General features: G+C 69.1%; 53 protein-coding genes, 1 tRNA gene and 1 pseudogene (1 of these 55 cut by a window edge). 22 read left to right on the top strand and 33 right to left on the bottom strand.

Annotated features, from left to right (window positions below; all coding sequences use genetic code 11):
- The 7 genes from AC04ME_RS08275 to AC04ME_RS08245 all read right to left on the bottom strand — a co-directional run.
- Positions 1 to 473 carry the 5' portion of a spermidine/putrescine ABC transporter substrate-binding protein gene (locus AC04ME_RS08275; protein WP_475434508.1) on the bottom strand. Its footprint begins 175 nt before the window's first position, so 473 of the gene's 648 nt are visible here — the first part of the coding sequence; the start codon lies at positions 471 to 473; its stop codon lies beyond the left edge, outside the window.
- A 59-nt stretch (positions 474 to 532) separates the two neighbouring features.
- On the bottom strand, positions 533 to 964 hold the full coding sequence (locus AC04ME_RS08270) for a hypothetical protein (protein WP_475434506.1): 432 nt from the start codon (positions 962 to 964) through the stop codon (positions 533 to 535).
- A 68-nt stretch (positions 965 to 1,032) separates the two neighbouring features.
- Entirely contained in the window at positions 1,033 to 2,073 is a 1,041-nt protein-coding gene (locus AC04ME_RS08265; RefSeq protein WP_042538699.1) for a hypothetical protein, read from the bottom strand.
- Positions 2,074 to 2,205: 132 nt separating this feature from the next.
- Complete coding sequence (locus tag AC04ME_RS08260; protein ID WP_153302240.1) at positions 2,206 to 2,358, bottom strand: hypothetical protein; 153 nt, start codon at positions 2,356 to 2,358, stop codon at positions 2,206 to 2,208.
- A gap of 72 nt (positions 2,359 to 2,430) precedes the next feature.
- The gene (locus AC04ME_RS08255) at positions 2,431 to 3,354 is read right to left on the bottom strand and encodes a sugar ABC transporter permease (protein ID WP_400866113.1); all 924 of its coding nucleotides are present in this window, start codon (positions 3,352 to 3,354) and stop codon (positions 2,431 to 2,433) included.
- Between the two features lies 1 nt (position 3,355).
- Positions 3,356 to 4,960, bottom strand: coding sequence for an ABC transporter permease subunit (locus tag AC04ME_RS08250; RefSeq protein ID WP_056373897.1), 1,605 nt, complete (start codon positions 4,958 to 4,960; stop codon positions 3,356 to 3,358).
- Positions 4,961 to 5,027: 67 nt separating this feature from the next.
- Positions 5,028 to 6,242 carry a sugar ABC transporter substrate-binding protein gene (locus AC04ME_RS08245; protein WP_475434502.1) on the bottom strand — a complete coding sequence of 405 codons (1,215 nt, stop codon included), beginning with the start codon at positions 6,240 to 6,242 and terminating at the stop codon, positions 5,028 to 5,030.
- Positions 6,243 to 6,429: 187 nt separating this feature from the next.
- On the opposite strand from AC04ME_RS08245, the gene AC04ME_RS08240 reads away from it, so the two are divergent.
- Both AC04ME_RS08240 and AC04ME_RS08235 read left to right on the top strand, forming a co-directional pair.
- Positions 6,430 to 6,918 carry a YajQ family cyclic di-GMP-binding protein gene (locus AC04ME_RS08240; protein ID WP_042538692.1) on the top strand — a complete coding sequence of 163 codons (489 nt, stop codon included), beginning with the start codon at positions 6,430 to 6,432 and terminating at the stop codon, positions 6,916 to 6,918.
- A 439-nt stretch (positions 6,919 to 7,357) separates the two neighbouring features.
- Positions 7,358 to 7,993, top strand: coding sequence for a GntR family transcriptional regulator (locus AC04ME_RS08235; protein ID WP_228385561.1), 636 nt, complete (start codon positions 7,358 to 7,360; stop codon positions 7,991 to 7,993).
- A gap of 19 nt (positions 7,994 to 8,012) precedes the next feature.
- On the opposite strand, the gene AC04ME_RS08230 is transcribed toward AC04ME_RS08235, so the two are convergent.
- The 6 genes from AC04ME_RS08230 to AC04ME_RS08205 form a co-directional block, all read right to left on the bottom strand.
- Positions 8,013 to 9,020, bottom strand: a complete 1,008-nt coding sequence (locus tag AC04ME_RS08230) for an alpha/beta hydrolase (protein WP_475434500.1) — start codon at positions 9,018 to 9,020, stop codon at positions 8,013 to 8,015.
- 28 nt (positions 9,021 to 9,048) lie between these two features.
- Positions 9,049 to 10,092: a hypothetical protein gene (locus AC04ME_RS08225; protein WP_475434498.1), complete on the bottom strand. Its 1,044-nt coding sequence runs from the start codon at positions 10,090 to 10,092 to the stop codon at positions 9,049 to 9,051.
- Positions 10,093 to 10,154: 62 nt separating this feature from the next.
- Positions 10,155 to 11,549, bottom strand: coding sequence for an FAD-dependent oxidoreductase (locus tag AC04ME_RS08220; protein WP_367823744.1), 1,395 nt, complete (start codon positions 11,547 to 11,549; stop codon positions 10,155 to 10,157).
- A gap of 58 nt (positions 11,550 to 11,607) precedes the next feature.
- The gene (locus AC04ME_RS08215) at positions 11,608 to 12,669 is read right to left on the bottom strand and encodes a polyprenyl synthetase family protein (protein ID WP_042538684.1); all 1,062 of its coding nucleotides are present in this window, start codon (positions 12,667 to 12,669) and stop codon (positions 11,608 to 11,610) included.
- A 45-nt stretch (positions 12,670 to 12,714) separates the two neighbouring features.
- Positions 12,715 to 13,434: a class I SAM-dependent methyltransferase gene (locus tag AC04ME_RS08210; RefSeq protein WP_475434496.1), complete on the bottom strand. Its 720-nt coding sequence runs from the start codon at positions 13,432 to 13,434 to the stop codon at positions 12,715 to 12,717.
- On the bottom strand, positions 13,431 to 13,994 hold the full coding sequence (locus AC04ME_RS08205) for a DUF402 domain-containing protein (protein WP_042538680.1): 564 nt from the start codon (positions 13,992 to 13,994) through the stop codon (positions 13,431 to 13,433). Before AC04ME_RS08205 ends, AC04ME_RS08210 begins: the two co-directional genes overlap by 4 nt.
- Before the next feature lie 62 nt (positions 13,995 to 14,056).
- On the opposite strand from AC04ME_RS08205, the gene AC04ME_RS08200 reads away from it, so the two are divergent.
- Positions 14,057 to 15,316: an isochorismate synthase gene (locus tag AC04ME_RS08200; protein WP_475434493.1), complete on the top strand. Its 1,260-nt coding sequence runs from the start codon at positions 14,057 to 14,059 to the stop codon at positions 15,314 to 15,316.
- A 21-nt stretch (positions 15,317 to 15,337) separates the two neighbouring features.
- On the opposite strand, the gene AC04ME_RS08195 is transcribed toward AC04ME_RS08200, so the two are convergent.
- The 3 genes from AC04ME_RS08195 to AC04ME_RS08185 are packed head-to-tail and all read right to left on the bottom strand — an operon-like array spanning position 15,338 to position 18,253.
- A complete protein-coding gene (locus AC04ME_RS08195; protein ID WP_475434491.1) occupies positions 15,338 to 16,180 on the bottom strand; it encodes a polyphosphate kinase 2 family protein in 843 nt (280 codons plus the stop codon).
- Between the two features lie 43 nt (positions 16,181 to 16,223).
- Positions 16,224 to 17,888 (bottom strand): 2-succinyl-5-enolpyruvyl-6-hydroxy-3-cyclohexene-1-carboxylic-acid synthase, encoded by a 1,665-nt coding sequence (gene menD, locus AC04ME_RS08190; RefSeq protein WP_475434489.1) that lies wholly within the window; start codon positions 17,886 to 17,888, stop codon positions 16,224 to 16,226.
- Positions 17,885 to 18,253, bottom strand: a complete 369-nt coding sequence (locus AC04ME_RS08185; protein WP_042538672.1) for a PLD nuclease N-terminal domain-containing protein — start codon at positions 18,251 to 18,253, stop codon at positions 17,885 to 17,887. Before AC04ME_RS08185 ends, menD begins: the two co-directional genes overlap by 4 nt.
- An 89-nt stretch (positions 18,254 to 18,342) precedes the next feature.
- Between AC04ME_RS08185 and AC04ME_RS08180 the strand changes: the two genes are divergently transcribed.
- Together AC04ME_RS08180 and AC04ME_RS08175 are read left to right on the top strand one after the other, a co-directional pair.
- Positions 18,343 to 18,759, top strand: a complete 417-nt coding sequence (locus AC04ME_RS08180) for a hypothetical protein (RefSeq protein ID WP_475434487.1) — start codon at positions 18,343 to 18,345, stop codon at positions 18,757 to 18,759.
- A gap of 87 nt (positions 18,760 to 18,846) precedes the next feature.
- On the top strand, positions 18,847 to 19,500 hold the full coding sequence (locus AC04ME_RS08175; RefSeq protein WP_042538668.1) for a DsbA family protein: 654 nt from the start codon (positions 18,847 to 18,849) through the stop codon (positions 19,498 to 19,500).
- A gap of 1 nt (position 19,501) precedes the next feature.
- Here AC04ME_RS08175 and AC04ME_RS08170 read toward each other — a convergent pair whose 3' ends face one another.
- Complete coding sequence (locus AC04ME_RS08170) at positions 19,502 to 19,903, bottom strand: MerR family transcriptional regulator (protein WP_042538666.1); 402 nt, start codon at positions 19,901 to 19,903, stop codon at positions 19,502 to 19,504.
- A 49-nt stretch (positions 19,904 to 19,952) separates the two neighbouring features.
- On the opposite strand from AC04ME_RS08170, the gene AC04ME_RS08165 reads away from it, so the two are divergent.
- Positions 19,953 to 20,933 (top strand): oxidoreductase, encoded by a 981-nt coding sequence (locus AC04ME_RS08165; protein ID WP_475434484.1) that lies wholly within the window; start codon positions 19,953 to 19,955, stop codon positions 20,931 to 20,933.
- A gap of 20 nt (positions 20,934 to 20,953) precedes the next feature.
- Here AC04ME_RS08165 and AC04ME_RS08160 read toward each other — a convergent pair whose 3' ends face one another.
- On the bottom strand, positions 20,954 to 22,015 hold the full coding sequence (locus AC04ME_RS08160) for a PQQ-dependent sugar dehydrogenase (protein ID WP_475434784.1): 1,062 nt from the start codon (positions 22,013 to 22,015) through the stop codon (positions 20,954 to 20,956).
- A gap of 169 nt (positions 22,016 to 22,184) precedes the next feature.
- Here AC04ME_RS08160 and AC04ME_RS08155 point away from each other — a divergent pair.
- Together AC04ME_RS08155 and AC04ME_RS08150 are read left to right on the top strand one after the other, a co-directional pair.
- Positions 22,185 to 23,642 (top strand): annotated as a pseudogene (locus tag AC04ME_RS08155) (phosphatidylglycerol lysyltransferase domain-containing protein); the annotation flags it as partial.
- A 71-nt stretch (positions 23,643 to 23,713) separates the two neighbouring features.
- Complete coding sequence (locus AC04ME_RS08150; protein ID WP_475434482.1) at positions 23,714 to 24,313, top strand: phosphatidylglycerol lysyltransferase domain-containing protein; 600 nt, start codon at positions 23,714 to 23,716, stop codon at positions 24,311 to 24,313.
- 9 nt (positions 24,314 to 24,322) lie between these two features.
- Here AC04ME_RS08150 and arfB read toward each other — a convergent pair whose 3' ends face one another.
- Positions 24,323 to 24,763: an alternative ribosome rescue aminoacyl-tRNA hydrolase ArfB gene (gene arfB, locus AC04ME_RS08145; protein ID WP_475434480.1), complete on the bottom strand. Its 441-nt coding sequence runs from the start codon at positions 24,761 to 24,763 to the stop codon at positions 24,323 to 24,325.
- A gap of 34 nt (positions 24,764 to 24,797) precedes the next feature.
- Complete coding sequence (locus tag AC04ME_RS08140; protein WP_231567479.1) at positions 24,798 to 26,099, bottom strand: MFS transporter; 1,302 nt, start codon at positions 26,097 to 26,099, stop codon at positions 24,798 to 24,800.
- Positions 26,100 to 26,169: 70 nt separating this feature from the next.
- On the opposite strand from AC04ME_RS08140, the gene AC04ME_RS08135 reads away from it, so the two are divergent.
- Positions 26,170 to 26,784 carry a TetR/AcrR family transcriptional regulator gene (locus AC04ME_RS08135; RefSeq protein ID WP_042538662.1) on the top strand — a complete coding sequence of 205 codons (615 nt, stop codon included), beginning with the start codon at positions 26,170 to 26,172 and terminating at the stop codon, positions 26,782 to 26,784.
- 89 nt (positions 26,785 to 26,873) lie between these two features.
- Positions 26,874 to 28,067, top strand: coding sequence for a low temperature requirement protein A (locus AC04ME_RS08130; RefSeq protein WP_056373928.1), 1,194 nt, complete (start codon positions 26,874 to 26,876; stop codon positions 28,065 to 28,067).
- Positions 28,068 to 28,100: 33 nt separating this feature from the next.
- Here AC04ME_RS08130 and AC04ME_RS08125 read toward each other — a convergent pair.
- Positions 28,101 to 28,176: transfer RNA gene (locus AC04ME_RS08125), tRNA-Met, on the bottom strand.
- A gap of 136 nt (positions 28,177 to 28,312) precedes the next feature.
- Here AC04ME_RS08125 and AC04ME_RS08120 point away from each other — a divergent pair.
- The gene (locus AC04ME_RS08120; RefSeq protein ID WP_475434477.1) at positions 28,313 to 29,239 is read left to right on the top strand and encodes a hypothetical protein; all 927 of its coding nucleotides are present in this window, start codon (positions 28,313 to 28,315) and stop codon (positions 29,237 to 29,239) included.
- Here AC04ME_RS08120 and AC04ME_RS08115 read toward each other — a convergent pair.
- On the bottom strand, positions 29,236 to 30,222 hold the full coding sequence (locus AC04ME_RS08115; RefSeq protein WP_475434475.1) for a helix-turn-helix transcriptional regulator: 987 nt from the start codon (positions 30,220 to 30,222) through the stop codon (positions 29,236 to 29,238). The two genes, AC04ME_RS08120 and AC04ME_RS08115, sit on opposite strands and share 4 nt — an antisense overlap.
- A gap of 61 nt (positions 30,223 to 30,283) precedes the next feature.
- Here AC04ME_RS08115 and AC04ME_RS08110 point away from each other — a divergent pair, with 61 nt between their 5' ends.
- Both AC04ME_RS08110 and AC04ME_RS08105 read left to right on the top strand, forming a co-directional pair.
- Positions 30,284 to 31,321: an ATP-binding cassette domain-containing protein gene (locus AC04ME_RS08110; RefSeq protein ID WP_475434473.1), complete on the top strand. Its 1,038-nt coding sequence runs from the start codon at positions 30,284 to 30,286 to the stop codon at positions 31,319 to 31,321.
- Positions 31,318 to 32,100, top strand: coding sequence for an ABC transporter permease (locus tag AC04ME_RS08105; RefSeq protein WP_079113427.1), 783 nt, complete (start codon positions 31,318 to 31,320; stop codon positions 32,098 to 32,100). The genes AC04ME_RS08110 and AC04ME_RS08105 overlap by 4 nt, the downstream gene beginning before the upstream one ends.
- A gap of 32 nt (positions 32,101 to 32,132) precedes the next feature.
- Here AC04ME_RS08105 and AC04ME_RS08100 read toward each other — a convergent pair whose 3' ends face one another.
- The 5 genes from AC04ME_RS08100 to AC04ME_RS08080 form a co-directional block, all read right to left on the bottom strand.
- Entirely contained in the window at positions 32,133 to 33,539 is a 1,407-nt protein-coding gene (locus tag AC04ME_RS08100; protein ID WP_475434471.1) for a DUF6716 putative glycosyltransferase, read from the bottom strand.
- Positions 33,536 to 34,408, bottom strand: coding sequence for an N-acetylneuraminate synthase family protein (locus AC04ME_RS08095; protein WP_228385564.1), 873 nt, complete (start codon positions 34,406 to 34,408; stop codon positions 33,536 to 33,538). The genes AC04ME_RS08100 and AC04ME_RS08095 overlap by 4 nt, the downstream gene beginning before the upstream one ends.
- Positions 34,409 to 34,492: 84 nt before the next feature.
- Entirely contained in the window at positions 34,493 to 35,743 is a 1,251-nt protein-coding gene (locus tag AC04ME_RS08090; protein ID WP_475434469.1) for a cytidylyltransferase domain-containing protein, read from the bottom strand.
- A gap of 14 nt (positions 35,744 to 35,757) precedes the next feature.
- The gene (locus tag AC04ME_RS08085; RefSeq protein WP_475434467.1) at positions 35,758 to 37,116 is read right to left on the bottom strand and encodes a polysialyltransferase family glycosyltransferase; all 1,359 of its coding nucleotides are present in this window, start codon (positions 37,114 to 37,116) and stop codon (positions 35,758 to 35,760) included.
- Positions 37,113 to 38,093, bottom strand: coding sequence for a glycosyltransferase family 2 protein (locus AC04ME_RS08080; RefSeq protein WP_475434466.1), 981 nt, complete (start codon positions 38,091 to 38,093; stop codon positions 37,113 to 37,115). The genes AC04ME_RS08085 and AC04ME_RS08080 overlap by 4 nt, the downstream gene beginning before the upstream one ends.
- 154 nt (positions 38,094 to 38,247) lie before the next feature.
- Between AC04ME_RS08080 and AC04ME_RS08075 the strand changes: the two genes are divergently transcribed.
- Together AC04ME_RS08075 and AC04ME_RS08070 are read left to right on the top strand one after the other, a co-directional pair.
- Positions 38,248 to 39,141: a hypothetical protein gene (locus AC04ME_RS08075; RefSeq protein WP_475434464.1), complete on the top strand. Its 894-nt coding sequence runs from the start codon at positions 38,248 to 38,250 to the stop codon at positions 39,139 to 39,141.
- A 37-nt stretch (positions 39,142 to 39,178) separates the two neighbouring features.
- Positions 39,179 to 39,481, top strand: coding sequence for a DUF4229 domain-containing protein (locus AC04ME_RS08070; protein ID WP_309691041.1), 303 nt, complete (start codon positions 39,179 to 39,181; stop codon positions 39,479 to 39,481).
- A 1-nt stretch (position 39,482) separates the two neighbouring features.
- Here the strand turns inward: AC04ME_RS08070 and AC04ME_RS08065 are convergent, their stop codons facing one another.
- The 4 genes from AC04ME_RS08065 to AC04ME_RS08050 form a co-directional block, all read right to left on the bottom strand.
- Positions 39,483 to 40,460, bottom strand: coding sequence for a 1,4-dihydroxy-2-naphthoate polyprenyltransferase (locus AC04ME_RS08065; RefSeq protein ID WP_042538638.1), 978 nt, complete (start codon positions 40,458 to 40,460; stop codon positions 39,483 to 39,485).
- Positions 40,461 to 40,514: 54 nt separating this feature from the next.
- Complete coding sequence (locus AC04ME_RS08060) at positions 40,515 to 41,162, bottom strand: dihydrofolate reductase family protein (protein ID WP_197065981.1); 648 nt, start codon at positions 41,160 to 41,162, stop codon at positions 40,515 to 40,517.
- Between the two features lie 34 nt (positions 41,163 to 41,196).
- Positions 41,197 to 41,487: a DUF4287 domain-containing protein gene (locus AC04ME_RS08055; protein WP_042538633.1), complete on the bottom strand. Its 291-nt coding sequence runs from the start codon at positions 41,485 to 41,487 to the stop codon at positions 41,197 to 41,199.
- Between the two features lie 114 nt (positions 41,488 to 41,601).
- Positions 41,602 to 42,060, bottom strand: coding sequence for an Lrp/AsnC family transcriptional regulator (locus AC04ME_RS08050; RefSeq protein WP_079113436.1), 459 nt, complete (start codon positions 42,058 to 42,060; stop codon positions 41,602 to 41,604).
- 72 nt (positions 42,061 to 42,132) lie between these two features.
- On the opposite strand from AC04ME_RS08050, the gene AC04ME_RS08045 reads away from it, so the two are divergent.
- Both AC04ME_RS08045 and AC04ME_RS08040 read left to right on the top strand, forming a co-directional pair.
- Entirely contained in the window at positions 42,133 to 43,572 is a 1,440-nt protein-coding gene (locus AC04ME_RS08045; RefSeq protein WP_475434461.1) for a DUF6421 family protein, read from the top strand.
- 105 nt (positions 43,573 to 43,677) lie between these two features.
- On the top strand, positions 43,678 to 44,319 hold the full coding sequence (locus AC04ME_RS08040) for an SDR family NAD(P)-dependent oxidoreductase (RefSeq protein ID WP_475434459.1): 642 nt from the start codon (positions 43,678 to 43,680) through the stop codon (positions 44,317 to 44,319).
- Between the two features lie 54 nt (positions 44,320 to 44,373).
- Here the strand turns inward: AC04ME_RS08040 and AC04ME_RS08035 are convergent, their stop codons facing one another.
- The gene (locus AC04ME_RS08035) at positions 44,374 to 45,897 is read right to left on the bottom strand and encodes an MFS transporter (protein ID WP_475434457.1); all 1,524 of its coding nucleotides are present in this window, start codon (positions 45,895 to 45,897) and stop codon (positions 44,374 to 44,376) included.
- 89 nt (positions 45,898 to 45,986) lie between these two features.
- On the opposite strand from AC04ME_RS08035, the gene AC04ME_RS08030 reads away from it, so the two are divergent.
- Positions 45,987 to 47,054 carry a threonine aldolase family protein gene (locus AC04ME_RS08030; protein ID WP_475434455.1) on the top strand — a complete coding sequence of 356 codons (1,068 nt, stop codon included), beginning with the start codon at positions 45,987 to 45,989 and terminating at the stop codon, positions 47,052 to 47,054.
- Between the two features lie 90 nt (positions 47,055 to 47,144).
- Here the strand turns inward: AC04ME_RS08030 and AC04ME_RS08025 are convergent, their stop codons facing one another.
- On the bottom strand, positions 47,145 to 47,744 hold the full coding sequence (locus AC04ME_RS08025) for an NUDIX hydrolase family protein (RefSeq protein WP_042538622.1): 600 nt from the start codon (positions 47,742 to 47,744) through the stop codon (positions 47,145 to 47,147).
- Positions 47,745 to 47,857: 113 nt separating this feature from the next.
- On the opposite strand from AC04ME_RS08025, the gene AC04ME_RS08020 reads away from it, so the two are divergent.
- The 4 genes from AC04ME_RS08020 to AC04ME_RS08005 all read left to right on the top strand — a co-directional run.
- Positions 47,858 to 48,514 (top strand): alpha/beta hydrolase, encoded by a 657-nt coding sequence (locus AC04ME_RS08020; protein ID WP_442922281.1) that lies wholly within the window; start codon positions 47,858 to 47,860, stop codon positions 48,512 to 48,514.
- 257 nt (positions 48,515 to 48,771) lie between these two features.
- Complete coding sequence (locus AC04ME_RS08015; RefSeq protein WP_475434453.1) at positions 48,772 to 50,478, top strand: ABC-F family ATP-binding cassette domain-containing protein; 1,707 nt, start codon at positions 48,772 to 48,774, stop codon at positions 50,476 to 50,478.
- 111 nt (positions 50,479 to 50,589) lie between these two features.
- Positions 50,590 to 55,164, top strand: coding sequence for an ATP-dependent helicase (locus AC04ME_RS08010; RefSeq protein WP_042538618.1), 4,575 nt, complete (start codon positions 50,590 to 50,592; stop codon positions 55,162 to 55,164).
- A gap of 34 nt (positions 55,165 to 55,198) precedes the next feature.
- A partial coding sequence (locus AC04ME_RS08005) for an EI24 domain-containing protein (protein WP_475434451.1) occupies positions 55,199 to 56,026 on the top strand: 828 nt, incomplete at its 3' end.

Raw genomic sequence — 56,026 nt, 5'->3', positions numbered from 1 at the left:
ACCTCCTGACGCAGGGCGACCTTCGCCTCGTCGCTCAACGGGGGCAGAGGCGGCAGATCGGCGACTGCCTCGTCGGCCATGCCGGCGATCGTGAAGAGGAACGGTGCGCCCGGAACCGGCTCGGGGTCGAGCGGCAGCCCGTCGAACTCGGGATCCAGACCGTCGGCCGGGCGGTAGCTGCGTGCCCGGTTGCGCGCGGCCTGCTGATCGAGTTCGCGCTGCAGCATCGGCAGGTTCCTGGCGGTGTACTCGGCCACGGCGTGGTCGACGATCGTCTTGATCCGCGTGGAGAGACCGTGCTGCACACCGTGCGGCGTGTTCGAGCCGATGCCCGCCGCAGACAGGATCGGCGACCCCAGACAACGTCGACAGGGCGCGACCCGACCGCGATGGGTCGMCGGCTCCCAGCGCGGCACCCAGCGCAACCAGGCCTCGACGGCCTGGTCGACCTGCGTCTCCAACGAGCGCTCCACACCTAGAGCGTACGGCGCGGCCGCCGCCGACGTGGAGATTTCCACGCCACGGCGGGGCGTCACTCGTCTTCTTCGCGCTCCCACGGCCACTGCGGATGCTGAGCACGCGTGCGCCGGAGCGCGATGCCGCCCCAGGCCGCGATCGCGGACGCGACGAGGAGCACCGCGCTCGCTCCCCCGCGCACGAGGTCACCCGCGACGACCGTCGCGACGATGATGTCGCCGCTGGCGGCGATGACGCCGATCCACACGACGACCAGGTGCGCGAGCGCCGTGGCCAATGCGACCGCCAGCGCCGACACGAACGACGGCTGCGTCCGCCGCAGCGACGACCACAGCGACAGCGCGAACGCCACGACGGCCGCCAGCATCCCGATCGCGCCGGGCAGCTGACCGAGACCGGGGACGGCGATGATGTCGCTGTCGGTGGCGATGCTCACCGCGCCGAGGCCGAACACCGCCAGCGCGAAGAAGCTGATGGTGGCGAGCACCAGCGCCAGAATGACCGAAACCCCCGGGGACTCGGGTCCACGGGGGTTCGGCGACGACATGTTCGTGACTACCTCGCCAGCGTCGGGCCGGCCTCGAGCGTGCGCTCGTACTCGCGCTGCGCTTCGGCGTTGAGCTCGGTCTTGCGTGCCCCGCTGCGGGCGACCCATGCGCCGAACCAGATGGTCAGCTCACGGGCGAAGACGAATGCCGCGATGGCGAGCGGGTGGAAGAGCTGCGCTCCGATGAGCTCGCTGCCCTCCCGGGCGGTGAGCAGCCAGAACGGCGCCTCGAAGAGCGCCCCGAGAATGTGCCCGCCATAGGCGATGAGACCGACGATGATGCCGAAGACCACCCAGAGTCCCCAGCGTCCGCGGTTGATGAAGGCGCCGAGCAGCCAGAAGCCGAGGAAGAACCCGACGACCGGAACCCAGTAGCCCCAGGTCATCAGCGGAGCGAGAGCGGCTTCGCCGATGTTCTCGCCGGTGATGTCACCCGCGACGGCACGGAGGCCGAGCGTCGCGCCCAGGTAGAGGATCGCGAAGGCGATGGTCGCGAGCAGGCCGATCGCGCCCGCGGTGCCGCGGTTGCCTCGTTCACGGGGCGGTTCGGGAGCCTGGACGAAGATCGGCTGCTGCTGGATCGGAACGACGACCGGCTCGGCGGCTGCCGGCTCCGACGGGACGATCCGGGTCTCCGTCTGGTCGGCCGACGAGTACGCGGCTCCGGCCAGGGCGGACTGCTCGTGCGCGGCCGGCGGCGTGTACGCGGCCGTCGCGTCGGCGTCCGTGTTCCAGGACTTCGTCGCGTCGGCATCCGTGTTCCACGACTTCGTCGTGTCGTCTGCGTCGTCGAGGTACTTCGGGTCGTTGAGCTCCGGCGTCGCGAAGGTGCCGGGGTGTTCGTTCTCGGCAGCCTCGAATGCGGCGACATCGGGGTCGACGGCGGGCTGGGTCGGAGCGGGAGCCGACGTCTCGTGCGTGGGGTCCGCGGGCGTGCCGTGCACGCCTGCACTCGCTGCGGCGGCGTCGTCGAGTCCAGCGTTCGCGCTGTCGACGACGTCGTTGACGTCTTTCGGCCGCTCGGGCTGTGGAACCTCGGGGTCACTCATGGGTGCGCCTCTCATCGGATGTGTGCTCTGCGAGATTACCGCCGCGCGCCCGCGCCCCGACGGAGGCGTGCCGACGTGTCGCTGAGCCCGTGATCACGCATCTCGTCCTCGGGACGAGATGCGACGGCACCGTCAGCGAAGGGTGGCGCGGAGGGCGTCGCCGATGAACGAGGCGACGACCGGCACGATCGGCATCGAGAACCAGATCAGGGCGCCCACCACGCCGATGCACAGCACTGCGGCGATCCAGCTGATCACCGCGTTTCGCCCCGCGACACGCGTCATGCCATCACGCTACGACCGCCGGCGCCGCGCCGGCGGTCGCAACGCCGCGAACGATGCGACCACGACCGCAGGTCAGCCCTTCGTCGCGCCGGCCGTCAGCCCGCCGACGATGTACCGCTGAAGGAACAGGAAGAGGATCATCACCGGGATCGCCGCCATCACCGCGCCAGCCGAGAACGCCGACCAGTCGGCGTAGCGCGGGTTCGCGACGAGCTTCGTCAGGCCGACGACCAGGGTCTGCTGGTCGACGTCGACGAGCATGACACTCGCGATCACGTACTCGTTGACCGTGCCGATGAACGACAGCAGCGCGACCACCGCGAGGATCGGGGCGACCAGCGGCAGGATCATCGTGAAGAAGATGCGGGCGTGACCGGCGCCGTCGATGCGGGCGGCCTCGTCGAGCTCCATCGGGAGGGTGTTGAAGAAGCCGTACATCAGGTAGGTGTTCACGCCGAGCGCGCCACCGAGGTAGACGAGGATCAGACCGGTGTGCGTGTTCAGGCCGATGGCGGGGAACCAGTCCCCGAGCGTCGACATCAGCAGGAAGATCGCCACCACGGCCAGGAGCTGCGGGAACATCTGCACGACGACGATCGTCACGAGGCCGATGCGACGGCCGGCGAAGCGCATGCGCGAGAAGGCATATGCAGCCAGGGCGCCGATGAAGACGGTCACGGCGCCGGTCACCACGGCGATGACCAGCGTGTTCAGGAACCACAGGCCGTAGGGGTTCTGCGGATCGCTGAGGATGCGCACGTAGCTGTCGAAGCCGAACGCGGAGAAGAGCTGGTTCGAGCCGGTCAGCGTGCCCTTCGGATTGAGAGACGCCGAGACGACGTACAGCAGCGGGAAGAGCGCGAAGGCGCTCACGACGATGGCGACCACATGGCGCCATCCGGTGTCTGCGAACCACGCGCCGAAGCTGCGGCGACGGGGCGCGAGGTCCTGCGCGACGGCGACGGGGCGGGCGGTGCCGGTGTCCGTGGTGCTCATGTCAGTTCAGCTCCTCGAGGGCCTTGGTCTTGCGGAAGCTGATGATCGAGATCGTCGCGACCACGATGAAGATCAGGATCGTGAACGCGGAGGCGAGGCCGTAGTCGCGGGACTGACCCGTGAACGCCACCTTGTAGACCATCGAGATCAGGATGTCGGTGTGCCCGACCGGGATGCTGACGTCCTCGAACCGCGGCCCGCCCTTGGTCAGCATGTAGATCAGGTTGAAGTTGTTGAAGTTGAACGCGAAGGACGAGATCAGCAGCGGCGCGACCGTCACGAGCAGCAGCGGCAGCTTGATGCGGCGGAAGACCTGCCACGGGTTCGCGCCGTCCATCACCGCCGCCTCGTTGACGTCCTCGGGAATGCCCTGCAGGGCGCCCATGCAGACGAGGAACATGTAGGGGAAGCCCAGCCAGAGGTTGACCAGGAGCACCGACACCTTCGCGAGGTTCGGGTCGGTGAGCCACGGGATGTCCGCTCCCCCGAAGATCACCTGGTTGATGAATCCGAAGCTCTCGTTCATCATGCCTGCCCAGACGAGGGCCGACAGGAACGCCGGGAACGCATACGGGAGGATCAGGATGATCCGATAGCCGTTGCGGAACCGCATCCGCGTGTTGTTGAAGACCAGTGCGAGCAGCAGTCCGAGGAAGAACGTGGTCGCGACCGAGAGCAGTGCGAACACGAAGGTCCAGATCGTCACCGAGATGAGCGGACCGCGGATGTTCTCGTCGCTCACCGCGCGAACGAAGTTGTCGAAGCCGACGGTGGTCTGCCAGCCGGGCAGCAGCTCGGCGCCGTCCTCGGCGATGAACGACCCCTGACCGGTGTCGGAGTACACCGCGCCGGTCGTCGTGTCGGTGATGGTGTCAGCGTCTGCGTCGTACTCGAGCGTCGAGACGTACAGATATCCCTTCTGACCGTCGGGGGCGCGCAGGCTGCCGTCATTGGGGTCGTCGCTGAAGGGAACCGAGAGCTGCTCGAGCTCTTCCGACAGGGTGAACACCTTCGCGAGCGGGAGCGTGGTCCAGCCGTCGACGGCTACGGCCTGATCGCCCTCGAACTCGGCGTCGACCTCCTGCAGGGGCTGCTCAGCGGTGCCGAGCAGCGCGTCACCCGACTCGGGGTCGGTCACGAGCAGACCATAGGTGCCGAACTGCTCGACGACCGTGACCGGATAGGTGGCGGAGTCCTCGACACGCTCCTGGGCGGAGGCGAGGAGCGACGAGATCGCCTGGTCCTTCGTGCCGTTGTGCCCGGTGCCGTAGTTCGTGAAGCCGATGTACCCCGTGTACAGCAGTGTGAAGACCTGGAAGATGATCAGGAAGATGATGCCGGGGGTCAGATACTTCGCGGGAATTCGCTTGCGCGAGAAGTAGATGTAGTTGACGAGCACCGTGACGGCCACGACCAGGCCGAGCACCAGCCACTCCTGCTGGCCGAAGAGGACGAACGCCGCGTACAGCGCGATGGCGTCGACGATGGCGAGCAGCAGGATCTTCAGCAGCATCCAGCCGATGGGCCCGGACGCGGCCTCGGCGATCTTCGCCGCCTGGCGCTGGCGCTTGTTCAGTGGAGCCGTGGGCTCAGCGAGTTCTGTCATCTCGTCCCCGTCGTCGAGCTGCCGGGGCGGACGAGGTCCGCCCCGGCAGGGATGGTGCTGGGTGTCGTTACTTGATTGCTGCGGTCACGTCGTCGACGAGCTTCTGCCACGTCGTCGTCGGGTCGGAGCCGTTAATGATGGCAGCCTCTGCGACGCCCCAGAACTCCCACACGGAGCCCATGGCGGGGATGGCCGGCATCGGCACCGCGTCCTCACCGACGGCCTGGAAGCCGGCGATGATCGGGTCGGATGCTGCGGAGTCGGCTGCGGCCGTCAGCGCGGGCAGGACGTTTCCTGCCTTGAACAGCTCGAGCTGCACCTCTTCGGTGCCGATGTAGTTCACGAGGAAGTCGTTCGCGGCGACCTTGTTCTTCGACTCGGAGCTCACGAAGAAGCCCTTGACGCCGGCGAACGGCGAGGCGGTCTCGCCCGTGGGGCTCGGGATCGGGTCGATCGCGACGTTGATGCCGGCGTCGGTCGCGGCGCCGACGTTCCACGGGCCGGTCAGCCAGAAGGCCGCGGTGCCGTCGAGGAACTGCTGCTTGGCGATCTCACCGTCGATGTCGGTGTTCAAGGTGCCCGCTGCGCCCTGAGCGGCGAGCCAGTCGGCGAAGGCGAAGCCGCCGTCGCTGCCGAGCTGGAGGTCGCTCGAGTCGTAGCTCCCCGAGTCGTCGGTGCCGAAGACCGGGGCGCCGAATGCCGTCTGGAACGGGTACAGGTGGTACGGGTTGCCCTCGGTGCCCTGCTCGACCACGAAGGTGCCCTTCGAGACCATGTCGTCGAAGCTCGTGGCGGCGGCGGGGACCATGTCGGCGTTGCGCAGCACGGCGATGTTCTCGACCGCGTAGGGAAGCATGTAGACGGTGCCGTCGTAGGTCGCAGCCTGAAGCGCGACGGGCAGGTAGTCGGCCGACGAGTCGCCGAGCTCGAGCGGAGCGACGACACCGTTCGTGGACAGCTCGCCGAGCCAGTCGTGCGCTCCCATGACGACGTCGGGGCCCTTGCCGGTCGGCACCTGCTGGATGAAGTCGTCCTTCATGTCGTCGACGGACTTGCCCACGAGTTCGACCTTGACCCCTGTCTTCTCCTCGTAGGAGTCGGCGGCGCTCTGCAGCGCGTCGACACGCTCCGCGTCGACCCAGACGGTCAGCGATCCGCTGCTCTCGCCCTCGGCCTCGGCCGAGTCGCCGCCATCGGTCGCGGTCGAGCAACCGGCAAGCGTAAGAGTCGAAACGATCGCGATGACGCCGGCGGCGACGATGCCCCTCTTGTTCACCTTCATTGGTGTGTGCCTCTCTGAAGTGCTGTGGCCTGCAGGACTGCAAGCGCTTACAGTATGCATCGAGATCGGCAGGAATCGCAATGCAAGAAGCCTTCGATATCAAGCTGTAACCGCGGAATGTTGGCTGAGGCGTTATGGAAGCGCTTCCAAGCGAGCATGAAAACGACGGTGTCGATACACTTTGCTTATGGCTGACAGTTCCTTTGACATCGTCTCGAAAGTGGATCACCAGGAGGCCGAGAACGCCCTGAACCAGGCGCGCAAGGAGATCGAGCAGCGCTACGACTTCAAGGGCACCGGCTCGTCCATCGCCTGGAGCGGCGAGCAGATCCTGATCATCGCCGGCACCGAAGAGCGTGCGAAGGCCGTTCTCGACGTCTTCCAGTCCAAGCTCATCAAGCGAGGCATCTCGCTCAAGAGCCTCGAGTCGGGCGACCCGTTCGCGAGCGGCAAGGAGTTCCGCATCGTCTCGACCCTCAAGGACGGCATCTCGTCGGAGAACGCGAAGAAGATCAACAAGATCATCCGCGACGAGGGCCCCAAGGGCGTGAAGAGCCAGATCCAGGGCGACGAGCTGCGCGTGCAGTCCAAGAGCCGTGACGACCTGCAGTCCGTGATCTCCCTGCTCAAGGGCTCGGACCTCGATCTCGACCTGCAGTTCATCAACTACCGCTGACCTCGCAGATCTCAGGGGGACGGATGCCGAGGCATCCGTCCCCCTTCTCTATGCCCGCCGATCGCATTCCGAKATATGGGGCGATGTGCCCGAGACTGGATGCAGTCGCGTCCCGAATGCGACAGACGATGCGGCGATGCATGACGCGCTGCCGAACCGCGGCTCCGCGCTTCGCGGATCGCGGTTCCCGCCTTGTGGGGACTGGGCGCAGTACAGCTCCGTGCACGCCATCGTCTGTGGCCGGCGGGTGTCCCAAACACCCGTCGGCCACAGAAATCACCCGTACTTGATCCCGCGACGACGCACCGCGCGCGAGCCCCGACATGCTCGTCCGAAAACTCGTCTGTGGATTATTGGCATCGCGATCCACTTCGTGATGTAGTGGCCGTCCGGGCACATCATGGGGAGCCCGGATCTGGAAAGCAACTGGGGGCAGTCCATGAACACCAACAGCTCGATGACGAGTGTCAGAGAAAGCAAGCAGCTCTTAGCAGAGGAGGTTTTTCAGCACATCGGCGCGCAGATCGTGGACGGTGTGCTGGAGCCGGGGTATCGCATCCGCGATGTCGATGTCGCCGAAGAACTGCATGTGTCGCGGACTCCGGTGCGAGAGGCGTTACAGCGCCTCGAGCGTCTCGGGCTCGTGACGATGTACCCGAGCAGATACACCGAGGTCACGGCGGTCACACCCGAGACCGTCGAGCAGACGCTCGAGTTCGCGGGGTATCAGGCGGGGATTGCGGCTCGAATGGGCGTCGCGCGGATGAGCCAGGAAGAACGCGAGAGCCTCGCCGAACTCGTCGAGCAGATGTACACGGCGCTCGATGACGACGTGCACATCTCCAACACGAGGTGGGCGGTGTTCTCGTTTCTGAGCACGCGCAGCCGGAACGCACAGCATCAGGTGCTGATCAACGATGCGAGCATGGCGCTGTTCCGCAACCTCCGCGGCTGGAGCGTTCCCGAGAACGACCGGGAGCGCATGCTCCAGGTCTATCGGGACTTCCACGACGCGGTGCTGCGCGGCGATGCCGATGACGCAGAGCGTCAGGCCCGACTGATGCACTACGTCTGACCGCTGCGTCTGATCGCTGTCAGCGCGCGGCCGTCCAGCCTCTGACCCACCGGTCGAGGCGACGATACGCTTCCTCTCTCGCCTCATGGCGAGAGAGGAAGACGTCGTGCAGGGCACCGTCGATGCGCTCGACGGTGACAGACGGACCGAGCTTCAGCGCCGCCCGCGCGATGTCGTCGACCACCAAGACCGAGTCTGCTCGGGTGAGGTCTTCGGACCATCGTGTGGGCGTCGCCGAGCGTGCGGAGAGCAGCACGCACACGGCTGCGTCGATCGTCAGTCCTGCCGCGACCTTGGCGTGTCCGGAGAGGATCGCGTGGAACCATCCCGCGTGCACGGCCATCGTCTGCGCGGGTCGCCACGTGAGGTTCACCTCGACAGGGTCCTCGGGGTCGGCGACCTCCTGCTGCGCCCGGGTGTAGAACCCGAGATCGACCTGCGGGGCGACCTCGCGGGGAGCCCACCGCGCTTGCAGCTCTGCGACGGGAGCGATCAGCGGGCGGGCCGACGCGACCTGGAACTCGAGCCACGGACTGTTCAGGATCACGGCATCCGCTGTCCCGGGGTGCCGCGATGCCCACAGGCTCAGCGTGAGCCCGCCCGTGGAATGTCCGAGAAGCACCAGGCGCCGCGTGGATGCGGTCGTCTCGGGGCTGCGGCCCATCGCGTGCAGGGCCGCAGCGATGTCCTCGTCGTACGCGCCGAGGTCGGTGATGTACCCGGGCGTCTGACCGTCGCGCAGACTGCGTCCGTACTTGCGCAGGTCAAGGGCGAAGAAGCGCGCACCTCGCGCGGTCCAGAAGCGAGCGAGTCTCTTCTGGAAGAAGTAGTCCGACCAGCCGTGCACGTAGAGCACGTCGACGCCATCGAGCGGAAGACGATGCCCCCGCATGCGGTTCCACCACGGCTGCTCCCGCGGCAGGGCTCGCACGAGAGTGGCGACCAACGGCCCCTCGTCGTCCTCACCGAGTTCGAGCGTGAGCTGCTCGAACTCGTCGCCGAGAACGTCCGGTATCCACTCAGGCATGCCGCCAGGCTAGCCGACGGCGTGCGGGCTACTCGGGAGCGGTGTGTCCGACCGTGAAGTTGCGCACGACCTTCTCTGCCAGAGGAGCCGGGTCGGCGGCACCGGATCCGTTGTCGTAGGTCATCAGGCGGATCCAGTCGAGGCCGACGCGCACGTCGAGGATCTTCTCGCCGTTCTGGCCCTCACTGGCCTTGGCGGCATCGGCGCCCTCGACCTCGACGGGGTCGCCATCGAGCTTCTCGAACGCCCATGCTCCTGCGGGAAGCGTCGTGAGCATCAGATAGCTCGATCCCTCGTACTCGCTTCCGGCCGACTTGAAATAGCAGATGCGGGAGCCGTTGACGACCTCGTACACCTCAGCAGGGATCCCCCAGCCGCCGAAGTCCGTGAAGAGAGCCGCGTCCGAGACTCCGAATGCGGCGTCCACCTGCTCCGGCGTCACGAAGCGCTCGCAGGGAGCACCGACGATGTCGCTGTCGACGTACTCGACCTCGCGCGTGCTCGACGCCGCCGACGCCGCGATCCCCCGCAGCGCCTCTTCGATCGGGGAGGTGTCGTCCGCGCCGAGATCGGGGTCGACGACGGTGGCCGACAGCAGCACGTCTCCGTCTGGCAGCTCGAACCCGCAGCGTCCGTTCTCACAGCTCGCCGCTTCGCCCCAGAAACCCTGACGCTCGGTCGCGCCGGCGATCACCGCCTGCGCATCCGGGACGATCGTGACCTCCCAGTTGCGCTCCGCGTCGCCTGCCGAGCAGGCGATTCCGCCGGCCCGCTGGAACATGTGCTGCGCCGGACCGGGAAGCCAGCTCATCGCCGACACTGTTGAGAGCACCGGCTCGACAGGTGTCGACGGCTCGCCCAGGAGCTCCTCCATCGTCGCGGCGACGTCGTCGCACGTCACGTCGAACGCCGTCTCCGGCTCGACGATCGGCGCCGGTGTCGGTGTCGGCGTCTGAGACAACGACTCAGACGGCGAAGCCGAGGGCTTCGGCTCAGCTGTCGGCCCGGCGGTGCACCCAGAGACGAGCAGCAGGGCAGCAGTGCCGAAGACGATCAGAGAGCGCAGTCGCATGCACTCAGCCTAAGGATGCCGACTCTCCGACACGCGAGGTGCCGACAACGATCCGGTGTCGGTCACTCTCCGCGAGAGACGCGCACCATCTCGTCACGCGGCACGACCTTGACGCGGGCACGCTCCTGCGGCGCGCCGAGGGCGACCTCGTGCTCGTCGAGTCGATGCCAGCCCTCGAGGTCGGTCCACTTGACGCCGCGTTCCTGCAGCAGCGCGGGGATCGCCTCTTCTGAAGGGTCCTCCGGGTGCCACCACGACCCCTGGTCGTTGATGATGTGCCGCACGGTCTCCATGGCATCCGACTTCGTGTGGCCGATGAGCCCGACCGGTCCGCGCTTGATCCAGCCGGTGGCGTAGATGCCGGTCATCTGCTGGTTCGAGTCCTTGGCGAGCACCTGGCCCTCGCGGTTGGGGATCACGCCGTGCTTCTTGTCGAAGGGCACGCCGGGGAGCGGTGAGCCGAAGTATCCGATCGCGCGGTAGAGCGCCTGCAGCGGCACTTCGCGCATCTCACCCGTGCCCACTGCGCCGCCCTGTCCGTCGGGCTTCGTGCGCTCGTAGACGAGGGCCGCCACGCGGCCGGCTTCGTCCTTGCGGACCTCGACCGGGCGGGCCCAGAAGTGCAGGTGCAGGCGACGGGATGCCGTTCCCCCTGCGTTGTTCGCATCGCCTCTGGTGTCATTGACCGACGGCCGCTTGCGCCACGACTGCAGGATGCGGTCGATGACCATGACCTGCTTGTTGCTGGCCACGGCGTCCTTCGACGCCTCGTCGTAGTCGAAGTCCTCGTCGTACACGACCATGTCGACGTCGCGCAGCTCGCCGAGCTCGCGCAGCTCGAGCGGGGTGAACTTGACCTGCGCGGGGCCACGGCGACCGAACACGTGCACGTCGGTGACCGCGCTCGCCTTCAGCCCCTCGTAGACGTTCTCGGGGACCTCGGTCACCAGCAGGTCTTCCGCGTGCTTCGCCAGCATGCGGGCGACGTCGAGAGCGACGTTGCCGTTGCCCAGCACGCCGACCGAAGCGGCATCCAGCGGCCATTCGCGCGGCACGTCGGGGTGTCCGTCGAACCAGCTCACGTAGTCGGCTGCCCCGTAGGCGCCGACCGCATCGATGCCGGGGATGTCGAGGGCGGTGTCTCGGATCGCTCCCGTGGCGAAGATCACCGCGTTGTAGTGGTTCTTCAGATCATCGAGCGTGATGTCCTCACCGAAGCGCACGTTGCCGAACAGACGGATGTCGCCGCGGTCGAGCACATCGCGGAGCGCGTTGATGATGCCCTTGATGCGGGGGTGGTCGGGGGCCACTCCGTAGCGGACCAGGCCGTAGGGTGCCGGAAGCTGCTCGAAGAGATCGATGGAGACGTCGAACTTTCGCTCGGCCTTCAGCAGGATGTCGGCGGCATAGATGCCGGCGGGGCCCGCTCCGACGATGGCCAGTCTGAGCTTGGTCATAAGGGGTCCTTTCGTATGCCGTCACGCCCGACGCACGCGGCCGATGGCCGCGACGCGGTCAGCTGGAGCGTTCGACGAGGGTCTCTGCGAAACGGGTGAGCGCATCGCGCACGGTGCCGCGCGGAAGCGCGGTGAGCGCATCGATCGCATCCCGGGTCCAGGAATGCGCGAGCGCGAGGGTCTTCTGAGTGCCGACGTGGTCTCGGAGCTCGGTGAGCGGGCCGTCGAGGATCCCGGGGTCCTCGCCCTCGGCGATGCGGGTGACCCCGTCGTCGATGCGGGCGGCGAGGTCGATCGACGCGTCGTCGGTCTCGGCCTTCAGCAGCAGGTACGGCATCGTCGGAACGCCGGCGCGCAGGTCGGTTCCCGGCACCTTGCCCGTGTCCTCGGGCTTGGCCGACAGGTCGATCACGTCGTCGAGCAGCTGGAAGGCGACGCCGATCTTCTCGCCGTACACCCGCAGCGGCTCTTCGTATTCCGAGGGTGCGTTCGAGAAGATCACGCCGCCCTGCGTCGCCGCGGCGATCAGGGAACCGGTCTTGTCGGCGAGCACCTGGAGGTAGAACTCGATGGGGTCGTCTCCGGGCTGCGCACCGAGAGTCTCGTGCATCTGGCCGAGGACCAGACGCTCGAAGGTGTCGGCCTGCAGGCGGATGGCGCGCTCGCCCAGACGCGACATCAGCTGGCTCGCGCGGGAGAAGAGGATGTCGCCGGTGAGGATCGCGATGTTGTTTCCCCACACCGCGTGCGCGGCGGGGACGCCACGACGGCGGTCGGCGCCGTCCATGACATCGTCGTGGTACAGCGATCCGAGGTGCGTGATCTCCAGCGCCTTCGCGACGTCGATCACCTGCTCGGTGTTGCCGTCGCCCAGCTGGGCCGCCAGCAGGGTCAGCACGGGGCGGATGCGCTTGCCCCCCGCCTCGTAGAGGTAGCGGCTCGCGGCGTCGGCCAGCGGGTCGGCGACGCGCACATCGTCGGCCAGACCGGTCTCGACACGCTCGAGACCGTCTTCGATCGCCTGAGCGATGCGTCGACCTGCAGTGCCGATGAAGACACGGTCGCTGAAACCGAGACGGCTCGCCAGTCGCGAACCCGGGGCTACGCGGCTCGAAGTCACGGTCTCAGCCTACCGTCGTCAGCCGTGCGGGTTCGCGCGTGGTACTCACGCGGCCTTGAACGCCCGGTGCAGCGCGACGATCCCGAACGAGAGGTTGCGGTACTCGACCTCGGTCCACCCGGCCTCGCGAATCCACGCAGCGAGCTTCTTCTGATCCGGCCAGTCGCGGATCGACTCGTTCAGGTAGTCGTACGCGTCGCCGTTCGTGCCGGCGATACGGGCCACCCGAGGTAGCACCTGCGAGTTGTAGAAGCGGTACCCGGTACGGAACAGGGTGCCGGGCGGGGTCGAGAACTCGTTGATCACGAGGCGACCGCCCGGCTTCGTCACCCGCAGCAGTTCGCGGAGCGCCTTCTTCGGATCGTTGACGTTGCGGAGGGCGTACGACATGGTGACGGCGTCGAACTCGCCGTCCTCGAAGGGCAGATCGGTGGCATCCGCCTGCACGAAAGAGAGATTGCGGATGCTGCCGTGGCGCCGCTTGCCCTCGGCGAGCATGCCGGGCGAGAAGTCGGCGGCGACGACCTGCGCTCCGCTGCGGGCGAGGGATGCCGACGACGATGCGGTGCCCGCACCGAGGTCGAGGATCTTCTCCCCCGGCTTCGGGGCGACGGCCCTGGTCGTGGCTGCGCGCCAGAGGGCGTCGTTGCCGACCGTCATCGCCGTGTTCGTGCGGTCGTAGCCCGCGGCGACCTGGTCGAACATGCCGCTGACGCGGGCCGGGTCCTTGCCGAGATCGGCGCGGTTTGCTTCGTTCGAGGTCACGTGCCCAGTCTAGGCGCGAGGTGCAGGGCATCGAGGCGATCGAGCCAGAGATCCGGAGTCGCATCGTCGAACGGAGCGGTCTGATCGCGCACGCGCTGCTCGAGGTCGAGCGCGAGTGCCTCGAGCCGGGTGATGATCTCGGCGGGATATCCGTACTGCACGATGTGCTCGGCCCACTCGTCGCGGTCGTCGACCCAGATGCCCCGCGGCCCATCGACCCGCACGACGTCGAGGTCCATGTCGATGCCGACCGCGAGCAGCGGGTCGTCCGACCAGCGCACATCCCATCCGATGTCGATGTAGACGCGCATGCCCTTCGGATGATCGCGATTCACGGTCAGGGCGAAGTCGGGCTGTCGCGGCACCAGCGTCACGTTGGGGGTCTCTGCGATGTAGGCCGCACCCGGTCGAGCGCTGGGCCAGCCGGCCGGCTGGCCGATCCAGTCGCCCCACTCGTCTGCACCGAGATACACGCACTCGTGCCGCCAGTGCGGCGAGCCGTCCCATTTGCGCCACTGGAAGATCATCTCGGTGCCGGGTTCGGGGCGGGCGTCGCTCATGCACTCAGCGTAGGCGGGGTCACTCACATCCCGGTCGACGAGCGACGAACTAGGCTGGAGGGGTGAGCAGCAGGCTGGTCGTGGAGACCCGAGAGATCGATCCGGTCGAGGATCTCCTGGCCTACGCCGACCCGTCGCGGCCCCTCGCCTGGCTGCGCCGCGGTGACGGCATCGTCGCCGTGGGAGACGGCGTGGTCGAGACGGTCCGCATTCCCGCAGGCGCTGCGTCCATGCGCTCGGCCGCCATCGCTGCCGCCTGGCGAGACCTGGCGGAGGATGCCGAGATCGACGACGACCTCCGGCTTCCCGGCTCGGGGCTCGTCGCGTTCGGTGCGCTGACGTTCGACGAGGACTCCGCCGCCGACAGCGTTCTCGTCGTGCCTGCGCTCGTGATCGGCCGGCACCATGGGCGCACGTGGCTCACCCGCATCCGCTCGACGTCGCACTCCGCGGCCGAACCGCAGCCCGATGCGTCGACGATCGGCTACGGCCCCCATTGGGCCGGCACGGTCGGGCCGGGGGCGCAGAGCCCGCAGGGCTATCAGGACTCCGTCCGCCAGGCGCTCGACCGCATCGCCGGTGGCGCCCTCAGCAAGGTCGTGCTCGCTCGCGACCTCACCGGCAGCATCCCCGCCGGATCCGACCTGCGCCGCCTCGTCCGCGCGCTGTCGACCGGATACCCCGACACCTGGGCCTTCGCGGTCGACGGGCTGATCGGCGCGAGCCCCGAGACGCTCGTCACCGTGCAGCAGCGCACCGTCACCGCCCGTGTGCTGGCCGGAACCATCGGCCGAGGGGCCGATGCGGACGCCGACACCACGGCATCCGCTCACCTGGCCTCGAGCACCAAGGATCTCGACGAGCACGAGTATGCGGTGCAGAGCGTGCTCGCCTCGCTGCGCCCGCACACGCGCGCGCTGGCCGCGAGCGAGCAGCCCTTCCTGCTCAAGCTGCCGAACCTCTTCCACCTGGCGACCGATGTCGAAGGCGAGCTGGCCGACGGCGGCTCGTCGCTCGATCTGGTCGGCGCCCTGCATCCGACGGCCGCTGTGGCAGGAACCCCCACATCCGCTGCGATCGCGGCGATCCGCGAGCTCGAACCGTTCGACCGCGGTCGCTATGCCGGCCCGGTCGGGTGGGTCGACGGAGCCGGCAACGGTGAATGGGCCATCGCGCTGCGCTGCGCGCAGTTCACTCCCGCCGAGACCGACATCGCCGTCACCGCCTATGCGGGCGCGGGAATCGTCGCCGGCTCGGACCCCGAGTCGGAGCTGCTCGAGACCCGAGTCAAGTTCCGTCCGCTGGTCGACGCCCTCGCCTGAGCGACGCCGGTCGCCACCCGGTCAGCTCGCGGCGAGACGCTTCTTCTCGGCCTCGACGTCGAAGTCGGCCGCCGGCCACTGCGGATCGATCTGCTGCAGTGCGTCGAGCAGCAGCTCCTGCACGGCGAGGCGGGCGAACCACTTGTGGTCGGCCGGGATCACATGCCAGGGTGCCGCAGCGGTCGAGGTGCGCTCGAACGCCTTCTGGTAGGCCGCCATGTAGTCGTCCCAGAGCAGTCGCTCGTCGACATCGCCCGGGTTGTACTTCCAGTGCTTGTCGGCCCGCTCGAGCCGCTCCATCAGCCTCTCCTTCTGCTCGTCGCGAGAGATGTGCAGCATGACCTTGATGATGCGGGTGCCGGAGGCCGCGACCTCGGCCTCGAACTCGTTGATCGCGTCGTACCGCCGTTCGATCTCGTCGGACGGGGCCAGCGACCGCACCCGGCCGATGAGCACGTCCTCATAGTGCGAGCGGTCGAAGACGCCGATGAACCCCGGCTCCGGCAGCCGCTTGGCGACACGCCACAGGAAGTCGTGCGCGAGCTCCTCCTCCGTCGGCGCCTTGAACGCCGTGAGCGCGACACCCTGCGGGTCGACGCCGCCGACGACGTGCCGCACGATGCCTCCCTTGCCCGCCGAGTCCATCGCCTGCAGGATCAGCAGCACCGAGTCCTTCGCGACTCCGACGCGACTCTCGGCGAACAGCCGCTCCTGCAGCTGATTGAGCTCGTCGAGACCGGACGCGAGATCGCGCTTGCCGTCGGCCTTCGCGCCGCTGTATCCCGGAGTGCTCTGCGGATCGACGTCGGAGAGACGGAATCCGTCGCCGACCTGGAGGGTCTTGGCCCACTCGTGCGCTGTCATGCGTTCATCCTGCCACTGCGGATGCACGCCACGCCGAACCGGATCAGCGCGTGAGCGGCACCTCGATCAGCTGACGACCACCGGCCGGAGCGGTGAGAGCCTGATCGAGCGCCGTGCGGGTCGTGACGCGCTGATACTCCCACCCGTAAGCGAGGGCCAGCTGCTCGAGACGCACCGTGTGCGGGGTGTAGAACGCTCTGTCGAGGTCGGCGCGAGCCGCTGTGCCCGCGACCTCCAGGCCGTCGAAGATCGTGCCGCCGCCGTCGTTGCCCACGATGACCTGAATGCGCGGTTCGTGCTCATCGGGTGGCAGCAGCAGCGCTCCGACGTCGTGCAGGAAGGCGAGGTCGCCGAGCAGCACGCGGGTGACCCCCGGGGCTCCCCCGGCCTGACTCGCGAGAGCGATGCCTGTGGCAGTCGCGATCGTGCCGTCGATCCCGGCGAGTCCGCGGTTGGCGTGCACCGGGACCTTCTTGCCGCCGAGCACCGAGTCGGCCACCCTGACGAGGCGCGACGAGCCGAAGACGAGCCGGTCGTGCGGCCAGGTCGCCCGCCAGACGGCGTCGGCGAGGAGTTCGCGATCGAGCGGGCGGCGCACGGCAGCCAGCTCGGCCCTCACGGCATCACGTCGAGCGGACGGATCGGTGGAGGTGAGACCGTCCTGGTCGGGGGCGCGTTCGCTGAGGTCGACGGCGCGAGCGGCGGATGCCGTGAGCCAGGCTCCGAGCCACTCGCGATCGGCGGGGCCGGCGGCGACCGCGACGGACGCCGCAGGCGTCGTGCGCCCGTTGAGGTCGAGAGCCTCCCCGCCGCGACGGACGGCGATCACCTCGACGTCGGCACGCGACAGCAGACGGGCCACCTCGCGGCTGAGAGTCGGATGCCCGAGCACCACGGCGCGCTCGATGCGGCCGCCCAACTCGTCGTCGCTCAGCAGCGCTCGATAACCGTGCACGACCTGGCGTCCGAAGCGGGCACCGCTGACGATCTCGGCGATCAACGGCCAGGATCCGGCGTGTGCGACCTCTTCGGCATCCGGCCCGGCATCGGCCCCCGCGATCACGACCGTACGCGGCCCGCGCTCGAGCACGAGCGACTCTGCGGCGACCGGCCTCGGAGCCTCGCCCGGTGCGATGTCGACAGCGGGAACGTCGCCAGACAGCGGCTCACGCGACGGCAGATTCAGGTGCACGGGGCCTGAGACTCCGGGGAGGCCGTGCTCGGCATCGGCCCCCATCGCGGCCGCGACGGCTCGCACCGCCAGACCTGACCAGTCGCCGTCACCGGGAACAGGTGCGTCGATCTGCTCGCGCACCCAGGAGGCGAACATGCCCGGTTGGATCGTCGCCTGGTTGGCTCCGACTCCGCGGAGCTCGGGCGGGCGGTCGGCCGTCAGCAGCAGCAGCGGCACTCCTGAGTGGAAGGCCTCCATCGCCGCCGGGAGGAGATTCGCGGCGGCGGTTCCCGAGGTGCAGAGCACTGCGGCGGGAACTCCGGTCTCACGCGAGAGACCCAGTGCCGTGAACCCTGCGACGCGCTCATCGATCCGCACATGCAGGCGCAGGTGCCCCTGGTTCGCGGCGTGCACTGCGGCGAGCGCGAGCGACTGAGATCGAGAACCCGGCGAGAGCACGAGATCGCGGACGCCGTGGGCGATGAGGTCGGCGATCAGGGATGCCGCGGCATCCGTCGCCGGCGATGCTGTCACGGACGCGTGTCCGGCGCCGTGCCGTCCGGTGCGGTGCCGTCGTCGGTCTCGTCCTCGAGCTTCGCGAGCTCCTCTTCGAGGCGGCGGATGCGGGCATCCTGTTCGCTCTTGCTGATGCTGCGGAGGAACTGGGGGTCGTCGTCGGGGGCGATGATGCGGATCGCCCCGCCGTTGTCGTTGGCGCGGCGGCGGCCGAGCGTGAACCAGAGGATCCCGCCGATGACCGGGATGAAGACGACGATCGCGATCCACGCGGCCTTGGGCACGCCCCGGTGACGCGTCGGCGGCTGCACTGCGCAGTCGACGATGCTGAACACCCAGAAGATGGCGGCCAGGAAGCCGCCCACGATCAACAGTCTCGCCACCCCTCCAGTGTAGGCGGGTCTGCGAGACGTGGACCTGTGGGGGTGCCGTCGAGCGGTCGCCGATGCCCGATTGTTAGACTGCGCGCACCATGCATGCCCCGTCGACGCGACTGCGACACCAGGGCGTCGAGCGGATGCTGATCCTCCGGGTCGCTCTCGCGCTCGGCCTCGCCCTGCTGCTCGTGATCGGCGCGTGGTCTACGTCGCATGGCAAAGCAGATGCGCACGCGACGCTGTGCCTCGCGCCGGGTGCGAGCGCCGCGTCGCTCTCGGGCCACCATGACGGTGGCGGCACCGCGATGGATGCGGCCCCGTCCGATGCCGGGATCGTCGTCGTCGCCGCGCTGTGCTGCTTCGTGCTCGTGCTGCTCCTTCTCCGGTTCGGCAGACGCGGCGGTCTCATCCGCACCGGCATCCCGGCGCGTGCGTCTGCTCCGCCTCGCGCGGGCCCGCAGCGGTGCATCCCCGCGCTCACCCTCACGCAGCTGTCGCTCTCCCGCACCTGAATCAGGCACGCCGTTCGTCGGCGACCCCCGGCCGCACTCTCGTCGCGGCCTCATCACCCTGCCTGATCCGAACCGTTGGAGAACCCCATGAAGACCCCTGTCAAGGCGACCCTGATCGCCATCGCCGTCGCGATCGTCCTCGCGATCGTCGGCATCGTCTATGCCATGTCGCAGCAGGCCGCTGATCCGGCTCCGCCCGAGGGTGAGAAGCTGCAGACCGTCCGCACCGACTCGCACGTGCTCGACGACGGAGGGGCCGGAGCCGTCACGGTCGTCGAGTTCCTCGACTTCGAGTGCGAGGCGTGCGCCGCGTTCTACCCGATCGTCGAAGACCTGCGTGAGCAGTATGACGGCGAGATCACCTACGTCGTGCGGTACTTCCCGCTGCCGGGGCACATCAACTCGACGCAGGCCGCTCTCGCCGCCGAGGCCGCGGCAGAGCAGGACCGCTTCGAGGACATGTACCACCGGCTGTTCGAGACGCAGGCCCAGTGGGGCGAGCAGTCGGAGGAGACTCCGGAGGTGTTCCGGGCGCTCGCCGTCGACCTCGGACTCGACATGGCCGCCTACGACGCGGCGGTCGCCGACCCGGCGACGCTCGAACGCGTGCAGGCCGACAAGAGCGACGGCGAGCGGCTCGGAGTGCGCAGCACCCCCAGCTTCTTCATCGACGGCGAACCCGTCGTGCTGGAGGCGTGGGATGACCTCGAGGCGGCGATCGAGGAGGCTGTGAACGGGTGAGTCAGAGAAGGCCGCGGGCGACGAGCGCCTCCTGATAGCCCGCGGCCTTGTCGTGGATCACCTGTCGACAGGCGATCAGCGACTCGATCTGCGCATCGAGTGAGCGTTCGTGTGCACGCAGCAGGGCGAGTCGCTCGGCCTCATTGCCGCTGCCCGCTCGCACGAGGGCGGCGTATTCGCGCAGCAGCGCGATCGGCGCCCCGGACTCGCGGAGCCGCCCCAGCAGGGCGAGCCATGCGAGCGAATCGTGGGCGTACACGCGCCGCCCGCCGGAGGTGCGGGGCACATCACGAGGGAACAGCCCCTCGGCCTCGTACCAGCGCAGGGTGTGCACGCTCACGCCGGCCAGGCGCGCGAGCTCGCCGATGCTGAACGTGCGCGTCGTGTCGACCACATCAACCATGAGGACTCCTCCTTGACTTCGAGTGCACTCTAGATCGTACGGTCGGATCATGACAGCTCCTCTCGACATGATCGCCCGCCAGCAGCCGCTCTCGTCGGAGTTCGGCTACCGCTCCACCGCGGCCGAGGTGATCGCGGGCACAGACCTCGCCGGCAAGACCGCGATCGTCACCGGCGGCTATTCCGGACTGGGACTCGAGACGGTGCGCGCGCTGGCGGATGCCGGAGTGCGCGCGGTCGTTCCGGCACGGCGTGTGGATGCGGCGCAGCAGGCACTCGACGGGATCGCGGAGGCGGCGGTACGGGGCGCCGATCTCAGCGACCTCGACTCCGTCGCGGCGTTCACGGAATCGGTGCGCCGCGACGGTCAGCCGATCGACCTCGTGCTGAACGTCGCCGGCATCATGGCCACCCCGTTCGGTCACACGGCGCAGGGCTTCGAGTCGCAGTTCGGCACCAACCACCTGGGTCACTTCGCCCTGGTGGGCGGGGTGGCGGACCTGCTGTCGGACCACGCCCGCGTAATCTCGTACTCATCCGGAGGGCACTTCCGCTCCCCCGTGCGGTTCGACGACATCGACTTCGCGGCGACGCCCTACGACCCCTGGGTCGCATATGGGCAGTCGAAGACGGCGAACGCTCTGTTCGCGGTGGGCCTTGCGCGACGCGGCGCCGAGCGCGGCATCCTCGCCTTCTCGGTGCATCCCGGCGGGATCATGACCGAGCTGCAGCGGCACGTTCCCCGTGAGGAGCTGCTCTCTCGCGGCTGGATCGATGAGGACGGCACCCCGAACCCGCGTTTCAAGACACCGGCTGAAGGTGCGTCGACAGGGCTCTGGGCAGCGACCGCCACGGAGCTGGTCGAGCGCAGCGGTGCGTATTGCGAGGACTGCTCGATCAAGGGGATCGTCGCGCCCGACCACAGCGACATGACCACCGGCGGGGTGAAGGAGTGGGCGATCGACCCTGAGGCCGCCGAGCGACTCTGGGCGCTGTCGGTCTCCGCGACAGGCGTCGACGCCTTCGCCTGAGTCTGACCGCCGCGGCCCGATCAGTCGAGAGAGAGCCGGAGGATGCGGTCGTCTCCGTCTGACGGATCACCGCGTCCGTCGGTGTTGTTCGTGAGGATCCAGGCGTCTCCTCCCGGCCCGACCACGACATCGCGCAGGCGGCCGAACTCGCCGACGAACTGTTCGGTGCCGGCCGTCAGATCATCGAGCGGCACCGTGCGCAGGCGCTCGCCCCGGAGGTTCGCGATCACGATGCTCGAGCCCGTCACGGCGATGCCGCTCGGGCTCGCAGTCTCCGGCCGCCACTGCTGCACGGGGTCGATGTAGTCGCCGTCGTCGGCGATTCCCTCGACCTCGGGCCAGCCGTAGTTGCCGCCGGGCTCGATGACGTTGAGTTCATCCCAGGTGTCCTGCCCGAACTCGCTCGCGTACATGCCGCCTTCCGCATCCCAGGCGATGCCCTGCGGATTGCGGTGCCCGTAGCTGTAGACGGGTGAGTCGTCGAAGGGGTTGTCTGCGGGAACCTCTCCCTCGGGTGTGAGCCGCAGGATCTTGCCCGACAGCGCGTCGAGGTCCTGAGCGCTGTCACGATCGCCCGCGTCGCCCGTCGTGACGTACAGCATCCCGTCGGGCCCGAACGCGATGCGCCCGCCGTTGTGGTTGCCGGCTGCGGGGATGCCGTCGATCACCACGGTCGCGGGCCCCAGCGACAGTCCTCCCGCGTCCCCGAGGATCGTCCGCCGCTCGACACGGTTCTCGCCCTGCGCCGTGAAGTACGTGAAGAGCTCGCCATCGCTCACGGCGAGCCCGAGCAGTCCGCCCTCGCCACCGGGTTCCACGCCGTCGATGACAGCGACCTCGTGCACCTCGCCGGTCTCGCCGATCTCGAGCACGCGGGCGCTGTCGCGCTCGCTGACCAGAGCGGCGTCGCCGTGGAAGGCGATCGACCAGGGTGCTTCCAGCTCGTCGACGAACGACTCGGATGCCGGCGCGGACACCGGGCTCGGTGCGGGGGCGCAGGACGCCAGCACGAGAACTGCGCTGACGGATGCGGCGGCGAGCGCGGCAGCGGTGCGCGGTCGGGTCGCTGAGGGGCACGGCATCCGATTCGCAGGCATGAGTCCATCCAACGCGTTCTTCGCGCGGAGCGACAGGGACGATCCAGGCGTCGTCGCGTGGGCCGCGTCGGTCGGGGTCATCGCGGGCCTGCTTCTCGCCGGGGGGGGTTCATGACGGTCGGCGGCGTCGGATTCCGATGGGCATGGAGCCACTATGTCCCGCGGCGTCTCACTCCGGAAGATGCGTCGCCCTCGCTACGCTGAGCGCATGACCGAGGCGCGAACCCCCACATCGCATCCTGTTCTCGCCGTGCTGCGACGCATGCCGGCCACCCTCACGATGGTCTCGGTGATCCTCGTCGTCGGCGTGGTGTGGCAGGGACTGTGGAGCCCGTTCGAGAACACGGACCTGTTCGGCACCGTCGCATACGGTCTGCCCAACCTCGCGCAGGGCATGTGGTGGACGCCGTTCACCGGCACGTTCTTCATCAACGCACCCTGGGTGTACGTCTTCACGATCTCGGGATTCTGGGGCATGGCGTACCTCGAGTACCGCCGCGGCACCAGGGTCGCGCTCGCCTATTACTGGGTCGGGCAGCTCTTCGCGATCCTGGCCACCGCACTCGTGCTGTTCTTCGCCTCGCAGCTGCCGTGGGCCTGGGCGCAGGAGCAGGCTCAGGCGCTCGATGTCGGCGCCTCGGGCGGCACCATGGCCTGCATCGCCGCGGCGATCGGACTGTTCCGGCCGCCGTGGCGGGTGCGCGGGTGGCTCGTGCTGCTCGGATTCGTGTTCATCGCGATGCTGTTCTGGGGCGCGGTCGCGGATCTCGAGCATCTGCTCGCCGTGCTGCTGATCCTGGTCGTCGATCGCACCCTGCGCGTGCAGCGGACCACCGTGCGCGAACAGCGCCTGATCGCCGTGATCTCCCTGCTGGTGCTGGGGGCGGTCGAGATCATCACGACCCTGGTGGCGACCGACGGCCCGTTCGGTCCGACGGAGCCCGTGTCGGGAGGATTCATCGACCTGGCGATCGACCTCGTGGTCATCGCCGTGCTCGTGAACGGACTGCTGCGAGGCCGCCGCTGGTCGTGGGTGCTCGTGATCCTGCTCGGACTCTTCAACATCCTGATCGCGGCGCTCGTGCTCATCCTGATCACCGTGTTCTCGCAGGCTCAGGTCGACGTGCGCTGGGATGGCGAGACCGAGCTCGCTCTCGCCAACGGCTTCCTCTGGGTGATCCTGCTCGTCTACCTGGTCGCGGTGCGTCGGGCGTTCCGGGCGAAGCGCAGGTCACCGCTCGGAATCCAACCCGCCCCGACCGTCGATGACGTCAAGACCGAATTGCGCGCGCACGGCGGCGGGACGCTGTCCTGGATGACGACGTGGGAGGGCAACAGCTACGCCCGCAGCGCCGCAGGGATCGTCGCGTACCAGCGCCGGGCCGGGGTCGCGCTCGCGCTGGCCGACCCGATCGGACCCTCGGCGTCGCGTGCAGACGCTGTCGCGGAATTCATCCGCACCGCCGAGCTCGCGGGCCTCGTGCCGTGTTTCTTCAGCGCCGACGATGCGACGCGGGATGCCGTGCCGGCGGGCTGGCGCAGCCTCGTGGTCGCGGATGACACGATCGTCGACCTGCCGGGCCTGGAGTTCACCGGCAAGCGCTGGAACTCGGTGCGCAGTTCGCTCAATCGAGCAGGACGCGAGGACATGACCTTCCGGCTGACCCGACTCGGCGACGAGTCGTGGGGGTGCGGCAGCAGCTGCGGGCGATCTCGGAGGCCTGGGTCGGCGACAAGGACCTCCCCGAGATGCGGTTCACTCTCGGCACGCTCGACGAGGCCGAGGATCCCGAGGTGCGACTGGCTCTGGCGCTGGCCCCGAACGGCGACGTCGACGGATTCCTGTCATGGCTGCCGGTCTACGGCGAGGGCGGCACCGTGCGCGGATGGACGCTCGATCTGATGCGGCGCCGGGATGGCGGCTTCGGGCCCGTCATGGAGTACCTGATCGGATCGTCGGCGAAGCAGTTCTCGGAGGAAGGCGCCCAGATCATGTCGCTCTCGGGGGCTCCGCTCGCCCACGACTATCCGCCGGATGCCGGCATGATCGCCGTGCTCAGCGACCGCCTCGCCGAAGCACTCGAACCCGTCTACGGTTTCGCGTCGCTGCACCGCTTCAAGCAGAAGTTCCATCCGCGCTACGAGACGATGTACCTGCTGTTCCGCGATGAGGCCGATCTCGCGGCCATCGGCACGGCCCTCACACGAGCCTTCCTGCCGGATGCCACGCTGCGGCAGTTCGCGGGCGCCGGTCTCGAACTGGTGCGCGGCAGCAAGGACTGATTCGGCCCGTCAGCCGTCGCGCGGCGGTCTGCGCAGTCTCTTGACGTCAGTGCGCTGCTTCTTCGCGGTCAACCGACGCTCTTTCGATCCGCGGCTCGGCTTGGTGGCGCGGCGGGGAGGTGCGGGCGGACGCAGCGCCTCGCCGACGAGTGCCACCAGCAGCTCCCGCGCCGCGTCACGGTTGCGCAGCTGCGCGCGGTGCTCGGAGGCGGCGATCGTCAGCACCCCGTTCACCAGACGGCCGCTCAGTCGGTCGAGCAGACGCTCGCGCTGGTGTGGCGAGAGCACGGCACTGCCGGCAGCATCCCAGACCAGCTCCACCCGGGAATCCGCGGTGTTCACACCCTGCCCACCAGGGCCGGACGACCGGGAGAAGCGCCACGACAGCTCGGCCTCGGGGATCGTGAGACCCGCCGAGACCCGCAGGCCGGGGCGATGAGGGGTGGCCATGCATCCATCATCCCCCCGGCGTGGGGTGCGCGCGTCAGCCGACGGTGTCGACGGCCTCGAGCGGGACGCGGTTCGCGGTGCCCGCTGACGGCTGCTCTCCGGCATCCCTCTTCGCGATGTTCGCGATGTGCGCCCGGCCGACCACGATCGCAGCGACGACCATGAGCGCGGCTCCCAACCAGTACGGCGCCGCGTGGCTGACGGTGACGTAGAGCGCGCCCGCGATCAGCGGCGCCGCGGTGTTCATCGCGGCGTTGAGCGATTGGGTCGCCCCTCCGAGCCAGCCCTGCTCGTCGTCGCCGACCGCGTTCGACATGGCACCGTCCAGCGCTGCTGTGGCGGCTCCCTGCCCTGCGGCGAGCATCAACGCACCGACGATGAACACCCACGGCTGCGCGAAGACCGAGGCGACGACCGCAAGGCCGACGAGTCCGATCGTCTGCGCGACGATGCCGCTGATGATCACACCGCGCTCGCCTATGCGAGGCAGCAGGATGCCGAGCAGCACGCCCTGGATGAGGATGTCGATGATGCCGACGCCCGCGGTGAGGAGACCGATCTGGGTCGGCCCCCAGCTGATCGAGTCGAGCGCCAGCACACTGAAGTTGTTGACGAAGAAGCCGAACGGCAGCGCGAGCAGGCCGAATCCGATCATCAGACCCCGCAGCTCCTTGCGGCCGAACGCCTCGGTGAAGACACCGAACGGCTGGATCTCACGGATCGAGATGCGCTCGATGCGGTTCTCGGGCTTCAGGCTCTCGGGCAGCAGGAAGATGCTGAGGATCGCGATCGTGAGGGCGACGGCCGCGGTGAGGAAGACCGGCAGCTGCAGGCTCACTGCCGCGAGGAGTCCGCCGATGGCGGGGCCGATCATCATGCCGATCCCCGAGAGAGCGCCGAGCAGGCCGAACCGCTGAGCGCGCTTCTCGGGCGGGGTGATGTCTGCGAGGTAGGCGAAGAGCGCCGGCAGGTCCCCGGCGGTCACCCCCTGGATCACGCGAGCGAGCACCAGGACCCAGATCGCACCGCCGATGCCGAAGAGGGTCATCGCGAACGCCGCTCCGAACGCGGCGGCGATGATCACCGGGCGTCGACCGAAGCGGTCGGAGAGGCGGCCGAGGAAGGGGGCTACCAGGAAGGCGCACAGGCCGTTGACGGCTTCGAGCACACCGACCCAGATCGCGAGATCGCCTTCGTGCGAGACGTACTGCAGCACGACGAAGGGCAGGACGGGGAGCACGACGGTCATCCCGATGACGGTGAGCATCGTCAGCACGATGAGCATGATCCAGGCGCGCTTGTCGCTGCGCGCGAGCGGGTTCTTTAGTGAAGTCACTCCGAAACTGTATCAATACCAGTTTTGGTGTCAAGCCAGTTTTGGATCGAATGCGCGATACGGTGGAGGCATGACGAATACCGAGCCACTCGGACGCCGGGAACGCAAGAAGGCGGCGACCCGCAAGAACATCTCCGATGTCGCGACGATGATGTTCCTCGAGCGGGGCTTCGACAACGTCAGCATCCGCGAGGTCGCCGACGCCGCCGACGTCTCGCCCACGACGGTGTTCGCGCACTTTCCTCAGAAGGAGGCGCTGGTCTTCGACGAGGACGACGAGCAGCGCGACCGGCTCGTCGGCGCCGTCCGAGACCGACCGGACGGCACCACGATCAATCGGGCGATCCGCGACTTCTACACCGCAGAGGTCGGCGCCAACATCGATGAGCACGGCAACGACGTGACGCGGATCTTCCTCGCCTTTCTCAACGAGACGCCCGCACTGCGCGACTATGCCGCCAAGATGTGGCTCCGCCACGAGGATGCCCTGTCGGATGCGATCGCCGACGAGCTCGGAGTCCCCGAGCCGACCCCGGAGATCCGCGTCTACTCGCGTTTCGTGCTGCAGATGCAGCTGCTCGTGAACGAGAACGACGACCAGCTCGGCATCCTCGACGCCGGGTTCACGGTTCTCGAGAACGGGTGGGCTCCGGTCGAGGCGGCGCTCACGGAGTCGCCGGACTGACCCGCGCTGGAGCTGCGCGGTCTCACGGCGAAGCGCCTGCCGCGCGCGGGTCCACTCCCCCCGACGAAAAGCGATGCCAAGCTGGTGACATGGCATTCGGGATGGCCCGCGACGTGTTGCGCCCCACAGACTCTCCGCGCGCGGATCGAGTGACCTATGTCGAGCTGTTCTTCGACCTCGTGTTCGTCCTCGCGCTGACCCAGCTGTCTGCCTACCTCTACGAGAATCAGACGCCTTTGGGCGCTCTGGAGGGCGTCATCATGGTGTGCGCCCTGTGGTGGGCGTGGGTGTCGACCACCTGGGTCACCAATTGGCTCGACCCCGTCACGCTCCCCGTGCGCGGGGCGGTGATCGCACTGGCCCTCGTGGCGCTCGTGATGAGCGTCTCGATCGCTGAGGCGTTCGGCGATCGCGCATGGGCGTTCGCCATCGCCTACGTCGTCCTCCAGGTGGGACGCACGGTCTTCATCGTGTGGGCGACAGCCCGTCACGACCGGCGGGTGGCCCGCGATTTCTCCCTCCTCCTCTGCTGGGCGGTCGCCGGCGGCGTGTTGTGGATCGTCGGCGCGCTGCTGCCCCTCGGGTGGCAGCTGCCGTTGTGGGCCGCCGCGCTGGCTCTCGAACTGCTGGGCACCGTGCTCGGTTTTCCGGTGCCCGGACGGGGGAAGGTGCAGCTGAAGACCTGGGATCTCTCCGGTCCGCACATCGCCGAGCGCACGTCCCTCTTCGTGCTCATCGCACTCGGTGAAGGCCTGCTGGTCACCGGCTTCGCGTTCGTCGACAAGGAATCGTCCGTCGCATCCATCGCTGCCTTGGTGACGGCGTTCGTCGCCGCCGCGGCGACCTGGTGGATCTACTTCGATCACGGCGAACGCATCGGCGCCGAGGCGATCGAGGCGTCAGGCGAACCGGCCCGGCTCGCTCGCACCGTCTACACATGGGTGCATCTTCTGATCATCGCCGGCATCGTGCTGATGAGCGTGGGCGACAAGGAGATGCTCGCGCTTCCCGACCAGCGCGGCCTCGCCGCGGCCGTCGTGGTCGTCGGCGCGCCGTTCCTCTTCCTCACCGGCACCGTGCTGTTCCGCCGCGTGCTCGAAGGGCGCTGGGCGCGAGCGCAACTCGTCGGTCTGGTGGCTCTCGCTCTGCTCGCCGTTGTGCGGCTCGCGGGCTTCACCGTCGACGCGCTCACGCTGTCGATCACGACGGCGACGGTTCTCGTCGGTGTCGCAGCGGGCGAGACCCTCGAGCGTCTGCGTCGCGGTCGCCGCGCAGGGGGCTGACCGCGGGTGGGTCGCGGGCAGAGCCCGAACAAGTGGACGCGACGGCGGGAGTCGAACCCGCCACGCCTTCAGGTATGAACTGAGGCCCGGGACCGCCCGGATCGCCGCGATGGGAATGACGCTACCCGGCTGCGACCGGGAAGGCCAGGATCGTTGCGGGGATTGACAGAGTGCGTCCCCGCATGACAAGGGGCGTCACGCCGCGTCACACGGCGGCGTCCGCCGAGCGGTGTAGCGTCTCGAACATGGCAGCCGCAGACAGTCCCGCGACGACCCCGCAGAAGACCCACCGCTATCTCCGTCTGTCGCTGGTGCTGATCGTGTTCGCCCTGCTCGTGAGCGTCGCGCTGCAGAGCTTCGTGGTGATGTGGGAGCCGATGATGTTCGGCTGGAATCCGCTCCACTCGATCAGCCACGCGATCTACACGCCGGCCCGCGACGTCTTCGCCGGAGCGCTGATCGCGACATCCGTCGTCCTGCTGGCTCTCTCAGGACGCAGCCGGGCGACGACGCTGCTCGACGTATGCGCCGTCTTGGCGCCGCTCATCGCGATCGTTCCGACCGGGCTCGCCGACACTCGCGCGGTCGGCCACATTCCGTGCCCGATCGCCACGGAGTGCATCCCCGCGGGATACGTCGGCAGCGCCAAGGCGGGGATCGCGGTCTATGCCGTGGTGGTGGTGGCCGTGGTGATCACGATGGCGGTGATCCGCCGCCGCACGCGCACCCCGAACCGGGCGGCCGTGCTGGTGTCGTTGTTCGCGCTCGTCACGGCCGCTGTCGTCACGGCACTCGCCTTCGCCCCGGCGCTCAACGAGTACTTCCCGTTCAACTTCTGGCCTGTGAACAGCATCCACTTCGCAGTGACCCTGCTGTTCTTCGGAGTGTTCGCGGCGGTCCCGATCCTCTACGCGGGCGGCCCACTCGAGCCAGGCGAGACTCCGCCCACACCCCGGCAACGATCGGTCTATCGCTGGATCGCGGGGCTGCTCATCGCCGACCTCGTGCTGCTCGTGGTCGCGGTGCTCTTCCGTCAGACCTTCGGGGAGACGCCCGTCGTGCTCATCGGCGAGGCGGTCGCCCTGATCCTGTTCGCGGCATTCTGGTGGGTGCAGACATTTCAACGGTGGAACGACCGGAACCCTCCTTCGATCGCCGCACCCCGCCCTTAGTCGCGCGGATCGGGAGCCGGCGCATCGAGCGCCCGCAGAAGCCGCTGCACCGACTCCCGCAGCTCGGCGCGATGCGGCTCGGGGAAGCTGGTCGTGTACTCGACGCCCTCGGGGATCCAGAGCAGCGCGTACATCGCCTCGCGCCAGTCCGAGCCGCCGAAGGGCCAGCGCGTGCGATTCTCACCCTCGGGAGTCGCGCCCTCGGACCAGGGCCCGAACATGTCCTGCATCTCGGGGAACGGCAGCTGCATCACGGCATCCGCCTCGATCTTCTGCGGCGACCACGACGCGGCGATGAGCACCCGCTCGTCGATCTCCTCGGTCGAGATCTCGCGTCGCGTGAACAGCACCCTGGTGTGCTCGACCGAGACGATCCGGTCGACGCGGAAGGTCCGCCAGTCATCGCGGTCGAGATCCCAGCACAGCAGGAACCATTTGCGGCCCGAGGGAGCGAGCGCGTGCGGCTCGACCCGACGCACGGTCTCGGCACCCGCTCCGTCGACGTAACGCATCCGCAGACGCTCGTGGTCTCGGGTCGCGAGAGCGATCTCCCCCAGCACGACGGGCGAGACCACCGGGGCGTCGCCGATGCGCGGTGGCTGCACGGCGGCGGCGAGCGCATTGACCCGCTGACGCAGCGCCGACGGCAGCACCTGCTCGAGCTTCGCAAGTGCCGTCAGCGTCACCTCGGCACCGCCCACCAGCTGCTGCGTCGCGGCGACGCGAAGACCGATCGCCATCGTCACCGCCTCGTCATCGGTGAGCAACAGCGGGGGCACGGCACTGCCGGCCTCGAGGCGGTATCCGCCGGCCGCTCCGGGCGTCGACTCCACGCGGTATCCGAGCTCTCGCAGCCGATCGACGTCGCGGCGCACCGTGCGCTCGGTGACGCCGAGCCTGCTCGCCAGTTCCGTGCCGGGCCAGTGCCTGTGCGTCTGCAGCAGATTGAGCAGGGCGAGGGCTCTGGAGGTGGTGTCGGACATGTCTCAAGATTGACAGAATATGCGGACAGGATCTGTCCTGATTGCGTTCTAGCCTGCTGGCATGTCGAACGAATCCATCATCGAAACCGAAGGCCTCACCAAGGTCTTCACCGTCAAGAAGACGTCGGTCGAAGCGGTCACCGACCTCTCCTTCACTGCGGTGCGCGGCGAGCTCGTCGCGTTCCTCGGTCCGAACGGCGCTGGCAAGTCGACGAGCCTGCGGATGCTGACGACGCTCATCCCGCCGACGTCGGGGACCGCCCGCGTCGTCGGCCACGACATCCGCACGGATGCGGCCGGAGTTCGCGCACGCATCGGCTACGTCGGTCAGCTCACGAGCGGCAGCTTCTCGCAGCGGGTGCGCGATGAGCTGCTCAGCCAGGGCGCGTTCTACGGCATGAGCCGGCGCGACAGCACCCGTCGCGCCGATGAGCTGATCGAGTCCCTCGATCTCTCCTCGTTCGCGACCCGCACGGTGCAGCAGCTCAGCGGAGGCCAGAAGCGCCGGCTCGACATCGCGCTCGGTCTCATGCACGCGCCGCCGCTGATCTTCTTGGACGAGCCGTCGACCGGTCTCGACCCGCAGAGCAGGGCCAATCTGTGGGAGCACATCCTCGACCTGCGCACCCAGCACGGCACGACCGTCTTCCTGACCACGCACTATCTCGAAGAGGCCGACCGCTACGCCGAGCGGGTGATGGTCATGGACAAGGGCCGCATCATCGCCGACGACGACGCGGCAGCGCTGAAGGCGACGCTCGCCGGCGACGTGCTCACCTTCGGCTTCGCGAACGATGCGGATGCCGCGAACGCACGCCCGGTCGTCGCTCGCCTCAGCGGGGCCGAGGTGTCGCTCGACGACGACTCGCTGACGCTGGCCGTGCCCGACGGCGACCGACTGCTGCCGGTGATCGTGCGCGAGCTGGATGCCGCCGGCATCCTGGTGCGTCGGGCGACCGGCGTCCCACCCACCCTCGACGACGTCTTCCTCGCTCTGACCGGGCGCACGCTGCGCGAAGCGGGCGAAGGCACCGCCGATGCATCCGAGTCCGATGCCGCAACCGGGGTCGAGAACGACAAGACAGGAGTCCTCTCATGACCACCACGACCGACACCCTCGTGCGCGCGAATCTCATGCGCGACACCAGGAACGTGCTGACCCGCGAGCTCAAGCCGGTGCTGCGCGACCCGTTCACGCTGATCTTCAGCCTGCTGCAGCCGCTCGTGTTCCTCGGCCTGTTCGCTCCGCTCCTCATCGGCGGGTCCGGTCGACCGGCCGGAGAGACCCTCGCCTGGTTCGTGCCCGGCGTGCTCGTGATGATCGTGCTGTTCGGCACCGGCGCCACGGGCTCGAACCTGCAGTACGAGATGATGACCGGCTCGCACGAGCGCACGCTGGTCGCGCCGCTCGCGCGCTCATCGCTGCTCGTGGGTCGTGCGCTCAAGGAGATCGCGCCGATCGTGGTGCAGGCTCTGATCATCGTGCTGATCGCGTGGCCGTTCGGGTTCGCGATCAACCTGCCGGGCCTGCTCATCGGGCTCGCGCTGCTCGCGGTCTTCGGCGTCGGACTCGGTTCGCTATCGTACTCGTTGGCGTTGGCCACCAAAGACCGCGAATGGCTGTTCTGGGGAGTGCAGCAGTCGCTGATCTTCCCGTTGCTGATCCTGTCGGGCATGCTGCTGCCGCTCGACGACGGCCCCGCCTGGATGCGGGCGGTCGCATCGGTCAACCCGGTCAACTGGGTGGTGCAGGCCGAGCGCGCGCTGTTCGCGGGCGACCTCGGCGATCCGACCGTGCTGTGGGGTTGGGTCTCGGCGCTGGCGGTGGCGGTCGTCGGACTCGTGGTGGGAGTACGGGCTATCCGTCGCAGCAGCTGACCGGCGACGATGCCATGGCTCGATCCGGTGTCTCAGCGCCGGATCGAGTCGTGGAACGGGTTCGGCTCGAGGGTGATGTCGGTCGTCGCGTCGGCCCAGGTGCCGCCGTCGCCGGACGCGCGGCCGCGGCACAGAGCAGCGAGGAGCGCCGTCGCAGGCACCCCCACGGCGAGAGCAGCAGCGCCGCCGAGCGTGCGGTCCTTCGAGCCGAGCACGCTCGCGCGGTGCCACGCCTCGTGAAGCGCGCCGCCTCGGGCTGCCGGCACGCGCTTCGCCGGCAGAGCACCGGCCCGGCGCAGAGCGACCAGCTGCTCGACGTGGTTCCACCAGGTCGACTCGGCCGCCGGGTGGAAGTAGTTGTCTCGCAGCCAGGCGGGGTGCGGATGCCGGAATCGACCGGCCACGACCTCGTTGCGCCCGCCGAGCAGCCCACTGCCGACGAAGACGGTGTTGAGCAGGCTCTTGCTGACGCCGAACGAATCGAGCGCGATCACAGGCACACCGAGCGCCACGGCTTCGACGGCCGCGGTCGAGCTGACTGTCACGAGTCCGGCCGCCGTCGAGAGCGCGGCAGCCATCGAGGAGTAGGAGACCACGAGGTTGTCGGGACGCCGGGCAGGCAGCAGCTCGAGATACGGATCGCGCTCGAGGTGGGTCTCGGACTCCCCTGGGCGCGAGCGCAGCTTGACGACGACTCGACGATTCGGGTCGGCCTCGGCCGCCCTGACGAGGGTGGCGGCGATCTCGGCGCGTTCGTCCCGTCCGACCGGCACCAGGGCCTGCGCCGCGAACACGATGTCGGTCGCCGGCATCCGCACGGCGCTCGGAGTCGGAGGACGATCGGCGATCAGGGTTCCTGCCGGGTGGCCTGCGTCTGCGCCGAGCACCCGGGCCCGGTCAGCGGCGAGCATACGCGATCGCGATCGGGCGAACGGCAGTGTGGCCAGCGCCGTCGGCACCTGCACTCCGATCCGGTGGCCCAGCTCGGCGAACGCGCGTTCCTCACGGTGGGAGTGCACCACGAGCAGGTCGGCATGGCGGCGGTACTCGAGGGCGCCCCGCTGGGCGGGGATCGCCATACCCGGCAGACCCGCGACGACCACCGGGCGGTGCGAGAGCGTGTCGACCAGGCGTCCCATCAGGCGCACGAACGGCCCGCGCCCGGCGAGCAGGACGACGTCGGGACGCTGTCCCTCGAGCCACGCGGCAGCCTGCGCGAAGCCGATGCGGGTGACGTCGTCTGACAGCATCCCGGTGCCGGCCAGCGCCGTGCGCTGCTGATCGACGCTCGCGGTCAGCGGCGTCTGCACCAGCAGCAGATGCGGACGGATGCCGGGCACACTGCCGAGCAGCGACGCCGACCACTTCACGAACGAGTCGGCGTCGGCGATCGCGACGACCCGCAGCGCGCCCGACCTGCTCGTGCCCGGTTCGCTCATGCGGAGATGCGCCGCAGCTTCGCCATGGGCGCGCGCTCGCTGTCGAACACGCGCTTGACTCCGTCGCCCAGAGCCATCTCGATCACACGGATGTCGCGCACGAGGTGCTCGAGGCCGGTGGGCTCGAGGGATGCCGCATGGTCGGAGCCCCACATCGTGCGGTCGAGCGTGATGTGGCGTTCGACGGCGACCGCGCCGATCGCGACGGCGGCGAGAGAGATCTGCAGACCGCGCTCGTGGCCGGAGTAGCCGACCGGCACTCCGGGGTAGCGATCGCGCAGCGTGGCGATCGCGCGGAGGTTGGCCTCCTCGGGCTCGAGCGGATAGGTCGACGTGGCGTGCATGAGCACGACGCGGTCGGTGTCGAGCGTGGACAGGGCGCGGTCGATCTGCTCGATCGTCGACATGCCGGTCGAGAGGATGATCGGCTTGTCGGTCTCGCGCAGCGCGAGGAGCAGCTCGGTGTCGGTGAGGCTGGCCGAGGCGACCTTGTGAGCCACGACGTTGAGGTCTTCGAGGAAATCGACGCTGGGCACGTCCCACGGGGACGCGAACCAGTCGAGTCCGAGCATCGTGGCGTGGTCGCCGATGGCGATGTACTCGTCGCGGCCGAACTCGACGCGGCGACGGTAGTCGAGGTAGCTCATGGTGCCCCAGGGCGTCTCGCGCGGGACATCGCGCATGTGCTCGGGGGTGGAGATCTCGGGAGTGCGCTTCTGGAACTTCACCGCGTCGGCTCCCGCCTTCGCCGCGACGTCGATCAGACGCTTGGCGATGTCGACGTCGCCGTTGTGGTTGAGGCCGATCTCCGCGATGACATAGGCGGGGTGGCCGCCGCCGATCACGCGTGAGCCGATGCTGACAGTCATGGTTCCTCCGGTCGTCGAATGGCCTTCTCCCCTGAGTACGCGCCGAGAATGAACGCCACACGACAGGAGGGTTACCGGCACCGGTCAGGCGGGCAACACCCGTTCGATCAGCTCGCGGACGGCGCCATGTCCGCCGGCGCGGCTCAGCACGACACGGGCCGCCTCGAGGACGAGCGGATGCGCGTCGGCCACCGCGACCGGCCAGCCGACGATGCGCAGGGCCGGGAGATCGTTGACGTCGTTGCCGAGGTACGCGATGTCGGCGAGCGGGATGCCGACCTCCTCCGCCCACCCTCGCAGCGCCGACTCCTTGTCGTCGATGCCGTGCAGCACCGGCACGCGGAGTTTCTCTGCCCGAGCGCGCACGACGGCGTTGACCTCGGTCGAGAGGATGAGCATCGGGATGCCGGCGCGCCGCAGCAACGACACCCCCATGCCGTCCTCGCGGCTCACCCGCACGCGTTCGACGCCGTCGGCGTCGACGGTCGCGGTGTCGTCGGTGTGCACCCCATCGAAATCGGTGACGATCGCTCGCACCGGCACCCGCTCAGGGCTCTCGTGGAGGGCGGCGAGCGCGCGGGCGATGCGCAGCTGCTGTTCGTCGTCGATCTCGATCGCCGTCCACTCGGGCACCTCGACGATGCGGATGCGGCCGAAGAAGCGATGCCTCGCCTCGCGGAAGCCGTCGGCGCGGAACACGTAGAACGCCCCCGTCTCGAGGAAGTGCGGCTCGCGATCCTGACGCCGCGGGCGATGCGCGGCATCGTGGTTGAGTGCGACGGCCGCGCCGGCATCCGCTCGCCCTTCGCCGCTCGATTCTTCTCGGCCGCCGCGCGACCACAGGAATCCATAGGTCTCGTGGGCGGCGAACACGCTGTCTGCCCTGCGCTCGCGCACCTCGCGCACCGCACCCGACAGTGCGTCCTGGGCGATGAACGGCGAGGTCGCCTGCAGGAACGTCACCACCTCGGCCGGCTCCCCCTCGCCTTCGAGCACGTCGAGCGCATGCAGGATCGCGGACTCCGACGAGGCCGTGTCGCCGGAGATGTCCGCCGGTCGCCGCACGACTCTCGCCCCGGCTGCCTCGCTCACCGCGGCGATCTCATCGTCATCGGTCGAGACGACCACGAGGTCGATGCCGTCGGTCTCCGACGCGGTGCGCACGGCCCGTTCGATGAGCGGCACCCCGCCGACGCGTCGCAGGTTCTTGCGCGGCACGCCCTTCGACCCGCCTCGCGCCGGGATGATCGCGACGACCCTGCCCGCTGCTGCCGTCTGCTGTTCCGCGCTCATGTCGCTCGTCCCCTCGCCGTCGTCGCCCGTCATCGCTGTCATCGCTGTCACCCTGCTCATCGCCCTCTGAGCACCCGCCACGCGCGCGCGAGTCTGCGCCGCGCTGCGAGCACTGTGAGCCTCGCCTGCTCGACCCGGCCGATGCCGCCGACCGGGCGCAGCGCTCGACGCACGGCCGTCTCGCGCGGGGCTCCCGGGAGGCGCAGCTCGGCCAGCCTCTCGGGGGCGAAGTACCGATCTCGATCAGAGGGACGGATGCCGGTGAGCAGCTGCTCGGCCCGACCGCGGAGGTGCCCGGCGACGACGGGCTGCATGGCATAGCCGACCGCGTCGATCAGCAGCTGCATGCGCTCAGAGTCGCGATACGGGGAGTCTGCGCGGGTGAGCGCATCGACGATCGTCGCCGGCACTCGGTTGCTGTTCTCATACGGAGTCAGCCGCGCCAGCACGGTGTCTGCCCCGACCGCATCGATCTCGCGGCCGAACAGCGCCTGCACGGTCGGCAGCGCGGTCGAGAACCCGGCGATGACGGCTGTCGCGTCGATGCGTTCGGCCAGCATCTCTGCGGCGAGCGCGCCGCGGTACTCGCGGAAGTCGATGCCGTGCACCCGTGCCCGGTCGCGCAAAGCGTCGCTCAGTCGAGGCGGGGCGGCGGGGTGCGGTTTGAAGACGATGTGCTGTGGTCGCCGGCTCGCCGCGCGGTCGATCATCTCCTTCTGCAGCGCGATCTCCTCGCCCTCGCTGACCAGGCCGAGAGCCGACAGGTACTGGCCGAGCACGAGCACGGTCGACTCCCCATCGAGAGCGCTGTCGAGCTCTGCTGTGTCGTCGACCACCGCGGCGGTCTCGCCGAGCACCGCGCGGAACAGGTCGGGTGAGACCGGCACCGGCGTCGCGGTGGGTGCACCCACCAGCGGTGTCAGTCCCGGCACCACGTCGGCGTGCACGACGCGACCGATCCGAGCAGTCACCGTGTGCGGCATCCGCACCCGCATCGGCGAGTACGTCATCAGCCCGTCGCCGATGATCGTGAGTCGCGCGTGCGGGAAGAGCAGCATCAGGGTGCGCGCCGGGGCGATCTGCGGGCTCTGCACGAGCAGTTCGAGGTCGCCGGGGTCGATGTTCCACGCCCGGAGCAGCAGGCGGCGCAGCAGCGGCAGGTCCGAAGCATGGGGCTTCCACGAGCTCGGATGCAGGGGGCCGAGCATCGCGTCGAGATCTTCGATGCGGTCGAACCTGTCGCGGAGGCTCGCCAGCGCAGGGTCGGCGGCGATGCTCACCGATGTCTCGGGCACTCGCGACGACACGAACGGAACGAGGATGCGCTCACCGTGGTCGCCGAGCAGTCCGCCGTCGAGCGCTGCGGCTGCGGTGGCCAGCCCGTAGGCGCTGTGCACCGCGAAGAGCTGCGTCATGCGGCGATCCCGACCGTGCGCAGCAGCGGCGCCAGCACGCGGCGCCGGGGTCCGTCGAGACGCGACAGCACCGCCGATGCCTCTCGCTCAGGCAGACGGCCGAGCAATCCGCGCAGGCCGGCACGCATCTCGCCGCGCAGCGACGGGGTCATCCTCCTCGACCGCACGAGGTGGCGCGACGAGAGCGCCATCACGCTCCACACCGCCTTCGGCAGGAACCGGTCAGACTCGGCATCCGCCTCGACGATGTCGAGCACCTCGCCCATCGCGCGCGCGAAGTCGAGCTGTCGCCGGTCGCGCACCTGTGTGAGCGATGTCGACACCCCGCGGCGGTAGAGCAGGGCCGGGGCGTCGACCACCGCGAACGAGCGGGCCTGCAGGTGCAGCCGCCAGATCCACGGTCGATCCTCGGCGGTGAAGAGGCCCGGTGTGAAACCCGCGAGCCCCTGGTCGATCAGGCGTCGGTGCATGATCCCGGCCCAGGCGAACGGGTAGTCGACCATGGTCGGCTCGTCGTCGGGCAGGATCGCCTCACGGGGCGAACCGACGGTCTCCCGCCACGGGTACGGCGCCGGCACGAGGGTGCGCACGCCGGTCTTCACCGTGACGTGGTCGGTGCGGAGGAAGTCGCAGCCCAGCTCGTTCAGCCGCCGGGCCAGCACCGAGAGTCGCTGGGGCTGCATCCAGTCGTCTCCGTCGAGGAAGCAGAAGGCGTCGCCCTCGACATGCTCGAGCCCCTGGTTGCGGGCACTCGCGAGCCCCTTCGGCCGAGGGTTGACGATGACCTCGGCGTGCGGGAACCGCTCGGCGTATCGCCTCATGAGCGTGCCGGTGTCGTCGCGCGAGCCGTCATCGATCGCCACGAGCTTGAGCGAGGCAGGGTCGTCGAACTGCCGTGTCAGCGTCTCGAGCGTCGTGCCGATGTAGGCGCCTGCGTCTTTCGCGGGCAGGATGACGGTGACGAGCGGTGTGCGCACAGAACTCCCCCGGGTCGACGGTCTCGGAATGCTCGCAGGCGCTCCTTGCCGGTCGGGGGCCGGCGGGTGAACGCACGGTGACGCGATATCGGCCGACCCACCGGTGCCCTCTGCCGGATTCGCACCTGGCCCGACGATCGGCGACGATGGGTGCATGCTCTGGCCGTTCGGAACCACCTGGCGCCCGGTGCGCCAGAAGCGCCGCGCCACGGTCGACCTGCGGTGGCTGAGCGCCCGCACCTGGACCCGCCGCTGGTATCCGCAGGGCATCGATCTCGGCCTGTGGCACGGGCGCCGCACACTCGCCGTCAGCTGGTTCCGTCAGCGGCTCGACGGTCACCACCTGGCGTCCCGCGTCGCGTTCGTCGACCTCGAGCGCTCTCGCCATCTCGACGTGCTGCTCGCCATCGACGAGGGCGGAGAGCTGCAGCCCGCCCCGATCCATGCCGGCGGCCTCGCGTGGTTCGACGATCGGCTGTTCGTCGCGGCGACCGGTCGCGGCATCTGGGAGTTCGACCTCGCCGACATCCGCCGGGTGCGGGGTGCCGAGGCGCGACGCATCGCCGGTGCGAGCGGTCGAGGCCTGCGCGCCTCCGCACTCGTCGCGGTGCGCACCCGCGTGCACCCGATCGAGCTGCGGTGCTCATACCTGGGTCGCGTGTTCGACGACGACGGCACGCCCCTGCGGCGAGTGCTCATCGGCGAGTACACGAAAGACGACGCGGGGCGGATCGCGGAGTTCACGGTGCCCGACGCCGATGACGACGACTTCCGCGAAGAGAGCCGCTTCACCCCCGGCATCACGCAGATGCAGGGAGCGGCACGCTGGGGCGACCGGCACTTCGTCTCGCAGTCCAACGGCATGCGCCCCGGCGCGCTGTGGACCGGCAGCCGGGACGCCCTGGTGCGCGATCGGGTGCCGCTGCCCGTCGGCTGCGAGGATCTCGCTCTCGACCTCGACGCGAAGCTGCTGTGGTCGCTCGGCGAGCACCCGTGGAAGCGCGTCGTACGCGGCATCCCCTTCCAGTCGCTCGGCCTCGACGGCTGACAGCAGACCCCTCAGCTCGCGAACGTAGACTGTGCGGGTGAAGAACCGTGCACCTTTCCTCGTCTACACCGTGCTGCGTCTGCTGGCCTTCCTCGTGCCGCTGGCGATCATGTGGTTCTTCTTCCCGATCTTCCGCGAGTACTGGTGGCTCGCCGCGATCTTCGCCGCCCTCATCGGCATGAGCATCTCGATGCTGTTCCTGCGCCGACCGCTCACCGATGCCTCAGCGCGGATCGTCGAGCGTCGCGGAGGCCGCAGCTCCGCCGCGCAGGACGATGCGGATGCCGAGGACGAGGCGATCGCCGGCGAGGCCGGCGCCACCACTCGTCGCGAGGACTGACTCAGCCGGCGAGCGCCCAGAAGAACGCGCCGGCGTAGAGGAGTGCGGTCAGCGATGTCAGGGCCAGTGCCGTGACCAGCTCCTTCGCCTGGCGGTAGGTCCAGACGATGAGGATGGCCGGGAGTCCGGCGAGCAGCGCGAGCAGACCGATCCACGCGATCGGGTACAGCAGCGCGATCAGCACGAGGATGCCGAAGGGCACGATCACGAACAGAGTGAACAGCACCTGGGTCGCCCGCTTGCCGATCAGCACCGTCAGGGTGCGCTTGCCGACCACGCGATCCTGGTCGATGTCGCGCAGGTTGTTGGCGAGCAGCACAGCACAGGCGAAGAGACCGGCGGCGATCGCTCCGAGCCACGCCTGCTGCGGCAGCTCGAAGACCTGCACCCACGTGGTGCCGAGGGTCGCGACGAGTCCGAAGAAGATGAAGACGAACACCTCGCCGAGCGCGTTGTATCCATAGGGTCGCTTGCCGCCGGTGTAGAACCAGGCGGCGATGATGCAGGCCGCACCGATCGCCAGCATCCACCACTGCTCGGTGCGGATGACGATCGCGACGCCGACCGCCGCGGCGAGCGCGAAGAACACGAGAGCCGCGACGAGCACGGTGCGCGGCTTCACCCGACCGGATGCCGTCAGTCGAGCCGGCCCCACACGCACGGCGTCCGTGCCGCGGATGCCGTCGCTGTAGTCGTTCGCGAAGTTGACGCCGATCTGCAGCAGCACGGCGACCGCGAGGCACGCCAGGGCGATCACCCAGTGGAACTCCGGACCGGTGCTGCGTGCGGCGCCTGTGCCGATGACGACCGGGGCGACGGCGAGCGGCAGCGTGCGCAGACGGGCGGCGCCGATCCAGTCGCCCAACGTCACGGGCCCGGCGTCGATGACGGCCTGGCTCGCGGGGTTGCCGCTCGCCCGCTTCGCGGGATTGCCGCTCACACGGGTCTGGTTCTTCTTGCGCTTCGAGGATGCTGCCACGCAGGGAATCCTACTGGGGCCGCCGATGGACGACGCGCGGACGATGCCGCGGGCTCAGCCCCGGCGGAAGGTCAGATGCGTGACTCCCGACTCGGCGACCTCGGACTCGACGTCGTAGCCGTTCTCGATCCCGCGCAGACCGTCCCAGATGCGCTCGCCTCGGCCGAGCACGAGCGGGTTCACGGCAAGGTGCACCCGATCGACCAGTCCCGCCCCGAGGAACTGCCGCACCACGTCGATACCGCCGCCGATGCGCACATCGCCCCCGTTCGCGGCGTCCAGAGCACGCGGCAGCACCTCTTCCGGGCTCCCGTCGACGAAGTGGAAGACGGTGCCGTTCGCGAACTCGATCGAGTCGCGCGCAGTATGGGTGAGAACGAAGACCGGCACCTCGAACGGCGGTTCATCGCCCCACCAGCCGCGCCACTGCGGATCGTCCGGGAACTGGTGCAGGCCGAACATCCCGGCGCCCATGATCTCGGCGCCGATCCCCTCGAAGTAGGCGTGGGCGTACTTCTCGTCGACTCCGGTCGTGCCTGCTCCTGAGTCGTCACCGAGCACGCGGCTGCGGAACGTCCGCGTCGCGGCGTAGGCAGCGACCAGACGCGGCCAGTCGTCGCCGAAGGGGTTCTCCGGTGTCTGGTCGGTGGTGGTCGCGAATCCGTCGAGGGAGACGTTGAGATCGACGCGGACGGCCATGATTCTCTCTCTTCTGTCGTGTGCCGGGCGACGCAGGTCAGGGGTTCGGGTTGCTGTCTTTGCCGTCGAGCCAGAGGGTGTCGGACGCGTCACCGTGCGCTCCGCCCTTGCCGACGTGCTTGTCGCTGATCTTCGGGCCTTTGAGGATCACGTGCACCATCGCCTGCGCATGGCCGTGGCCGAGGCCGTAGTCCTGCTTGAGCCAGTTGAGGACCACGGTCGACTTGGTCGACTCGTCGAACCCCTGCTCCTTGGCGAGTGCGATGAACTGGCGAGGCGTGAGGCCGGTCTGGGTCTCGACCTTGTCGAGGTATGCCTGGAAGGACATGGATGCTCCTGGGAGTCAGCGCTGGCGTGGGATCCTCTGCGACGAGAGATCTGTCACAGTATGGCCGGTGCGACGCCGTTCTTCCAGAGTGCGATCAGGTGTTCGAAACCGGGATCAGGCGTCGGGGGCGACCGAGATGATCGGCCGGTGCTCGTAGTAGGTCTGCAGCACGACCGTCGTGCGTGTGCTGACGTTCGCCGCGAGGCGGATGTCGCGCACGAGCTCTTCCAGCGCACGCGGCGATGCGACCCGCACGAACAGCATGTAGCTGGCGTCGCCGGCGATCGAATGGCACGCCTCGATCGCGTCGAGGTGCTCGAGAAGCTCGGGGGCGTTGTCGGGCTGGGCCGGGTCGAGAGGGGTGATCTCGATGAACGCCGAGAGAGGGGTGCCGACCAGCTCGGGGTCGAGGATCGCGCGGTAGCCGGTGATGACGCCTCTGGTCTCCAGGCGACGGAGTCGCGACTGGACGGCCGAGACGGAGAGCCCGACGGCGTCGGAGAGCTGAGACAGCGTCGCACGCCCGTCTCGTGAGATCTCGGCCAGGATCGCGCGGTCGACGGAGTCATCCATGGATGTAATATTATCGTCAGGATTCCGTATATGCCGGAATCTTTCCGTGAAAGTCTCCGATCGGAGGTCCCGATGTCCATCATTTCCGCCAACAGCTCCGCTGCACAGGCCATCGTCGGCGAACCCGAGGTCGTCGAAGACGCATCGACCGCGGAATCCTCCGCAGCGTGGGCGCAGCTCAAGGACGCGGCGATCGCGATCCGCGAGATGCAGATCAAGGACGGCTCGATCCCGGATGCTGCGCACCACGCCGCAGCCCGCGATCTCGTCGGGGCGGTCACCGCCGGCATCCGCGCCCTCGCCCCGGCCTTCCCGCACGACGCCGAGTACCTCGCCGCGTCGATCGTCGATTTCGACCGCTGGGTCTCCGAAGGATTCGGCGTGCCGGACTTCTTGGATTCGCTCATGGCCTTCCAGCCTCAGCAGCACCGGGTCGACGGCATCCGTCATCTGGTCGTCTTCCCGATGTACACACAGAACGGCTCGAGCGATCGCCTCGTCGAGGCGCTCATCGTCGAGACCATCTGGCCCGAGTTCATCGCGGCCCTCGAGGCCGGCGACTACGGCAACAAGCTGTTCGTCTCGCTGCGGCTCGTCGACTTCACGCCCGGGTACGACACGAACTCGGCCGTGCTGTTCCCCGAGACCGTCGCGATGCGCGAGATCCCCTCGTTCACGTGGGGCGCGATCTTCCAGGACCGTGAGGCCGCCCGCTACCGTCGGGTCACCCGCGCGGCCGCCGAGATCACCAAGCTCGAGCTTCCCGAGCGTGCCGCCGCGATGCTCGACGACCAGGCGCTGACCGAGCGTGCGTTCGTGATGTGGGACATCATCCACGACCGCACCCACATGCGCGGCGACCTGCCGTTCGACCCGTTCATGATCAAGCAGCGGATGCCGTTCTTCCTCTACTCGCTCGAAGAGCTGCGGTGCGACCTGACCGCGTTCCGCGAGTCGGTGAACATCGAGCGGTCCCTGCGTGCGCGTGCCGAGGCCGGCGAGAGCCTCTCCGACTCCGAGCACGAGATGCTCGACCACGCGGACCTCGTGCAGTACGCCGTGATCTTCGACCGGATCTTCCGCTTCGCGATCACGGGATCGCGTGTGCGCAACTACGACGGTCTCGGTGGACAGCTGCTGTTCGCCTGGCTGCACCAGCGTGGCGTGCTGCACTGGACCGACACCGCCCTCGCGTTCGACTGGGCTGCCGTGCCCGATGCGGTCGTCGCCCTCGGCGATGCGATCGACGAGCTCTACTGGCGCTCGATCGATCGCCCGAAGACGGCTCACTGGCTGGCCGCCTACGATCTCGTCCGTTCCGTGCTCACCCCGAACCCCGCCTCGCGTTGGGCCCGCGGCCTTCCGGACGAGATCCTCGCCGGCGCCCCGAAGGGTTTCACCCACGCGGTGCTGGACGACGAGTTCCCCCTCTCCATGTTCTTCGAAGCCCTCGACAAGAAGATGAAGCCGGTCATCGAGTCGACCGTCGGCATCCGGGGCACCGACGACTGACTCGCGCATTTCTGGGGTCCGGTCGCGGGGGCGATCGGACGCAGCGTCTGCGGCCATTCCTGCCCGGGGTGGCCGCAGCACTGTTCCTTCGAGAGAGTTGAGCACATGAGCGTCACCGACAGAACCGTCCTCCTCGCCGGAGCCACCAGCCCTTCGGGACTCGCGCTCGCTCGGGCACTCGTCGACGCCGGGGCGCAGGTGATCGCCACCGGTCGCTCCGCCGAGCGGCTGCAGTCGCTGCGGTCGATCGGAGCCCAGGTCGAGGTGGCTGACGCGACCTCACTCGAGGCGATGACGGAGCTGGCCTCACGGCTCGACACGGTTGACGCGGTGATCCCGCTGGTCGGCGGCTGGCGCGGCGGCGGCGGGCTCGCCGGGCAGTCCGATGACGACTTCCGCGCCCTCCTGCCGGCGCTCGATGCGGTGCGTGCGACCAGCCGGGCGTTCGACGGTGCACTGCGTGCGTCGGATGCCGGACGTTTCGCGATCGTCTCGTCCACCGCCGTGGGGCGCCCTCTGGCGGGCGGTGCGAACTACGCGGCCGTCAAGGCGGCGAGCGAGGCGTGGACACGCGCCGTGGCTCAGGGGTTCGCCAAGGCGGCCAGGGATGCCGGGGAGCCGCTGCGCGCGGCATCCGTGGTGTTCCGGGCGAAGGCGCTCGACCCTGAGTCGCTCGCACCGCGGGTGTTTGCGCTGTGGGACGGCGACGCCGCCGATCTCAACGACCAGATCGTCACGCTCGACTGACCCGGTCACCCCGCGTCGCCGCACGCGAGTCCGCCCCGGTCGGACCGACCTCGGCTATCGCCGCGACTCGGGAACGTYGGGCGGCAGTCCGCGCAGCGGCGGCGGCGCATCCGCGAAGCGCGTGCCGTCGCTCGTCACTCGGTCGCTCGTCACCCGGTCGATCGTCGCCCGCTCGACCGTCGCGCTGTCGTCCGTCCCGCTGACCTCGGCCGCGGACGCATCTCGATCGCCGTCCTCCACAGCATCCTCGCCGTTCAGATCCTGCTCCGGGGCGTTCGCATAGAGCTCGGTGAGCTTGCGATACGACTTCGTGAAGAACGCGAGTGTGGCAGCCACCACCATGATGATGCCCGCGAACAGGCAGATCAGCGCTATGCCCCGAGCATCCCCCGTGCCGAGCAGCCACTCCCACTGCTGCTGCCCCTCGGAGGTCTTCATGTACGGGATGATCAGGAACTCGGCGATCGGCGCGATCAGGAACGCCGTGATGGGAGCGGCTGCGGCCTCCATCGCGGCGGCGACGCCGAACACACGCCCCTGCCGGTCGTAGCGGACCACCTTCTGGATGATCGTCTGCTCTGCCGCCTCGACGGGAGGCACGAGAGCCATGTAGATCCACATGCCGATCACATAGAGCGGCCACCACTCGCGCAGCATGAACACCGAGCCGAGGATGCCCATCGCGATCACGACCAGCAGCAGCGTGCGCATCGGCTTCGCGCCGAGGCCGAACTTCGCCACGAGTCCGCCGCCGATCAGGAATCCGGTCGACGCGAACGCGAGAGCGAACCCCCACATCTGGGCGTCGAAGAGAGTGAGACCGTAGGGGTCCATCAGCGCCATGTACACGCCGCCGATGAGGTTGTTGAAGGTCGAGAAGATGATCAGCGCGAACAGCCCGGGCGCCAGCCTGATGGCCGCCACGCTGCCGCGGAAGTCGAGTGCGCTCTTGGCGTCGGGGTCGGGGTGCGGTGCCCCCTCGGGGATGCGGATGAAGAGCAGGTGCACGAACGTCAGCACCATCGCGCCGATCGCGATCGCCAGGGTCCACCCCATGCCGAGGAAGCCGATCGAGAGCCCCGAGAACACGCTCGTCACGAGGAATGCCAGCCCCTGCACCGTGCCGACCAGGCCGTTGGCGTTGGCCCGCCGATCTTCGGGCACCAGCAGCGTGACCGTGGTCGAGAGCGCGATGTTGCGCAGCTGCTCGATGACCCCGCCGAACAGGATGATCGCCGAGAACAGCCAGAACCAGGGGCCGCCGAGGTCGAGCAGCGCCGATTCGGGCTGCCAGACATAGAGCACCCCCGCGATCAGGAACGCGACCGCCGAGATGACGCTCGAGAGCAGCATCACCGTGTGCTTGCGGTTGCGATCGACGATCGTGCCGAAGATCATCGCGAAGAAGGCGACGAACAGCATGTAGGCGCCGCCGATGATGCCGGTCGCGAGCACCGACTGCGTCTCGATGTACACCCAGAACGTCAGCGCGAACCACAGGAAGCTCGTCGTCACGTTCGCGATGAGCGTGTTGACGAGGACGTTCGCGAAGGCCGTCTTCGCTGCGGTGCGCTCCATGATTAGAGGGTAGGCGGGGCCTCGGACATTCGGTAGAGCGGTTCCGCAGCGCGGCGTCTGCGGCCGGCATCCGGCAATAGGCTTGTGCGGTGAGTATTCAGCATGACCCCGCCGTCCGGGGCTTCGCCAGCGACAACTATTCCGGCGTCCACCCCGAGGTCCTCGCGGCCATCGCAGCGGCGAACGGCGGCCACCAGGTCGCATACGGCGAGGACGCCTACACGGCGCGTCTGCAGGAGGTGTTCCGCTCACACTTCGGAGAGGGCGTCGAGGCCTTCCCGGTGTTCAACGGCACCGGCGCGAACGTCACCGGCCTGCAGTCGATGCTGCCGCGCTGGGGTGCCGTCATCGCGGCGTCCAGCGCCCACATCAACGTCGACGAAGGCGGCGCCCCCGAGCGGATCGGCGGGTTCAAGATCCTCGCCGTGCCGACGGACGACGGCAAGCTCACGCCCGAGCTCGTCGACCGCGAGGCCTGGGGCTGGGGCGACGAGCACCGCGCGCAGCCGCTCGTGGTCTCGATCACCCAGTCGACCGAGCTCGGCACCCTGTATTCCGTCGACGAGATCCGCGCGCTCGCCGACCACGCGCACGAACGCGGCATGATGCTGCACCTCGACGGCGCACGCATCTCGAACGCGGCCGCGGCCCTCGACGTGCCGTTGCACGCCTTCACCCGCGACGCCGGTGTCGACGTGCTCAGCTTCGGCGGCACGAAGAACGGAGCCATGCTCGGCGAGGCCATCGTGGTGCTGAACCCCGAGGCGTCGACGGGTCTGCAGTACTCCCGCAAGTTCAACATGCAGCTCTCGTCGAAGATGCGGTTCGTCTCGGCGCAGCTCATCGCGCTGCTCGAGGGCGACCTGTGGCTGCGCAACGCCCAGCACGCGAACGCCATGGCCCAGCGCCTGCGCGGCGCGATCGAGGCCGGCATCGCCGCCGGCGAGATCACCGGAGTGTCGTTCACGCAGCCGACCCAGTCGAACGGCGTCTTCGCGACCCTTCCCGACGGCATCGCCGACGGGCTGCGCGAGAAGTTCCGCTTCTACGACTGGGATGCCGCGCGCAACGAGGTCCGCTGGATGTGCGGGTTCGACACCGAGGAGTCGGACGTCGACGAGTTCGTCGCAGAGCTCGCGCGCCTCACCACGCGCTGAGAATTCGGTCGCGGCGCCCGTGACCGACGAGAGAGACCCACCATCAGAAGTCGTGACGGTGGGTCTCTCGCGTATGCGGTGACTGCGCCGCTAGCGGAGCAGACCGAGATTGGCGAGCGCCAGACGGATGAGCGTGCCGCGCCCACCCTCCATCTCGGCGGCGACCGTGTCCGACGCCGCCGCCTCCGGCGAGAACCACGTGACCTCGAGCGCGTCCTGTCGCGGCTCGCACGTGCCGGTGACCGGCACCACGAACGCGAGCGAGACGGCGTGCTGACGGTCATCGTGGTAGGCGCTGACCCCCGGGATCGGGAAGTACTCGGCGACCGTGAACGGCAGTGGCTGGGGCGGGAGCAGCGGGAACGCCATCGGGCCCAGGTCGTTCTCGACGTGGCGGAACAGCGCATCGCGGATCGTCTCGCCGAACCGGACTCGACCCGAGACGATCGTGCGCGTCATCTCACCCATGGGGGTCGACCGCAGCAGGATGCCGATCTCGGTCACCTGGCCCGAACCGTCGGTGCGCACCGGGATCGCCTCGACGTAGAGCATCGGCAGGTGGCGTCTCGCCTCTGCGAGCTCGTATTCGCTCAACCACCCCGGATTGGAGTCGCGCGAGGGCTGTGCGGAGCCGAAACCCTCGAGGCCGTCGTCGGGCTCGGGATCGGGATCAGGTGTGCGGACGGACATGTCTCCTTTCTACCAGCCGCATCCTCGCCCGAACACCGACTTGCGGCCACGACCGGCATACGATCCGACGATCAGCGCCTGCGCGTGTCGGAAGGCGCTGGCAGGATGGACGGGTGAGCGAAGAACTGATGATCGACGGGCTCCTCACGCGCTGGTCGACCGAAGACCGCGCGGGGATGCCGCTGCTGGTGCTGCTGCACGGATACGGCGCCGACGAGCACGACCTGTTCGGCTTGGTGCCGTATCTGCCCGAGGGCATCGCCGTGGCATCCGTCGCCGCCCCGCTCGCACCCCCGTGGCCGATGCCGGGGCGCTCCTGGTATGCCATCGAGGGCCTCGACGGCCGCAGCGCCGCGTCGGTGACGCTGGCGGCAGAGGCATTCCTGCGCTGGCTCGACGATGCTCGGGAGGATACTCCTGCGGTGGCTCTCCTCGGCTTCTCGCAGGGCGCCGCCGTCGCGCTCCAGGCCATGCGCCTCGCCCCGCAGAGCATCGACACCGTGGTGGCGCTCAGCGGCTACGCCGCGGCCGGCGAGCTTCCGGGTGACGAAGCGCTGACCGAGTCGCGACCGCACGTCTTCTGGGGCCGAGGCACGAACGATCAGGTGATCCCCGAGGCGCTGGTCGCCCACACCGCAGAGTGGCTGCCCTCGCACTCCGAGCTGTCAGGGCGGGTCTACACCGGACTCACGCACAGCATCTCGGAGGAAGAGCTCCGCGACGTGCACGTCTTCCTCACGAAATGGCTGGAGCGGGCCGCCAAGGCCTGATCGAGCCTGTCCGCAAGTGCGACACGCCCGGGGTTGCGAAAGTCCGACACGCCCGGGTATCGTCGTGGAGTCCTGTCCGCCGTGTCTGGAAGTCCTTTGATCTGATCCGTCGCCTCCGCGCTCACCTTTCCGCGCGCTGACCCGACGATCGCCGACTCCACGGCAGACCACGCCCGCTGTCCTCCGACAGCGCCCCGCTCAGACGGGGCCCTCGGGCGACCGGTGTCAGTGCACCCTCGCACTCGTCGGGAGACACCATGTCAGTACCCACCCTCCACGCGTCGGTCACCCTCGACCGACTCACCTTCACCTGGCCGGACGGCACCACCGCGCTCGACTCGGTCTCGGGATCGTTCGGCTCCGGTCGCACCGGGCTGGTCGGCCGCAACGGCGCCGGCAAGTCGACACTGCTCCGCCTCATGGCGGGCGAGCTGAGTCCCACGACCGGATCCCTCACCACGACCGGCGAGGTCGCGTACCTGCCGCAGCAGCTCACGCTCGACGTCGACCGCCGGGTGTCCGAGCTGCTCGGAGTCGCCGAAGCCCTCGATGCCGTCCGAGCGATCAGTGCGGGCGATGTCGACCAGGCACACTTCGACGCGGTCGGCGACGACTGGGACATCGAGGCACGAGCCGAGCAGTCCCTGGCCGAGGCGGGCCTCGCCCCCGAGTTCCTCGACCGACGTGTCGGCGAGCTGTCGGGCGGTGAGGCGGTGCTGGTCGCGATCGCCGGCATCCGTCTGCGGCGTGCACCGATCACCCTGTTCGATGAGCCGACCAACAATCTCGATCGGGACGCCCGCGCGAAGCTGGCGGCCATGGTCAGGTCGTGGAAGGGCACGCTCATCGTGGTCAGCCACGACCTCTCGCTGCTCGAGCTGATGGACGACACCGCCGAGCTCTACGCCCAGACGCTGAGCGTGTTCGGGGGCCCGTACTCCGAATGGCGAGCCTGGCTGGATGCCGAGCAGGAGGCCGCCAGGCAGGCAGAGGTCACGGCGAAGCAGGAGTTCCGCAAGGAGAAGCGTCAGCGCATCGAGGCCGAGGTCAAGCTCGCGCACCGGTCGCGCACGGCGAAGAAGGCGGAGATCGAGAAGCGCGTGCCGAAGATCATCGCGCACGGTCGCAAGATGGCCGCGGAGGTGTCAGCGGGAAAGCTGCGCACCGAGGTCGGCGCGAAGGAGGATGCCGCTCGCACCGCGCTCGATGAGGCGGGGCGCCGTCTGCGCTCGGATGCGTCGATGAAGATCGAGCTTCCCGACCCGCAGGTGTCGCGCTCGCGGCGCATCGCCATGATCGGCGACGGCGAACGGTCATGGATCATCCAGGGCCCCGACCGCGTCGCCCTGATCGGGCGCAACGGCGCCGGAAAGACGACACTGCTCGAGCGGTTGGTGGCCGGAGCCGGGGTCGGTGTCGGCGTCGGCGTCGGCGTCGGCGAGTCAGCACCGAGGCCGACGATCGGTCCGGATGACGGCTCTACCGCCCACGGGGAGGAACCCCTGCTGGCTGCTGAACGGCCGCAGCTGGTCGCGACGGCGCTCACCGACCGCATCGGCTACCTGCCGCAGCGGATCGACGGGCTCGACGAGAACCGGTCGGTGTTCGAGAACATCGCGGATGCCGCGTCGCAGGTGCCCGAGAAGGAGCTGCGCAACCGTCTCGCCAGGTTCCTCATCCGAGGAGCCACGGCCGAGCGCCCTGTCGCCGCCCTGTCTGGCGGCGAACGCTTCAGGGTGGCGCTGGCCAGGCTGCTGCTCTCGGATCCCGCACCGCACCTCGTGGTGCTCGACGAGCCCACGAACAACCTCGACATCGACACCGTCGACCAGCTCGTCGAGGCGCTGCGGGCCTACCGCGGGGCGGTGCTGGTCGTGAGTCACGACGACGCGTTCCTCGCCCGTCTCGACCTGGGGCTCACGCTCGAGATCGACGCCGAGGGCGCGCTGCACGAGGCGCTCTGACGAGGTGGCGCCCGCCGGCGGGCGGGCGCCACCTCGGATCACGCCTACCGCATGGTCGTCTCTGGGGACAACGGCCGCCCCGATGTCGGTGGCACGGGTGATGATGGACTGATGGGTGACGTGCTCGACCGCTTCACTCCTGCCACGCAAGACTGGTTCAGGGGTGCGTTTCCCGAACCCACTCCTGCGCAGGCCGGTGCGTGGAATGCCATCTCAGCCGGCAAGCACGCGCTCGTGGTGGCTCCGACCGGGTCGGGCAAGACCCTCTCGGCCTTCCTCTGGGCGATCGACAGCGTGTTCCGCGAGCGTACCGAGCAGCCCGCCAGGGCCAGAGACGGCTCGCGCACGCGCATCCTCTACATCTCACCGCTGAAGGCTCTCGGCGTCGATGTCGAGCGCAACCTGCGCTCTCCGCTCATCGGCATCGGGCAGTCGGCCAGGCGCCTCGGGGTCGAGGCCCCCTCCGTGACCGTCGGCGTGCGCTCGGGCGACACGACGTCGAGCGACCGCCGCAAGCTGGTCTCCGATCCTCCGGACATCCTCATCACCACCCCCGAGTCGCTCTACCTCATGCTCACCAGCCGCGCCGGCGAGACTCTGCGCGACGTGCACACGGTGATCATCGACGAGGTGCACGCGGTCGCCGCGACCAAACGCGGAGCACACCTCGCGGTGAGCCTCGAGCGTCTCGACGCGCTGCGCCGCACTCATGGCCATGACGAGCCGGCCCAGCGCATCGGACTGTCGGCGACCGTGCGCCCTATCGACGAGGTCGCACGATTCCTCGGCGGCGCCGCCCCGGTCGAGATCGTCGCCCCGCCCGCATCGAAGACGTTCGAGCTGGGCGTCATCGTCCCGATGGACGACATGACCAATCCGCCGCCGCCTCCCGGGGCGCCGAAGGATGCCGGCGATGCCGCCGATGCGGAATACACCGAGGTCACCGGCTCCGTCTGGCCGCACGTGGAGGAGGCGATCGTCGACCGCATCCTGCAGAACAAGTCGACCATCGTGTTCTCGAACTCGCGAAGGCTGGCCGAACGGCTCACCGGGCGACTGAACGAGATCTACTCCGAGCGCATCGGCGTCGCCCTGCCCGAGGCATCGGTGCCGGCGGCCATGATGGCGCAGGCGGGTGCGACAGCCGGCGCCGACCCCGTGCTCGCCAAGGCACACCACGGCTCGGTCTCGAAAGAGCAGCGGGCACAGGTCGAGGAGGAGCTGAAGTCCGGCGTCCTTCGCTGCGTCGTCGCGACGAGCAGCCTCGAGCTCGGCATCGACATGGGTGCGGTCGACCTGGTGATCCAGGTCGAGGCGCCGCCCTCGGCAGCCTCCGGGCTGCAGCGAGTCGGTCGCGCCGGCCACCAGGTCGGCGAGATCAGCCGTGCGGCGCTGTTCCCCAAGCACCGGGGAGACGTACTGCACACCGCGATCGTCACCGAGCGGATGCTGGCCGGCAAGATCGAGGCGATCCAGGTGCCGCGCAACCCGCTCGACATCCTCGCCCAGCAGACCGTCGCGGCGAGCGCCCTCGGCGAGATCAGCGTCGAGGAATGGTTCGAGACCGTGCGTCGCTCGGCGCCGTTCCAGTCCCTGCCGCGGTCGGCCTACGAGGCGACGCTCGACCTGCTCGCCGGACGCTACCCCTCCGACGAGTTCGCCGAGCTGCGCCCTCGCCTGGTGTGGGACCGAGACGCCGGCACGCTGACCGGGCGTCCCGGCGCCCAGCGCATCGCCGTCACCAGCGGCGGCACGATCCCCGACCGCGGACTCTTCGGCGTCTTCGTCGCCGGCGAGTCGACCGGTGCCCGCGTCGGCGAGCTCGATGAGGAGATGGTCTACGAGTCACGCGTCGGCGATGTGTTCACGCTCGGCACGACGAGCTGGCGCATCGCCGAGATCACGCATGACCGCGTCAACGTGATTCCCGCATACGGCCAGCCGGGCAAGGTGCCGTTCTGGCACGGCGATGGAATCGGCCGCCCGTTCGAACTCGGCGAGGCGCTCGGCAGGTTCTCCCGCGAGGTGTCGGCGGCCACTCCCGAAAAGGCCGCTCAGCGCCTGATCGACGCCGGTCTCGACGAGCAGGCCAGGATGAACCTGATGGCGCACCTCACCGAGCAGCGCGAGGCGACGGGCACCCTGCCGACCGACCGCACCCTCACGGTCGAGCGCGGGCGCGACGAGGTCGGCGACTGGCGGGTCATCCTTCACTCCCCCTACGGCATGAAGGTCCATGCTCCATGGGCTCTCGCGATCAACGCCCGCATCCGCGAGCGCCTCGGAGTCGAGGGCTCGGCGGTCGCGAGCGACGACGGCATCATCGTGCGCATTCCGGATGCCGAGGCCGAGCCTCCCGGCGCCGAGCTCTTCGTGTTCGACCCCGACGAGCTCGAGCAGCTGGTCACGCAGGAGGTCGGCGGATCCGCGCTGTTCGCCTCCCGCTTCCGCGAGTGCGCCGCCCGTGCCCTGCTGATGCCGCGGATGAACCCGAACAAGCGCACCCCGCTGTGGCAGCAGCGACAGCGCTCGGCACAGCTGCTCGAAGTCGCCCGCCGGCATCCGACATTCCCGGTGATCCTGGAGACCCTGCGCGAGGTGCTGCAGGACGTCTACGACCTGCCGTCGCTGCGCACGCTCGCGGTGTCGATCGCCGACCGACGCATCAGACTCGTCGAGACCCAGCCGTCTCAGCCGTCGCCGTTCGCGCGCGACCTGCTCTTCGGCTACGTCGGCGCATTCATGTACGAGGGCGATTCGCCGCTGGCCGAGCGTCGGGCGGCCGCCCTCTCGGTCGACCCGGCGCTGCTCGGCGAGCTGCTCGGCACGGTCGAGCTCCGCGAGCTGCTCGACCCCGACGTCATCGCGCAGTTCGAGCGCGAGGCGCAGCGCCTCGATCCCGAGCGCCGTGCGCGAGGTCTCGAGGGCGTCGCCGACCTGCTGCGGATGCTGGGTCCGATGGATGCGGTCGAGATCGACGCGCGACTCGACCCCGAGACCGGTTCGGCCTCCGACCACCTCGCCGCGCTGATCGACGCGCGCCGCGCGATCCCGGTCACCGTCGCCGGAACCACGCGCGTCGCCGCGATCGAAGACGCCGGCCGCCTGCGCGATGCGCTCGGCGCGGCGCTGCCCACCGGCATCCCCGTCGCGTTCCTCGAACCCCTCGCCGATCCGCTCGGCGATCTCGTCGCACGGTACGCCCGCACGCACGGCCCCTTCACGACGGATGCCATCGCTACGCGCTTCGGCCTGGGCGCCGCGGTCGCGCGACACACGCTGCAGAGGCTGGAGCACTCGGGTCGACTGACCAGCGGCTACTTCCTGCCCGAGGCCTCCGGAACGGGCAACGAGACCGAGTGGTGCGACACCGAGGTGCTGCGCCGACTGCGGATGCGGTCGCTCGCCGCGATCCGAGGCAGCGTCGAACCGGTGTCGCCCGAGGCGTATGCGCGCTTCCTGCCCGACTGGCAGCACCTCGGCCGTCCGCTCGAAGGACTCGACGGCGTGCTCGCCGTGATCGAGCAGTTCGCCGGGGTGCCCATTCCCGCGAGCGCCTGGGAGTCGCTCGTGCTGCCCTCTCGCGTGCGGGACTACTCCCCCGCCCTGCTCGACGAGCTCACGGCCGCGGGAGAGGTCATCTGGTCGGGTCACGGCACGCTGCCCGGGCGTGACGGCTGGGTCTCGCTGCACCCTGTCGATCTCGCGCCCTTCACACTCCCCGAACCCGACGACGAGATCGCCACCGATTCGCTCGAGGCCCGGGTGCTCGCCGCACTCGAGGCAGGCGGGGCGTACTTCGCCGCCCAGCTGAAAGAGATGGCCGGCGCCGAGAACGAGCAGTCCGTGCTCGAGGCGCTGTGGTCGCTGACCTGGGCGGGGCGTGTGACGAACGACACCTTCGCCCCGATCCGGTCGCTGCTGGCCGGGGGGTCGCAGGCTCACCGCGTGACGCGACGCGCCCCGCGCACCCGCACCTACCGGGGCATGTCGCTCGCGCGCACCGCGGCGCGCCCCTCATCGATCGGCGGACGCTGGTCCCTGCTCCCCTCGGTCGACACGGATGCCGCTCGGCGGGCGACCGTCACAGCCGGCCTGCTGCTCGACCGCTACGGCGTGGTCACCCGTGGCGCCGTGCAGGCCGAGGGCGTGCCGGGCGGCTTCGCCCAGACATACCGGGTGCTCGCGGGATTCGAAGAGGCCGGGCACTGCCGACGCGGTTACGTGATCGAGAGGCTGGGTGCCGCGCAGTTCGCGGCATCCGCCACCGTCGACCGCCTGCGTACGTTCGCGGGGCTCGCCGACCCGCCCCCACGCAAGGCCGTGACGCTCGCCGCGACCGACCCCGCCAATCCCTACGGCGCAGCGCTCGGGTGGCCCAAGCGCGACGAGGTGTCGCATCGTCCTGGGCGCAAGGCCGGCGGCCTGGTGGTGCTCGTCGACGGTTCACTCGTGCTCTACCTCGAACGCGGCGGGCGCACGGTGCTGTGTTTCACCGACGACTCCGAGGTGCTGCGCGCCGCGGGATCCGACCTCGCCGCGACGGCGCGCGCCCGGCGCCTCGACACCCTCACGGTCGAGAAGGTCAACGGCGAAGGCGTCTACGGCACCGAGCTCGCCCTCGCGTTGCAGGAGGCGGGGTTCGTCGCCACGCCCCGCGGCTACACGCTGCGCAAGGTGATCTGAGCGCCGCCATGACCGCTGCTTCTAGGCTGGACGCATGATCGGGGAGTTCGTCTACGGCATCCGCACGCTGCTGCGCGGCTTCGGCACCTGGCGACGCCGCCCCGGCCTCATGGCCCTCGGACTCGTGCCAGGACTCATCGCGGCGCTGGTGCTGCTAGCCGGTCTCGTGCCGCTCGCGCTGTCGCTCGGGCCGATCTCCGACGCGGTGACACCCTTCGCCGACGGCTGGATCGCCGAGTGGCGATCGATCTTCCGGGCCGCTGTCGGCATCGTGATCTTCGCCGCGGCGCTCGCCCTGGCCAGCGCCGTGTTCAGCGCCCTGGCCCTGGCCATCGGCGACCCGTTCTACCAGCGCATCTGGCGGGCCGTCGAGGCTGACCTCGGCGACGCGCCGCCTTCCGACGGCGGCGGATTCTGGATGGCGGTCGGTGAGGGACTGCGGTTGGTGCTCCTCGGCATCCTCATCGCGATCTTCGTGCTGGTGCTCGGCTTCGTCCCTCTCGTGGGCGGCTTCCTCGCAGCGGTCGGAGGCGTCGTGCTGTCGGGCCGCATGCTCGCACGCGAGCTCACGCAGCGAGCCTTCGACGCCCGCGAACTCACCCCCGCCGACCGTGCAGTGCTGTTCCGCGGCAATCGCGCGCGGGTGCTCGGCTTCGGCGTCGCGACGCAACTCTGCTTCCTGATCCCCGGAGGTGCGGTGGCCGTCATGCCCGCCGCCGTCGCAGGCGCCACGACTCTCGCGCGCACCATGCTCGAGCGCACGCCCCTAGCGCAGCAGACATCGCCTCCGCTCGCGACCCTGCAGCCGGCACAGCCCGCACCGCCCCTGCAGCCGGCACAGCGCGCGCAGCCCGCGCAGCCC

This window comes from Microbacterium sp. LjRoot205 (assembly GCF_056175745.1).
Note: the sequence above shows the minus strand (reverse complement) of the source record. Positions and strands in the feature narration are given on the sequence as shown.

Coding starts and splice junctions, on each gene's coding strand:
- AC04ME_RS08265 (WP_042538699.1), bottom strand. CDS start 2,073: ATGAGTGACCCCGAGGTTCCACAGCCCGAGCGGCCGAAAGACGTCAAC.
- AC04ME_RS08260 (WP_153302240.1), bottom strand. CDS start 2,358: ATGACGCGTGTCGCGGGGCGAAACGCGGTGATCAGCTGGATCGCCGCA.
- AC04ME_RS08255 (WP_400866113.1), bottom strand. CDS start 3,354: ATGAGCACCACGGACACCGGCACCGCCCGCCCCGTCGCCGTCGCGCAG.
- AC04ME_RS08250 (WP_056373897.1), bottom strand. CDS start 4,960: ATGACAGAACTCGCTGAGCCCACGGCTCCACTGAACAAGCGCCAGCGC.
- AC04ME_RS08245 (WP_475434502.1), bottom strand. CDS start 6,242: ATGAAGGTGAACAAGAGGGGCATCGTCGCCGCCGGCGTCATCGCGATC.
- AC04ME_RS08240 (WP_042538692.1), top strand. CDS start 6,430: ATGGCTGACAGTTCCTTTGACATCGTCTCGAAAGTGGATCACCAGGAG.
- AC04ME_RS08235 (WP_228385561.1), top strand. CDS start 7,358: ATGAACACCAACAGCTCGATGACGAGTGTCAGAGAAAGCAAGCAGCTC.
- AC04ME_RS08230 (WP_475434500.1), bottom strand. CDS start 9,020: ATGCCTGAGTGGATACCGGACGTTCTCGGCGACGAGTTCGAGCAGCTC.
- AC04ME_RS08225 (WP_475434498.1), bottom strand. CDS start 10,092: ATGCGACTGCGCTCTCTGATCGTCTTCGGCACTGCTGCCCTGCTGCTC.
- AC04ME_RS08220 (WP_367823744.1), bottom strand. CDS start 11,549: ATGACCAAGCTCAGACTGGCCATCGTCGGAGCGGGCCCCGCCGGCATC.
- AC04ME_RS08205 (WP_042538680.1), bottom strand. CDS start 13,994: ATGAGCGACGCCCGCCCCGAACCCGGCACCGAGATGATCTTCCAGTGG.
- AC04ME_RS08195 (WP_475434491.1), bottom strand. CDS start 16,180: ATGACAGCGCACGAGTGGGCCAAGACCCTCCAGGTCGGCGACGGATTC.
- AC04ME_RS08180 (WP_475434487.1), top strand. CDS start 18,343: ATGCATGCCCCGTCGACGCGACTGCGACACCAGGGCGTCGAGCGGATG.
- AC04ME_RS08175 (WP_042538668.1), top strand. CDS start 18,847: ATGAAGACCCCTGTCAAGGCGACCCTGATCGCCATCGCCGTCGCGATC.
- AC04ME_RS08170 (WP_042538666.1), bottom strand. CDS start 19,903: ATGGTTGATGTGGTCGACACGACGCGCACGTTCAGCATCGGCGAGCTC.
- AC04ME_RS08165 (WP_475434484.1), top strand. CDS start 19,953: ATGACAGCTCCTCTCGACATGATCGCCCGCCAGCAGCCGCTCTCGTCG.
- AC04ME_RS08160 (WP_475434784.1), bottom strand. CDS start 22,015: ATGCCGTGCCCCTCAGCGACCCGACCGCGCACCGCTGCCGCGCTCGCC.
- arfB (WP_475434480.1), bottom strand. CDS start 24,763: ATGGCCACCCCTCATCGCCCCGGCCTGCGGGTCTCGGCGGGTCTCACG.
- AC04ME_RS08135 (WP_042538662.1), top strand. CDS start 26,170: ATGACGAATACCGAGCCACTCGGACGCCGGGAACGCAAGAAGGCGGCG.
- AC04ME_RS08130 (WP_056373928.1), top strand. CDS start 26,874: ATGGCATTCGGGATGGCCCGCGACGTGTTGCGCCCCACAGACTCTCCG.
- AC04ME_RS08120 (WP_475434477.1), top strand. CDS start 28,313: ATGGCAGCCGCAGACAGTCCCGCGACGACCCCGCAGAAGACCCACCGC.
- AC04ME_RS08115 (WP_475434475.1), bottom strand. CDS start 30,222: ATGTCCGACACCACCTCCAGAGCCCTCGCCCTGCTCAATCTGCTGCAG.
- AC04ME_RS08110 (WP_475434473.1), top strand. CDS start 30,284: ATGTCGAACGAATCCATCATCGAAACCGAAGGCCTCACCAAGGTCTTC.
- AC04ME_RS08105 (WP_079113427.1), top strand. CDS start 31,318: ATGACCACCACGACCGACACCCTCGTGCGCGCGAATCTCATGCGCGAC.
- AC04ME_RS08100 (WP_475434471.1), bottom strand. CDS start 33,539: ATGAGCGAACCGGGCACGAGCAGGTCGGGCGCGCTGCGGGTCGTCGCG.
- AC04ME_RS08095 (WP_228385564.1), bottom strand. CDS start 34,408: ATGACTGTCAGCATCGGCTCACGCGTGATCGGCGGCGGCCACCCCGCC.
- AC04ME_RS08090 (WP_475434469.1), bottom strand. CDS start 35,743: ATGACAGCGATGACGGGCGACGACGGCGAGGGGACGAGCGACATGAGC.
- AC04ME_RS08085 (WP_475434467.1), bottom strand. CDS start 37,116: ATGACGCAGCTCTTCGCGGTGCACAGCGCCTACGGGCTGGCCACCGCA.
- AC04ME_RS08075 (WP_475434464.1), top strand. CDS start 38,248: ATGCTCTGGCCGTTCGGAACCACCTGGCGCCCGGTGCGCCAGAAGCGC.
- AC04ME_RS08055 (WP_042538633.1), bottom strand. CDS start 41,487: ATGTCCTTCCAGGCATACCTCGACAAGGTCGAGACCCAGACCGGCCTC.
- AC04ME_RS08050 (WP_079113436.1), bottom strand. CDS start 42,060: ATGGATGACTCCGTCGACCGCGCGATCCTGGCCGAGATCTCACGAGAC.
- AC04ME_RS08045 (WP_475434461.1), top strand. CDS start 42,133: ATGTCCATCATTTCCGCCAACAGCTCCGCTGCACAGGCCATCGTCGGC.
- AC04ME_RS08040 (WP_475434459.1), top strand. CDS start 43,678: ATGAGCGTCACCGACAGAACCGTCCTCCTCGCCGGAGCCACCAGCCCT.
- AC04ME_RS08025 (WP_042538622.1), bottom strand. CDS start 47,744: ATGTCCGTCCGCACACCTGATCCCGATCCCGAGCCCGACGACGGCCTC.
- AC04ME_RS08015 (WP_475434453.1), top strand. CDS start 48,772: ATGTCAGTACCCACCCTCCACGCGTCGGTCACCCTCGACCGACTCACC.
- AC04ME_RS08010 (WP_042538618.1), top strand. CDS start 50,590: ATGGGTGACGTGCTCGACCGCTTCACTCCTGCCACGCAAGACTGGTTC.